Origin of the sequence: Gluconobacter japonicus, assembly GCF_015244665.1 — a bacterium.
In the GTDB taxonomy this organism is placed as follows: Bacteria; Pseudomonadota; Alphaproteobacteria; order Acetobacterales; family Acetobacteraceae; genus Gluconobacter; species Gluconobacter japonicus.
Genome location: NZ_JABCQN010000011.1, coordinates 1 through 56363, shown reverse-complemented (window position 1 = coordinate 56363; position 56363 = coordinate 1). Strand labels below are relative to the sequence as shown.

The window sequence follows — 56363 nt, the reverse complement described above, 5'->3', positions numbered from 1 at the left end:
GGATTTCGAGACAGGTATTACGTTCTAAGTTCCGGCTCGGAGCAGATATGAAAAACGCGCCCCTCATCATGGGGGCGCGTTTTTTTTGTGCCTGATGTCTGATGGGAAATCAGAGATCGGTTGTGAAAGAGAACTTGAACGTCCGAGGGAGGCCCTGAAGCAGATAGCCGTTGAACGCTGAAGACCAGTAACGGGTGTTAGCGATGTTATCGATGCCGAAGCGCAGCGTGACGGGCTTGTGATAGGTTGTGAACGTATAGCGTGCGCCCAGATCAAAGCGTGTCCAGACCGGGATATGAAGGGTGTTGGCCTGGTTGACCCATTGCTTGCCCGTGTTGACGACGCGTCCGACCACCGTTGCACCCTTCAGGAAAGGCAGGTCATATTCCAGATTGCCGTTGATCGTGTAGTTGGGCACGCCGATCGCCGTGTTGCCATTATAAGCTCCGCCGGCTGTGCGGCGTAGAGCGGCCTGAATGAGAGTGCCGCCACCATTGAAGCGTAGTCCGGGCAGGATCTGGCCGTTGACGGTCAGTTCCATACCGCGGTTTCGCTGGAGGCCGTTCACACGGTAGATATAGTTGCCGGTTGTTCCCAGCGCTTCAGAATACGCATTAGGCTGTGCGATTTGATAGAAGGCCAGACCTGCACTGAACCGCCCGATGTCATATTTCGCACCGATTTCGTACTGGGTGGATTTGTAGGGCGGGAAGACTTCCCCAAGATTGATGACATTTCCTGAGGCTACCGGTCCTTTGGCCAGACCTTCGATCCGGTTGAAGTACACGGATGTCTGGCGTGTTGGATGGATGACCAGCCCCACAACCGGTGTGATGGCATCCTGGTCGTAATGATTGGACCGCGCACCGCGCCCGGTTTTGCTGTAGGCGTATCCGTTGATCAGCATGTTCTGGTAGCGGAACCCACCGGTCAGCGCGACGCGACCGTTCAGAAACGTCATCGTGTCTGAAAAGAACAGGCTGTAAAGCCGTGTCCAGCTTGTTGTCTGTGGGTTATCCAGTACGCCGCCAACAAATGTCTCAGCCGGAGCAGCTTTCTGCGTCGTGTTGTAAAGATTGGTGGTGAGAGGGGTCAGGGACATCGCATAAGCTGCACCGGTATCTTCCCAAAGGGCCGATCCACCGGCGTTGACTTCATGTTTGATGAAGCCTGTGCGGAAATGAGCGCGAACGCCTGCGCGCGTGCTTTCGTTTGTCTGAGAATACGGCACATACATGGCTCCGGCTGTTCCGTCGCCTGTCGTGGGATTGGTGATGGTCGGGGTGGAGTAGTTGCCTTTTTCATCGCCGTGAAGGGCACCAAATGCGCCGTATAGCGTGACATTTTTCGAGAGGTCGTGCTCGATATTGAGCATCCCGAAAATGTAGTTCAGATCGTTATAAGCCCATTTTTGCCCGTAATTATGAGATGGCGAGACGGCACGCGGCACGGACGTGACTGCGCTACCTAGGAAGATTGCGGGTCTGCCGCCATCGACGCCCTGGTTCTGATAATTCATATCCATTGAGATACGGGTGCTGTTGTCCCGGCTGTGCCAGTCAAAATCTGCACCCAGAGCCGTCGAATGGCGATATTCGTTATTGATGGAATCCTCGCCCGATTGTCCTGCGACATTCAGGCGGACACCGAACTGTTTTTCCGTTCCGAAGCGCCGCCCGACGTCGATGCTGCCGTCTCCCATGGCGCTGCTGGTATACCCTGCGCTCAGGCGTGTAATCGGTGCATCCGTGGCGTGTTTGAACATGAGGTTGATGTTGCCGCCGATGGCTGACCCGCCCGGTGCAGCTCCATTCAGAAATGCGCTGGCTCCGTTCAGAACCTGCACACTGTCATAAAGCTGTGGGGAGACGAGCTGGCGGGGAGTGATGCCGTACAGGCCGTTGATGGCGACGTCGTCTCCGTTCACGGCGAAACCACGAATGACGAACATTTCCGAGAAATTGCCGTATCCATACGTGGTGCGGACGGAGGGGTCATTTTCCAGAACCTGTCCAAGCGTCTGGGACTGCTGGTTCAGGATCATGCTGGAAGAATAGCTTCGGATGTTGAAAGGCACCTCCAGGCCTTTCTTGTTCCCCAGAACACCAAGCTGCCCCCCGCTTGTGACTTCCATCTGGTTCCGGCGCTTCGCCTTGACGACGATTTCTTCATCATTCGGAGTCGACGTTTTTGAAACGGGGGCTGTGTCCTGGGTAGCCTGCTGCGATGCAACGGAAGAGCTGGTCGCGGCTGTCGCAAGGATAGGGAAGGTGGTGCCGGCTAGGAGGATGCAGGCCAGGCGGCTACGGGATCGGGCAGGTCTGGTGTGGAAGATCGGATGTACGCGCACGATGGAAGCCTCGATTGGAGGAGAAGGTGAGCGCTACATACGGGAATGAGAATTAATCTCAAATAGATTGATGTAACGTAATATGATTTCGGGCTCAGCGTGGCTTTTGGGTCATGACACAAGCGAAGCCCGAAAGAGGCTTCGCTATGTCGTCAGAGGCAAGGTGGGCTGCGTCAGAGCACGACTGTGAACTGGACCCCCAGGACCGCCGCATCATGGAATGTCGTCGTGGCACTTGGGCGCTGGATGTACTGAAAGTCAGGCTGAATCGCCATCGCACGGGCGACATGGGCGCTGTAGAACAGTTCGTACACGTTCTCATGACTCTGCGGACCATAAACCGCGCCCCATTGTGTATCCTGATAGGGAAGATTGAGGTTTTTGGAAGATTCCTGCTGGAGGGCGGCAGTCGTACTCATGTCGAAATGCTGCCACATTGCGCCGACGGTATCGAGAGGCCGCCCCCACGCTTTGCCTGTATCCAGCATTCCAACCCATGTGTGATCGCGCATGGAAACCGTCTGGCCGTCACTATACATGGCGCCTGCCATGAGGATCAGACCATTGGTATCGCCTGGGCCATTGCGCATGAGCATCTGGTCCATGATGAGCCATGCACTGTTTCGGCCCGCTTCGTAGCGGCGAGGCAGGCCGGTCTGCTGCCAGGAGTTGCCGTGAATGTCTTCGTAAAGATTGGGATAGCGTGAGTTGTCGTAGGAATAACCAAGTTCGTAGTGGCCAACGAGGCGGTTTTTCCCGAAATGTGGCACCCATCCAATCTCAATCGGTGTGGAGAACTTGCCCAACCCGGACTGGGCCCATGACCAACCGGAGATGCCGCCGTTATAGGCATGAGGGCTGACCGCAAACAGACCGCCCATGATGTAGGTATCGACGGTTGGCATGACGCGAACGATGGCTGCCAGATTACCGGACGGCCAGTCACGGTTACCTTCTGTATATTTGTTCGGTGCCGGGTTGCCGCATACCGCCACGTTCATGAAGTCGCAGAACAGGGGAGACGCTGCAAAGAAGGAGCCTACAGGAATCCAGCCAGCGCTGATGTCGATGCGGTTATGGTAAAAGGACGTCTCGCCATACATCGAGACCAGATGGGCAACCACGTTCCCGCGGGCGCCATAAATCTCCTGAACAGGCGCGATGGAATCTCCGAACATGCGCGACACGTTCTGACCGTGACCGTTGACGATCAGGGTGTGGGTCCAGAAATTCGGAATACCGGCCAGCTTGTCCCAGTCGACGTCCAGTTCAACGCCGACCTGACCTGTATCTGAATAAGCGCGCTGCTTTCCGCCGGTGATGTTTCCGGCGAATTCTTCGTTGATGGAAGCGAGAAGGTGAATGCCGTGGTCCACCAGCCAAGGCTGGATGCCACCCCAGTCTCCAAAGAAATGCTGTGATCCCATGGGTGCTGCAAAGAAGGACCCAGGGTCTGCGATGTCGTCGGAGGCTCCTGCGCTGCGAACGCCACGCATGTTTTTCTGCAAGAGAGGAACGCGGCGGCCTGTGTCCATGGGGTGAGGTGTGAGTTCGGATTTGCTGTTGCCGGCAGACGGTTCCGCAGAAGGGCCTGCTGTGGGTGTAGATCCGGAAGGAGAGGCCGCCTGTCCGAAGGCGTGTCCGGGCAGGAAGGCCAGTGTCGTGGCGGATAGGACGCCCAGCAGGGCCGAACGAAAAAATCCGGAACGAGGAACGCGAGCGGAAATAGGCAGCACGACCATGAGGCAGCAGGTCTCTCTTCTGTCTGATGATGGTGGGGTGGAAAACATGTTTTCTTCGTTGTTGTTCCCGTGATGGGACGAAGAAAATGAATTCCAATTTAGGGAGGGAGACATGGTGTGTCGCAGAACGGTCCCCCCAGTGTCAATGCGTCGAAGGGATTAAGCCGGGTTGGGATGATGGGATCTGTTGGATTGTGACGTTGTGTGGATGAAGACTTGTCGGGTCTGAATAATTGGCAACCTCGGGGTTTCTATAGCGTAAAGGAGGGTCTCTTATTTTTTTCAAGACACAGGAGGCAGCATGATGTTTTTTCGTTCCATGCTGAAACGGGCAGCTTCAGGGCTTGGCCTGGGAGCGATATTATTGGTGGGATCGGCTGCGGCCGATACGGCTACACCACCGGCTCCGCCTCCTGTTCCCGCAATGGACGCTCCTTTGCAGCTTGGAACGGTTTCTGTGCAGGGCAATAAGAGTGTTCCATCAGAGGATATTCTGAAGACGTTCGGTTACCAGTCTGGTCAGAGTGTGACCCGTGCTCAGCTTTCTGCGGCGCAAAAGCGTGTGGCAGATCTGTATCAGTCCCGGGGCATAGGGACGGATCTTGGCGAACAGATGCACATTTTCGCTGACAAGGTGGACGTAAAGCTTGTTCTTCGAGAGGAAGTTCCACGGAAGGGCGAGGCGCGGAAACTCATTCTCGACAAGGTCGCCTTTGACGGAAACAGCAGCGTTCCAACACCGGCTTTGGCGGCGGCAACGCATCTGCAGGAAGGTGCGACTATCTCAGACGAGACGCTGGCTGCTGACGAAGCGGCGATCCAGAAGGTTTATCATGAGAAGAAGCTGGGTGCTGAAATCCAGCCTCAGGTTGTCTACCCCAATCATGACAACCATTTGGTTCTGGTCTGGCAGATCAAGGAACGTGAGGGAGAGAGAGCTCCGTACTGACCAGGCTTCGTGTCAGGACAGGGTTTCTGGGTCGAGTGGCTGTGGGGTTAGAACAGAAGGCAGGTAGAGCGGATGCTCCGGCCTGCCGCTCTTGCTAAGCCGTAGCGCAGTGACTTTGATGCCATGATGGCCCAGCATTCGGGCCACTTCGGTTCCACGGGGCCTGAGGGCTTTGGCCTGTGGGGCCCCATAGGCTAGAACGACCAGATCTGCTTTTTTCGCCATGGCCAGAAGATGGGTGTCATTGTCTGGTCCGACCGGATCGTCAACTTCCAGAAGACGTTTCTGATCCGTACAGCGATAGGCAAAGCTGTTGCCAACAAAAATGCCGCCATACCCCCATGCACGAGCGTAGCGCTGGCATTTGGCGACTGTTCGGTCGTCCCCGATTTCCGTGGCGACAGATGGGTTCATCATCAGCCACATCATCATCGGTTTGCTGTCGTCCCACACGCGCTCAAGTGTGTAACGGTAGCAGTCGCCGGGACCTGCATAGAGGGCTGTGCTGCGCACGTCTTCTGACAGGCGAAGGGGGCGTGCATGCCCAACATGATGTTGACCAAACAGGTCGGCAGAACCAGCCAGCTCCTTTTCAGGAGCGGGGTGGGAAGAACGGGACATGGCAGGAAAATCCGGAGGATGGTGTGACGGCGTTAGTGGCCGGTTTTAAGGGCTTTCACGGCAGCCAGTGCCCGCTCGACATGTTCATCCGGTGACATGGAGGCATAGGACAGAACGATATGCCCGTCCGGAGCAATCACATAGGACGTGCGGCTGGCCAGATGTTTTGCAGGCATCTTGGCCTTATAAGAGTTCGTTACGGTACCGTTTGGGTCTGCTGCAACAGGGAAGGCGCTGCGACATTCGCTGACAGAGAATTTTGTCAGCTTGTCGATCGGATCCATGGAGATGCCAATAACGGTTGCGCCCAGTTCTTTGAACTGCGGAATGGCCTCCGCGAAATCATGGGCCTCGATCGTGCATCCCTTGGTGAAGGCTGCAGGATAGAAATACAGGACAACCGGGCCTGTCTTCAAGGCATCGGCAAGATGATAGCTGAACTGATGTCCGCCCATGCTGGCCTGAGCCGTGAAATCAGGAGCGTGGGCTCCGGTTTCCAGTGCGGCATGGGCCGGGGAGGCAAGAGTGCCAATCGAAGCGAGGGCGCAGAAAGCGGAGATTGGCAGCAGAAGGCGCATAGGGTCAGTTCTGTTTCCTGAATGAGTGTCAGAATGTGCCGGGGGGGACCACGACACAGGGTGAACCGTGCGGCAGATGCTGGCAGGCTGCAAGAGCACTTTCATGCGTCAGACCGGTCAAACGTGCGCGATACAGATGGCCCTTGCCTGTTTTGACGCTGGCAACCTGTGTTCGTGCAGAAGCAACGGCGGCACCGGCGCGGCTGTGTGCCTGAGAGGCGGCTGTATTGGCCTGACTGGCATTGGCGAATGCGCCGACCTGGATCGCCCATGTGCGCGGCCCCGATGTATCCTGCTGAACGGGTGCCGCACGACGGGCAATGGGCGCGGGACCTGGCGACAGGCGATATTGCTGCTGGTTGGCGGCAGGCATGATGGCCATGATCGGCTGTGGCTTCAGGCGATGCCCGATGGGGATTTCCTGCGCGGTCACCTGACTGTCAGCCAGTTCGGTATCCATGCTGTTTGCAACGGCTGGTCGATAGGCTGCTGCCTGAACCGTTGGTGTGGGGGAGGTGATGCCGCGTGCTGCCCATGCGGCGCTGACGCTGCTCGGTCCTGCGGCAGGTGTCGCTGCGGACGCCACGGCAACAGGCGTCTCTGGAACTTCGGCAACTTCTACTGGAGCGGCAGAAGACGCGCTCGTATCAGCAGTATCTTTGTGCGACCAAGCGGCACTGACAGCCTGACTGGTCGGAGAGGCCGGAGCACTGTTTTCTGCAATCTGGATCTGGGCATTCGGATCATGCTGGGCGACCAGAAGATCTGCTGCCGAACGGTTATGAGGCGTTATGCCCGCAATCCGTGGTCCAATGGAGGCAACATACCGGCGCGTTTCACGCGGCAACGGACGTCCCCGGCGGAGGTAGCTGTCCAGACTTCCCGGGCCATCGTTATAGGCAGCCAGAAATCCGGGAGAGCCATAAATATCGTACATCTGCCGGAGATAGGCTGTCCCGGCGAGGATATTGTCGTGCGGATCGAAAGGGTCGTCCCCGAGGCCGTATTGCTGACGCATGTCGTCATAAGTTGGTGGCATCAACTGGAGAAGACCCATGGCGCCGGGCGTCGAGGTTATGAAGTTGCCGTTGTGATCAAAAAGATGGCCACCGGATTCCTGCTGCATGACGGCTCGAATCCACTGTCCGGGCACGTCAAAACGTGCGGATGCCTCTTCAATATAGGGACCCCACGGATCATCCGGTGGACCTGGAGGGGCGTAATATGACTTGGCATGGGCCCGGTATTTTGCAGCTTCCTGCGTTACGGGCAGGCGCGAGGTCGAACTCATGTCGGCTGTGTCAGCGCACGCCGCGAGCAGGCCAATCAGACCAAGTGCCAGACCGGAACGGAGGACGGTCTTGAAACGTGGAGTAGTCTGGGGCGGCACGGCGGAGCTGGGCATCGGGGCAGGGTACCTGACAAGGGAAGAACTGTCGCAACCAGCAAAGCATACACAGGGATTGCGGCAAAACTAGGAAAAATGACGAAAACCGGACGTTTTCCGGGAACCCTCTCTCCTTAAGAGCATGGCACATCGTTACATGGGGAAACTGCAGGGAGCCATCAAGGGGCTGCCAGCTTGCGGGATAAAGGTCTATGGGTTAGGCGGACCATATGAGCGCATTGTCTCCGGCCCCGACCGAACCTCACGTTGACAGTCTGTCGACGCCTGCTTCCGGCCTGATGAAGTTCGATCAGCGCCGTGGCAGCCCTGCTGCGCGCGCGTGGAATGATTTTTGCGAAACGCGGCAGCTCTGGCGGCTGGGTGTCATGCTGGGCTGGCTGGATATCAAACTGCGCTATCGCGGGTCAGCGCTCGGTCCCTTCTGGCTGACCATTACGTCCGTCCTCATGGTGGCGTCCATGGGTGTTCTGTACGGGCGGCTGTTTCATCAGGATCTCAAGGTTTATCTGCCGTTCCTGGCACTGTCTCTGACGCTCTGGCAAACCGGGCTTGCCAGTCTTGTACAGGAATCCTGTACAAGCTTTCTGGATGCGGACAGTATGATCCGGTCCAGCCGTTTGCCTCTCCTGCTTCAGGCTGTTCGGGTTGTGGTCCGCAATGCCATCGTATTCGGGCATAACATCATCGTGCCGATTGGCGTTTTTGCCCTCTACCATGTCTGGCCGGGTGCTTCGGCATTGCTCGCTATTCCCTCGCTGCTGCTGTGGGGAATCGACGGTTTCGCGGCCTCAATGCTGCTTGGTGCGCTTTGTGCACGTTTCAGGGATATTCCGCCGATCGTCGGTGCCCTGATGCAGATCGTGTTCTACGTCACGCCGGTTATCTGGCAGCCGGAACAACTTGCGGGCAAGGCCAGGTTCCTGCTTTACAATCCGTTCTATGCCTTGCTGGAAATCGTTCGTGCACCCCTGCTGGGGCACGTTCCATCAGCAGGGGTATGGGGTGTGGCCGTTGGAACGAGTGCGGTGTTCTGTGCTCTGGCGGTTTGGGTTTTTGTGCGTGTCCGGGCGCGTCTGGTGTTCTGGATCTGAGTATGACCCATATCCGTCTTGAAAATTTGTCCCTGTCATTTCCCGTTCTGCATGGCGCCTCGCGGTCGCTGAAAAAGACGCTATTGGCGCGTGCAAAAGCGACCGTTACGAAGCCTGCCAGTGTTGGCGGTCGGATGCGCCTTGGTGCTGCTGCTTCTGATGCTGTTCTGGTTCAGGCGCTTTCCGGTCTGACGTTTCAGATTGAGGGCGGTGAGCGTGTTGGTTTGATCGGTCATAACGGGGCCGGGAAGTCCACGCTGCTTCGTGTTCTGGCCGGGATTTATGAAACGACAGACGGTGTGCTGGACATTGAAGGGGACAGTCATGCCCTGATTGATCCGCAGTCCGGCATGAACCCTGAACTGACAGGCCGTGAAAACCTTCATCTGTTTGCATGTCGGATGGGGGTAGCCAAGGAGCATATCGCCGGGCTTGAAGCGGATGTTGAGGCTTTTGCCGAACTGGGACCGTTTTTCGATCTGCCCGTGCGGCTTTACTCGTCTGGCATGGGAATCCGGCTGGGTTTTGCTCTGGCGACGGTGCCCCGTCCAAGCATTCTTCTGATGGACGAATGGTTTATGGCCGGTGATCAGCGCTTTCAGGACAAGGCGAAGAACCGGATGGAAGGCATGGTGGATGCCGCCGAGATCCTTGTCGTCACGTCGCATTCCCTTCCGGTTCTGCGGAAATGGTGCACACGGATTCTGTGGATGGAAGGCGGGCAGATTCGCATGGATGGGCCGACCCAGACGGTTCTGGATGCGTATGAGGCGTCTCTCGCCTGAGCTCTGCGATTTGGTCTGACCCGAAGGGTGCGGTAGTCTCGGACGAGTTTATCACCCTCATGGAGACAGACCATGTCTTATGCCGCAATTGATGCAGCCCGCGTTGCCAAGGCCGCCAAGTCTGCCCTGCAGACACTGTCCACGGTCAAGGAGCAGTCCGAAGCGCATCAGCGCAAAACGATCATGATTGAGCGCATTGAAGCCCTTGCTACGGCCGCTGCCGAGACGAAGGACTGTAATCAGATCACGCTGACGTCTGAAGAGTTCTGGCTGATTTCCAAGAACTGGTAACAGCCTTTAGGGCAGGGGAGACCCTGCCTGTTACCGCTGGTAGGACGCGATTTCCACCAGATTGCCGTCAGGGTCCCGGCAATAAACGGACGTGATGGGGCCGAGAGCTCCCAGACGCGCCACAGGGCCTTCCGTCACCACAACACCGCATTTTTCCAGATGGCGGATAACGTCTTCGCTGGCGATCGCCGAGGTGAAGCAAAGATCGGACGTGCCCGGCTGCGCGCCTTCTGCCGTTTCCCAGCCCTCGGAATTTTCCGGACGAAGATTAATCTTCTGCCCCCCGAAGCACAGGGCAACACGGTTGTTCCGCCCGTACTCCTCGACATCCATACCGAGAACCCGCTGATACCAGGACGCCGAGATGGTCCTGTCACGGACGGTCAGAACGATGTGATCGAGGCGATCGACGGTAAAGCGCATGATGATCCCTTACGAGAACGGCGTCAGAGGCCCCGGAGCAAACCCTCCGGGGCGGAAGGTTTTCAGGTCGGCGGGCGCTTGCGGAAGGCTGCCAGACTGACGACTTCAGCCTCTTTCTTTTCTTCATCGGCAGGAGGCTCTTCGATCCGGACTTCCGGATGATGAGCCGGATCAATGTCGTCAGGCTCGACGGCGTCTTCCGGGATCTCGATGTCCTCATCATCCTGCATGGAACTGACGAAGCGCAGAGCCATCCGGATATGAGGATCGGCAAAGGCCGTGATGGCAGAGACGGGAATGACCAGAATGCTTCCAACGCCTCCGAAGGACAGGCCAACGGAAATGATGTTCTTATCGCGATCCAGCGCCAGATCCCAGAACTGGTGCTGGAGAACGATGGTCATTTCTTCCGGGTACTGTGCCCGCAGGCGAGCCGGAACAATGACGTCCGGGCGGTTGGTGCGGAATGTCAGATAGAAATGGTGGGCGCCGGGTAGGCCTTCTGCGGCAACATGCTCAATGGCACGCAGCATGACTTCACGATAGGCGTCTTCCACCCAGTCGTCATAGGGGAGAAGGCTTTCCGGCAGTTCGTGTTCGAAGCCGTCCTGGCCGGTGTGATCGTCGTCGCTCATGGTCGCAAGCCTGATGTTTCAGTCAATCCTCTCAGGGATGCGACAGACGGGCCTGAATGGCAAGACGTTTTACAGAAAAGGAAATTTGAGGTGGGAGGGCTTCTGTTGCCCGGTGCCCTCCCGAACCGCGCTTATCGCTTATGCAGCGACAGCGAGCACCTCAGAGTTATCGTTGGCACTTGTAAGTTTAGCCCGATGACGGTGGTACAATGCCGGGCAAAAGATAAGTCTTTACCATGCGCGTCGAGCCTGTTTCGTCCCCACAGATCCCTTTTGCGAGGGATTTTTTCTGGTGGAGACGCCGGGCACTGCCCCCGGGTCCACAACACTTATTTCACTTACCGTTTATCGCCATAGCCGGGGACGAACCCCTTGCACCGCTGAACATAGGAGTGCTGTTGCCGTCCTGCAAGGGGAAAAGACGAAGCGTGTGATGGCAGCGTCCGGACTCGTCTCGAACGGTGGCGGGAGATGTTTCGTCATGCTAGAGCCGCGCCCTATGGCACTGACATCCGAACAGCGCGCTGAGATCGAAGCTCAGCGCAACGAGCCCCAGCTGACCTCCCGCCCGACCGTTCCGGCGATGGAGAAACTCCTTTTCACGCCCATCGAAGTGCTGGACCATGGGTTCCTGCGCGTTGTCGATTACATGGGCGATGATGGGGCCGTCGTTCAGGCTGCCCGCGTGTCCTATGGTCGCGGAACGAAGAAGGTTTCCGAGGATGCGGGCCTGATCCGTTATCTGATGCGGCATCGTCATTCCACGCCGTTTGAAATGTGCGAGATCAAGTTTCATGTGAAGCTGCCGGTGTTTGTGGCGCGGCAGTGGATTCGCCATCGCATGGCGAGCGTGAACGAGTATTCTGCGCGCTATTCCATTCTGGATCGTGAGTTCTACCTGCCCGCGCTGGACCAGGTTGCCTCCCAGAGCGCATCCAATCGGCAGGGACGGAGCGAGGCGCTGGATCCGGAGACGGCGGAGCGCGTTCTGGAGATTCTGCGTCGCGATGCGAGTCAGTGCTACGATGATTACGAGAGCCTGCTGAATCCGGATGAGACCGGTCTGGCCCGCGAGTTGGCGCGGATGAACCTGACGCTCAACACTTATACGCAGTGGTACTGGAAGATTGATCTGCACAACCTGATGCACTTCCTGGCCCTGCGCGCCGATCCGCATGCGCAGTACGAAATCCGCGTTTATGCAGAAAAAATGATCGAACTGCTGCATGCCTGGGTTCCAGCCACGGCTGCCGCCTTTGAAGAATACCGTCGTGGCGCATTCACGTTCTCGGCAGGGATGCTGAAGGTGCTGCGTCGTCGTCTGGCAGGCGAGGCTGTCACGCAGGAGACGTCGGGTCTGACGAAACGCGAATGGATCGAGATGAACGCCATCATCGATTCTGAAGCATAAGGACGGTTGCGTCCTGCATGAGCGATCTTGATAAAATTCTGAATGATCCTGCCCCTGTGCAGGAAGACCCTGTTCCCGGATTCGACCCCCGGCCACCGCGGATGTGGCCATGGGCGATTCTGGCAGGATTGCTCATGCTTGCTTCGGTTTTTATCCACGTTTTCTGGCCTGTTCCGCCACATAAGCACATGGCTCTGTGCAAGCATGGTCTGACGGAACACTGCTATAAAGTGGACCCGACAGCAGAAGACTGAAGGACCGGTTTTTGTACGTCTTGCAGCCGGTGGATGATCTGTTTTTCCAGAATCGCTGTTTCTGAACGGATTCCCCTGAGAACGAATGTAGAAACCTGCCGGACTCACATTCCAGGACTCTTAATCAACAAACTTATCCACAGGGTTCTGCCCCGGAAAAGTGGATAACAAATTGCGCGTAGTTCTCTAAAGAGAATCGTGTCAAAGGCTTGATTTTCTGGGAAAAATTGTGGTGCCGGGTGAGGGATTTGAACCCCCGGCCTTCGGTTTACAAAACCGCTGCACTACCACTGTGCTAACCCGGCATCCACAGCCCGGCTTTTTCCATGCCGAGGCCCCTTTGGTCAAGCGTCAGAAAGACAATTTCTGTAATTTTCTCACTTTGATGGTGTCATGAGGCTTGGTGGAGGGGGGAGATGGGACGAGTTGTTCGTGAATCCATAGCCGTCAGATGAGAGCCCGTGATGGACTACAGGGGGGCGGGCACAGGCTGAGAGGAGCAGCGCTGTTCCCAGAAGCAGAATACGGGTCATGAGGAAGCCTTTTCTTCGGATGCGGCAAGTGCGGCGGCGATGGTGGAGGCGAAGGCCGTATAGGCGCGTGCTGCTTCGCTGGCAGGGGCGGAGAGGATAATCGGGGTGCCATCGTCTCCGCTGGCCCGGATATCGGCCAGAAGGGGAATTTCCCCAAGGAAAGGAACACCAAGGCGTTTTGCTTCTTCCTGCGCGCCACCGTGACCGAACAATTCCGTCCGATGATTGCAGTTCGGGCAGCAGAAATAGGACATGTTCTCAACGACACCGAGAATGGGTGTTTCCATCCGTTCGAACATGGAGACGCCGCGTCGGGCATCCAGCAGGGCAATATCCTGCGGTGTGGAGACAATAACGGCTCCACCCTTGGCCATCTTGGCCCCAAGCTTCTGGGCCAGCGTCAGTTGAGCGTCTCCGGTCCCCGGCGGCATGTCGATCACGAGGACATCCAGCTCGCCCCAGTCCACTTCTCCCAGAAACTGTGTCAGGGCCCCCATGACCATTGGTCCACGCCAGATCATGGCCTGATGCTCATCCACCAGATACCCGATGGACATGCTTTTCAGGCCCCAGGCCTCGATAGGGAGGATACGCCCGTCCACAACTTCCGGACGTGCATTCTTGCCCAGCATTCGGGGAAGGGAAGGGCCGTAAATGTCGGCGTCCAGAAGGCCGGTGCGTATGCCCTGCTTTGCCAGGCCGGCTGCGAGATTGACTGCTGTGGTGGATTTTCCGACGCCCCCCTTGCCAGAGGCTACGGCAACAACGGCTTTTACACCTGGCAGAAGCGTTTCCGGGGCATGACGGCTTGATGCGTTGCGGCTTTGTCCGCCCAGATTGAAAGGACGGTGCCCACCACCTGCCGGAGCATTGGCTGGTGGCGGCGTCGTGGCGCGATGGGCCGTCAGGGAGATTGTCGCGCCTGTCAGTCCGGGAATGCGGGCGATTTCCGCTTCCACATGATGGCGGATTGGTTCCATGCGGGAGACATTGTCACGCGACGTGGCAAGAGACACATGCGCGTGCCCGTCCCGCACTGAAACGCCTTCCAGAGAGGCAAAGGCCAGAACATTCAATCCCGGCCCGGCCTGTTCGCTTCCAAGAATTTCGGAGATGCGTTTCTCGGCACTGACAGACGGCGCGTCGGAAGGGGTAGTCGGGGGGGTATGATCGGTCATGCCAAGACTCTTTTCTGGAAAACGGCCTGTCTGGGAAAGCAGATGAGCCTAGCACACGCATCTCCTGACCGCATCCTGAACTGCTACTCTGAACTTCGGCATAGTGACGAGGAAGGGTCTTCTGCGTTAGCGTATCACCATGAGCAGATTGACCGCCCGCCTTGCCCTTTCCTGCGCCATTTCTCTGGTGCTGTCCGCCCCGTTAGCGCAGGCGCAGACGACATCACAGCCCTCTCCGGCTCCCGTTCCGGCACCACGTTCGGTTCCATCGAGCTTTGCGGATCTGGCTAACCGGCTCCTTCCGTCGGTTGTGAATGTTTCCACGTCCGCCGTGCTCAAGCCGGGGAAGGATGAGGACAAGGGACCAGACTCCAGCAGCCCGGATGGGCCGCAGGTGCCACAGTTTCCGCCGGGCTCCCCGCTGGAAAAGTTCTTCCATGATTACATGACGCACAAGCCGGCCCCGAACCGTCCTCCGCGCCGGATGCAGGCGCTGGGATCGGGCTTCATTCTTGACCCGGCTGGTATCATCGTGACGAACAATCACGTCATTGAAGGCGCGGATCAGGTGTCCGTGACGCTTCAGGATGGGACGGAGCTTCCGGCGCGGATTGTCGGGCGTGACAGTCAGGTCGATCTGGCTGTGTTGGAAGTGAAGCCAAAACACCCGTTGCCTGCGGTTCCGCTCGGGCATAGCGATGCGGCACGGATTGGTGACTGGGTCGTGGCCATCGGCAATCCGTTCGGCCTGAACGGCACCGTGACGGCCGGTATCATTTCCTCCCGTGGACGAAATGTCGAACATGGTTTGTATGATGACTACATCCAGACTGATGCCGCCATTAACCGCGGAAATTCAGGGGGGCCGCTCTTTAACCTTTCCGGCGAAGTCATTGGCATCAATACGCTGATTTATGGTGGCGCTGGTGGCGATTCTATCGGCATCGGTTTCGCCATTCCTGCTGACGATGCACGCGGCATCATCGACCAGTTGCGGAAGACCGGGCATGTGTCCCGCGGCTGGATGGGGCTGAAGTTCCAAAACGTATCCTACGAGATTGCCGAGGATCTGGATTTTCATAAGCCGGACGGGACTGTGGGCAAGGGGGCGCTGGTTTCTGAAGTGGGGCCGAAAAGCCCGGCGGCGCAGGCAGGACTTCAGGTTGGTGACATCATCACCCGCGTAGGGGATCAGGATGTAACGGGTCAGACCATGCCCCGCATCATTGCGTCCATTCTGCCGTGCACGAAGACGGAACTGACGGTTTGGCACAAGGGCAGCACCAAGACGCTGCCGATCACGCTGGCTCAGTCTCCCAATGCGCCGGATATGCCACCGTCTGATACGCATCAGCCAACGCATACCAAGGCAGCCTTCGGCGAGCTGGGTCTGACGGTTCGGTCCATTGATGCTGAAATGCGCACGCAATACGCCCTGACCGACGATCAGCGTGGTGTTCTGGTGGATCGGGTAGAACCCTCCAGCCCGGCAACTTCGCGCGGCATTGCGGTTGGGAATGTGATTACGCAGGTTGGTCAGGATCAGATCGACACGCCCGATGCCTTCGCCAAGGCCATTCATCAGGCGCAGGAACAGAAGAAAACAGAAGTGCTGCTTCTGGTTCAGGATGATGATGGTCTGCGCTGGGTGCCTGTGCCTTTTCTCGGGAACTGATCGCGGGAACGGGCGCTGGAACGTCCCATGACAATTTTGAATGGCCTGATGCGGAAGTGGCTGCTTGTTCCGCCGAGGGGAACAAGCTGGCACGAGGTCATGCGACCTGCGACACGGCAGACGATCCGGGTTCTGGTCTCCATCGCTGCGGCATGGCTGGTCGGGTTTGTTCTGCATTTGCAGGAGACAATCTGGGCTTTGGTGACGGCGCTGATCGTCACTCAGTCGAGCATTACCCAAACGATGGCCACCGCGCGTGACCAGATTACCGGGACGTTGCTGGGCGCGGTGGCAGGAACGATCGCTGTTTTGCTGGAACTCTGGACGGGTCAGCAATGGCTGTCCTTCTGGATTGTACTGACGCCTCTCGCTTTTCTGGCTGCGGTGCAGACGAATCTTCGGTTTGCCTGCATCACGCTCATGATCGTGTACCTGTTTCCCAGTCAGGGCAGTCCGTTCCTGCCTATGGTGACGCGCCTGACAGCCATTCTGATTGGTGTCATGGTCTCGCTGGTGGTGTCTTTTGTCGTTCTGCACAGTAGCGCCAGAAAGCAGGCTTTCCACACGTCGGGTCGTCTGCTGAGGCGGCTTGATGGATTGCTGGATGGCGCGCTGGATCAGGAAACAAGCTGGCGGGAAATTGAGAAGCGCAATGAAGCCTGCGTGACCCTGCTGATTGAACTGGAAGGCGCGGTTGAAGAGGCGCGGCGCGAGCGTTTCAGCGATCTGGAAAAGCGTGACCCGGTACTGGCTGCCCTCCCAAGGTTGATGCGAAGGCTCCTGAACGATACAATGCTGGTGGCTCGTGCAATCGCAACGGGCCGCGCAGCAGGCAATACGGGCCTTGTTCCGCTCTATAAAAGTCTCAGCCATGCACTTCGTGCTCTGGCTCACAGCTGTGAACAACGTCTCGTTCGGCAGCAGAACCGTCATCCGCATCAGCCGGAAGACAAAGACATCCTTGATCTTCTTCCCCGTCTGGAAGAGCAGACGCGCCCCGAAATGCGCTTTGTCATGTCCCTGTTCAAGGAAGATCTGCAACGCGCCGTTGGTGTCATCATGCGTGATGATGCTGGCGCAGCCAAAGGTCTCTGAGCGGCTCCTGTCCGCATTGTGACGAAACCCTGGCACGATTACCCGCGTTTTTCGTGGGTCTCGTGGCACTATGCCCGGAAAGCCGATTCCCGTCAGTGGTCGGCCATCAGGAACGGAGAAATCCATGATTACGCACGAAATCCTCAAGTCTCTTCCCGTCGGTGTGCAGGCTCCGCCCTATGACATCAACGGGATCAAACCGGGGATCGTGCATTTTGGCGTTGGGAACTTTTTTCGAGCCCATGAAGCGTTTTATGTTGAGCAGATCCTCAAGGATGATCCGAACTGGGGTATCATCGGTGTTGGTCTGACCGGTAGCGATCGCTCCAAGAAAAAGGCCGAGGAATTCAAGAAGCAGGATTGTCTCTTTTCCCTGACCGAAACCGCTCCATCTGGCAAAAGTACAGTCCGCGTCATGGGGGCATTGCGGGACTATCTTCTGGCACCAGCCGACCCGGAAGCTGTACTGAAGCATCTTGCCGACCCGGCGATCCGTATTGTGTCCATGACCATCACGGAAGGCGGCTACAATATCAATGAGACGACTGGTGAGTTCGATCTTCAAAACAAAGCCGTTCAGCAGGATCTGAAGACGCCGGAAACGCCGTCCACGATTTTCGGATATGTTGTGGAAGGACTGCGCCGTCGGCGTGATGCAGGTGGCAAAGCCTTCACGATCATGTCCTGCGATAACCTGCGCCATAATGGCAATGTCGCTCGCAAGGCATTCCTGGGATATGCGAAGGCCCGCGATCCGGAGCTGGCCAAGTGGATTGAAGAGAACGCGACATTCCCGAATGGCATGGTTGATCGCATCACGCCGACCGTTTCTGCTGACATTGCAAAGAAGCTGAACGACGCCAGCGGCCTGACCGATGAGCTGCCGCTTGTGGCAGAAGACTTTCATCAGTGGGTGCTGGAAGACAACTTCGCTGATGGCCGCCCTGCGCTGGAAAAGGCTGGTGTGCAGTTCGTTGAGGATGTGACGGATTATGAGCATGTAAAAATCCGGATGCTCAACGCCGGGCATATCATGCTCTGCTTTCCGGGTGTTCTTGCAGGCTACGAGAATGTCGATCAGGCTTTGGCAGATGCGGATCTACGCTGTAACCTTGAGAACTTCCTGAACAAGGACGTCATCCCGACCCTAGAGGCTCCACCGGGCATGACACTGGAAGGCTACCGTGACAGTGTCATCAGCCGTTTCTCCAACCCGGCTATGGCAGATCAGACGTTGCGTATTTCCGGGGATGGCAGTTCGAAGATTCAGGTCTTCTGGACGGAAACGGTGCGTCAGGCTCTTGAAGGCAAACGCGATCTCTCTCGGATTGCTTTTGGCATGGCGTCCTATCTGGAAATGCTGCGCGGCAAGGACGAAAAGGGTGACACCTACGAGCCGTTCGAGCCGACTTTTGATGAGAGCCAGAAGATTCTGGCCAAGGCCGACGATTTTGAGAGCGCGCTTAAACTCCCCGCTTTCGATGCTTGGAGCGATCTGGACACATCCGAGCTGAATAGTAAGGTCGTGGCGCTGCGGAAAATTATTCGTGAGAAGGGCGTCAAGGCTGCTCTTCCAGCCTGAATAAATCTGCTCTGCCATGGAAAAGGCCGCCGTCTCATCAGAGAGGCGGCTTTTTTTGTCGGCGATGATGCACAGTTACGTCTTCGGGGCTGGGTTTTTCTTGTGCGTCTCAAGGATGTGCAGGAAGGCGTCTGCGGCCTTGCTGCGGTATCGTTCCTTATGCCGTAATCCGAAGAATATGCGCGGGCCTAAATCGACTGGTGCTGCATATAGCGTTTGAGAGACCAGAGAAGGTGCGACCACCAGGGAAGACAGGGCTGCCACACCAGCACCAGCTTCCACTGCCGTTCGGACGCTTTCATTCGATGGAAGCGCAAGAACCTCTTTTAGCATGTCTGGGTTAATGCTTCGCGCCTGAAGAGCCTGATTCAGTGAGGATCGCGTGCCTGACCCTTTTTCGCGCATGATCCACGGCGCATTCTGAAGCCATACAGCATCGACCGTTGTGTTCTGGAAGGGCGTGGAGCGCACAATTTGCAGGCGGTCTTCCCCGACTGGCCAGTGAGCAAGCGCGGGATCATCCACGATACCCTCGACAATGCCCAGATCTGAATGCCCCTTCCGGACATGTTCTGCTGCCTGCCGGGTGTTCCCGACTTCCAGAACAATACTGATATCGGGAAAAGTCTGCCGAAAAGCGACAAGTGCGGAAGGCAACCAGTAAGCCGCAATCGTCTGGCTCGCAACAACGCGCAGACTGCCGCGGCTGAGCCCGCTCAGATCATCCAGCGTGGCTTCTGCCACGGCTGCGCTGGCCAAAACATTACGAGCCTCAACGAGGAAAACTCTCCCTGCTTCGGTTAGAGAAATTCCACGTCCGACACGATGGAACAGCTTGATGCCGTGACGGTCTTCGAGGGCCGCAATGGCGGCGGAGGCTGTGGATTGTGTGATGTTCAGGGCTTTGGCAGCGGCGGTGACATGCTCCCGTATCGCTACTTCGATGAAGATCCGCAGTTGTTCGAGGGTCACAACGTCTTCCAGTTTCAATTAATCGAAATTTACGAACGGAATAACATAATCAATTTGTTTTATTGATTATTTTTGAGTGGGTATTTCAAAGGGCATGAGACATTCGAATATGCCCCGAGGTGCCGGTCACATCCTCATTGTGCGTGCACGACGCATTTGGAAAGGTCTGTCGTTGTGTCTGTTCGTAACGACGTTGGCTTACTTGCTGGAAGTTGCGGAATGGCTGATTTTCGGGAAAATTTGGCTTGAAGCGCTCGTGCTCGCTATCCTTAGTGGGATGGTGATCCGGACTTTTCGTGTTCCGAGCAACGCGTTTCAACCCGGTATTGTTTTCAGCGCCCGATATCTTCTGGAAATGTCTGTTGTTTTGCTAGGCGCTACGGTGAGTGCTGCAAGTCTGCTGTCGGTCGGGCCAGCACTGGTGGCGGGAATTGTGGTTCTGGTTGGGGTGAGCCTCATCTCAAGTTTCGGGATCGGGAGGTTGCTTGGGCTTCCCTGTCGCATGGCGCTTCTGGTGGCTTGCGGAAACTCAATCTGTGGCAACTCCGCTATCGCGGCCGTCGCGCCCATTATACGGGCGGATGGGGAAGAGGTGGCGTCCTCCATTGCCTTTACCGCTGTTCTCGGCGTGTTCGTTGTGCTGGGGTTACCATTCTTTGGTGTCGCCACAGGCATGAGTGGCGGCACGTTCGGTGCTTTTGCAGGGCTTACGGTCTATGCCGTGCCGCAGGTCGTGGCGGCAACGGCCCCTCTGGGTTTGCTGGCTGTGCAGACTGGAACTGTTGTGAAGCTGGTGCGCGTTCTGATGTTGGGACCCGTCTGTTTCGGATTGTCTCTGCTTGCGCCTCTACTTCCTCAGCAGGAGACGACTGTTCCAGAAACTGGAAATGGACCCTCAGGTGTTTTCCGGTTCGTGCCGTGGTTTATTGTTGGATTTCTGGGGATGGTCTGTTGCCGCTCTATCGGCTTGTTTCCGGCTAGCCTTATTGTCCCAGTCAGTCAGGTCGCGACATTTCTGACAGTGGTTTCGATGGGTGCATTGGGGCTGGGAGTAGATATGCGGAGTGTGGTCAACGCTGGCCCGCGCGTAACGTGTACGGTCGTGCTTTCCCTGCTGATGCTGGGAAGTGCGAGCTATGGTTTACTGGTATTTCTAAGTTTTGGTTGATGAACCGGATCAGAGCTGTCTATCGCGTTTGATCCGATCCCAGGCCGCATTAATCCGGGCCACGCGTTCCTGAGCGCGTTTGCGTTCCAAATCCGTCATGGGCTTCTGAGCGATGACATCTGGATGATATTCACGGATCAGCATGCGCCAGCGGACACGGACTTCCTTGTCCGATGCTGTGCGGGCGATGCCGAGAACGCGATAGGCATCCGGCTCGCCGGTGCTTGCTGCACGTGAGTCGCCACTTTCTGCACGGTCCCACGCACCGGGAGGGAGGCCGAAAGCGCGATGGACGCGTTGAAGAAAATCCACTTCCTTTGGATGCAACTCACGTGATGCACCTGCATCCGCACGGGCAATGCGGAACAGGGCCGTCATCAGGTTTTCGAGCGGCGCCTTGTCGTCTCCGTAGGCGTTGCCCATTTCGCGGGCATACATCTCGAAATCGTCCGTCCGCTCGCGGGCGCGATCGAACAGCATCCCGACTTCCTTGACGTTATCCGGCGGAAACTGAAAGCAGGTCTTGAAAGCGTTGATCTCGGAGCGATTGACCGGCCCGTCGATCTTGGCAAGCTTTGCACAGAGCGCCACAAGGCCGATCGCGTAAAGCTGATCTTTCTTGCCAAGAGCCGCTGCGACTTTGGCGGCTCCAAAGAAGGCCGCATTATTGGGATCAGGTCGCCCCCGCGCTGGAAAGCGTTCGCTCCAGCCGCCGGTGGACGGGTTGAGCAGGGAGCCGCTGTCAGCGGCGTGCCCGAGAGCTGCCCCCATCAGTGCCCCAAACGGGCCGCCGACCGCGAAGCCAGCAACACCACCGAACATTTTGCCCCAGATAGCCATATCAGTAATCTAGCATGGTCCCGGAAAGCGGCAAATGACAGATCGGACAGATATGGATCAGAGAAAAAACTGGATCTCCGCTGCCTGCCGGGTGTTGTAGAGGCATGACAAAAGAAGCCGATTCTCTCATGACCAGCAACACGAGTCCGCATTTGCCTGTGACCCGGTCACAGGGCTTTAATGATTACGAAGAGCAGATGCAGGCGCTGATTAGAAAACTGCCGGAATGGATGCAGAAGACTCTGACATGGCTTCGAAAGCCAGAACGGAAATGGGTGCGTATCCCGGCGGGTATTCTGTTCATGCTGGGTGGATGCATGGCGTTTTTGCCGGTTCTGGGTGTCTGGATGATTCCGGTCGGTATTCTGTTGCTGTCTGAGGACATCCCTTTCTTTCGGCGGCTTATGGAAAAGGCGCTGAACTGGATTCAACGCAAGCATCCTGAATGGATGGAGGCGTCTTCCGACGCAAAATAGTTCCTTAAGGCGTGTCCGGGCGTCTGCGTTCCATCAGAGCGGCAACACGCAATGCAGACGCTAATGGGCGTTCTGGCGTTCGCTTTGCATCGATGGACGCCACAAGGGCAGCAAAACTAAGAGACCGCTGTTCAGCCATCTGATCCAGTACGGCCCAGAACTCCGGTTCAAGGGCCACGGATGTCCGGTGTCCTGAAAGTGACAGGCTACGTTTGACAAGGTCACTCATGTCAGGCGCTCCAGAGCCCAGCGGGCCGTTTCGGCAATGTCGGGGTCAGGGTCGGATTGCAGGGCTTGGGCGGAAGGTACGAGTTCCGGGTCGTTTGAATTGCCTATTGCGATCAGAACATTGCGGACAAAGCGATTGCGGCCGATGCGCTTGACGGGAGAGCCCGAAAAAAACATGCGGAAAGCTGCATCATCCAGCGCTGCCAACTCTGCCAGTTTCGGCTCGATCAGTTCGGGTCGGGCCTGAAGCTTGATGTGGCGGGAGGCTTCGGCAAAGCGGTTCCAGGGGCAGGCGGCGATGCAGTCGTCACAGCCATAGATGTGGTTGCCCATCTTTTCCCGCAGGTCATGCGGGATCGGTCCCTTGTGCTCGATGGTCAGATAGGAGATGCACCGCCGCGCATCCATGCGATAGGGGCCAAGGAAGGCATCTGTGGGGCAGGCTGTCAGGCAACTCGTGCAGGTGCCGCAGCTTCCGCCTTTGGGCTCGGACGGGCGCAAATCCAGCGTCGTGTAGATTTCCCCCAGAAGAAGCCACGAACCATGGGTGCGGGACACCAGACAGGTATGTTTGCCCTGCCAGCCCAGATGCGCTTTTTCAGCCAGAGCGCGTTCTGAAACGGGAGCTGTATCGACGAAAACCTTCACCTGTGTCGTCTCGTCGCCCAACTTCACGACGAACTGCGCGAGATGTTTCAGCATCCCCTTGATGACGTCATGATAGTCGCGATTGCGGGCATAGACGGAGATATTGCCCCGATCCGGCTGACGCAGCGTTGCAGCCGGGTCTTCGGCGGGGGCGTAACAGACAGCGAGGGAAATGACGCTGCGGGTTTCGGGCCAGAGGGCCTGCGGGTGGCTGCGCTGTTCGATGCGCGTCTCCATCCATTCCATCGTTCCGTGATGGCCCTGTGCAACAAAAGCGCGCAGGCCAGCCTCCACATCCGGGCCAAGCTCCGCCGCGCAGAAGCCCACGGCATCGAATCCCAGATGCCGGGCATGGTCCTCGATCCGTTCCTCAAGGGAGCGTCCGGGGCGGGAGGGGGACGGGCGTGATGTCATGCGCTCAGCAGATGGAGGAAAAGCAGAATCAGCAGTTTACGCCATCTTTCCCCCAACGGGCCAATCAGACATGATGGGATGTCTTCATTCTCCGATGAGAGAACCGGTTATGCGTCGTTCCTATGTCACCCTGGATGTTTTCACGGACCAGCTTTTCGGGGGCAATCCTCTGGCTGTCGTGCTGAATGCGGCGGGGCTTTCCACTGAACAGATGCAGAAGATTGCCATTGAATTCGGCTATTCCGAGACAACCTTCGTGCTCCCTGCGGTAGAGGCGGATCATACGGCGCATGTCCGTATCTTCACGCCAGCAGGGGAGCTGCCCTTCGCTGGTCATCCGAATATCGGCACGGCTTTCGCCTTGGCTCGACAGGCCGAAGCGCAGGGGCGCGATCTGCCGGGAACGCTTTTGTTTGAAGAAAAAGCCGGTCTGGTTCCTGTGCGGCTGGAGCGTGAGAATGGACGTGTCGTTCGGGCGGAGCTCATGGCACCGGAAGCCATGACACGCCGGAGCCGGATGATCCCTGAAAATGCGGCGGCGTGTCTGGGGCTTGAGCCGGAAGATATTCGCACAGAACACCATGCCCCCCAGGTTGTGTCGGTCGGGCTGCCGTTCCTGATTGTCGAGCTTGCGTCCCGTGATGCTTTGCGTCGTGCTCATGGAGAGCTTGCTGCGCATCGGAGGCTCCTTGCCTCCAACGGAATTAGCTCCGTGTATGCCTACACGCGCAATGCGGGGGAAAGCGCGTTTGAAAAAAGCAGCGACATTCAGGGGCGCATGTTCTCGCCACTGGATGGGATTGCCGAAGATCCTGCGACGGGGAGTGCCACAGTCGCGGCTGTCGCGTTCTTGTCTGCACTGGAGAATGGCGCCGATCTGTCCCTGACCTTCACGCAGGGGGTGGATATGGGGCGGCCGAGCCTTCTGGAAGCCAGAACAGAAGCGGGTCGGGCTTATGTGGCCGGGTCCTGCGTCCCGGTCATGGAAGGGACTTTCTCTTTGGAAAGCGCAGTTTAAGAACGGGTTGTTGCAGAGTTTATAACGCTCTGAAAATGTCTTGTCAGAGGCGTGGGCAGGCGGCATCGTGCAGTTATGCGATGCACTCTTCCGTCCGTTCTTGTAGCGGCTGCCCTGTCCCTGACGGCTCTGTCTCCTTTGGCTAGGGCTGAAACTCCGTCTTCCATTGAACAGACTTATAACGCCGTCCGGGCTGATCCCGTCCGGCTTGGCCTGTTCCTGCGGGCTTTTCCGAAAGGAGCGGATCTGCACATCCACCTTTCGGGTGCGATTTATGCGGAAAATATGCTGGACTGGGCGGCGAAGGATGGTCTGTGCGTTTCTTTGAAGACGCTCGATATTCTGGATCACGCCTGCCCGCACGGGAAGGGCGATGAAATGCCCGCTTCGGCGTTGGTGGGGAATGAAAAAGCCACGAATCAGCTGATCGATGCGATGTCGATGCGGGATTTCGTCCCGGCTGCTTCCGATCGTTCAGGACATGACCACTTCTTTACGTCCTTTCGCCATTTCGATGCGATCGAAAAAGACCATCAGGGCGACATGCTGGCTGAAGCGATGGACCGTGCGGCTGCCGATCACATCACCTATATCGAGCCCATGATTTCCCCCGCCCTTGGCAGCATGATCGGCGCAGGTTTCCGTCATCCTCTCAAGGACGAGGATTTCGCGGCTGCCCATCAGGCTCTCAAGGCAGAAATTCCAGCGCTTGTTGCGCAGGCCCGTCGCGAAACCGACGCAATGGAACATAAGGCGCAGGCCATTCTTCAATGCGGCACGGCCAAGGCGCATCCCGGCTGTGGCGTAAGCGTCCATTATCTGTTCCAGACGCTTCGTATCCTGCCGCCTCAGGCCGTTTATGCACAGCTTGATGCGGGGTACGCCGTTGTGAAGGCCGATCCGCGCTTCGTTGGCGTCAATATTGTCGCGCCTGAGGATGATACAGTTGCGATGCGGGATTACAGCCTGCACATGCGGATGTTTCAGTTCCTCTCGCAGGTCTATCCGGGTGTGAACCTTAGCCTTCATGCGGGTGAACTGACAGGCAAGCTGGTTCCGCCCGAAGGTCTGAAGCATCACATTCGGGAAGCCATCGAAATCGCTGGTGCCAAGCGCATTGGCCATGGTGTCGATATTGCTTCGGAAGACGATGTCGCCGGGCTGCTGGCCGAGATGGCCAAAAAGCACGTCATGGTGGAAATCAACCTGACGAGCAATGACGAGATCCTGAACGTGAAGGGCGCTGAGCATCCGCTACCGCTCTATCGTCGGGCCGGGGTTCCCGTTGCGCTCTCCACGGATGACGAAGGCGTCTCCCGCGGTGATCTGACGCAGGAATATCTTCGCGCTGCTCAAACTTACAACCTGAGCTATGCTGACCTGAAACAGATGTCCCGGACCGGTCTGGAATATGCGTTTATTCCGGGGGAGAGCCTTTGGGACGCTCATCAGGTCGGGAAGCCTGTTGCCTCCTGTCAGACCGTGTCTTCCTCTCAGCCTGAAAGTGGCCCCTGTGCCGATCTGCTGAAAGCCAGCGAGAAAGCCCGCCTTCAGTGGCAGCTTGAAGCGCGGTTTGCTGCTTTTGAAAATTCCGCTCCTCACGAAAGCCTTTATCAATGACCCGCCTGAAAACCCTTCTTGGGGCAACTGCCCTGTCCGTCCTCGCTATTTCAGGCAGCGTCTCCAACGCTTCTGCCAAGACCCATCCCATTCCGGTTCGTGTGGTGGTGGTCACGACATTTGAGCTTGGCAAGGACACGGGCGACACGCCGGGCGAGTATCAGAACTGGGTTGAGAAGCTCCCGCTCGCACAGGAAATTCCGGCTCCGGGCACAGACCATGACGTCATGCACTACAACCCGGAACTGCATGTGCTGGGTATCGCGTCCGGGGAAGGCCCGGAGCATATGGCATCGGCCATCACGGCGCTTGTTCTTGATCCGCGCTTTGATCTGAAGCACGCCTATTTCGTGTTGGCCGGAATTGGTGGCGTTGATCCGAAGTTCGGCACGGTCGGGTCTGCCATCTGGGCACCGCATGTGATCAATGGTGGCCTGGCGCATCTGATTGATCCGCGGGAAATTCCGAAATCCTGGCCTGATGGATTTACGCCGGTTCAGGGCAGTGTGCCGGACGAAAAACCCCGCCCTCCTTTGCACTCTGTCAGTGGGGACATGGTTTACACCTTCAATCCGCAGCTTGTGCAGTGGGCTTATGGCCTGACGAAAAACATGACCCTGCCGGACACGCCCGGTCTTCAGGCGTCCCGCGCTCGTTACAAGGGATATCCTGAAGCCCTGAAGGCTCCATCTGTCATGGTCGGTGATACCATTTCCGGCGAGACCTTCTGGGTTGGTGAGAAGATGAATGCCTGGGCCGAGCGCTGGGTGCGCTACTGGACGGATAATCAGGGCACGCTGGCCACGACGGCGGAAGAGGATGTTGCGTTCTGTCAGGCGTTGGCGGCTCAGGCGAAGGCAGGACGTGTTGATCCGCAGCGCGCGCTGATCCTGCGGACGACCAGCAATTTTGACATGCAGTATCCCGGCCAGACAGCGGCGGAACTTCTGGCGGAAGAGGCGCATGAGGGCAGTTACTCTGCGTTTATTCCGTCCGTTGAAGCGGCTTATACAGTTGGCAGTGTCGTTGTTCGGGAACTCGCCACGCATTGGGACAAGTACGAGAAAAGCATTCCTGGCGCGGAATAACAGCTCTGCTGTGACGTTGTAATGAAAATGCCCGCCGGGTTGAACCGGCGGGCATTTTTTGCGTGTATCGTCACAAGACATAGTTCGTCTCGAACAGAACACCCTCGTGTCATTTGATTGGATTTCCATGACCCTCGATGTTTCTTCCGCCATTCTTCAGCGCCGTGCGACCAAGCATTTCGATGCCGCGCACGTCATGCCAGAGAAGGATCTCGAAACCATCCTCGGTCTGGCGCGCCGGATGCCAACGGCGTTCAACATCCAGAACTGGCGCTTCGTGGCCCTCAAAGACCCGGAACTGCGCAAGCAGGTGCGTGCCGTTTCATGGGATCAGGCTCAGGTGACGGATGCGTCTGCGCTGATCGTTCTGTGTGCCGACATCAAGGCATGGGAAAAGTCGCCCGAGCGGTACTGGGAAAATGCTCCGGCTGCGGTGCGGGAGTATATGGTTGGTGCCATCGACCAGTATTACCGGGGTCGCGAGCAGGTGCAGCGGGATGAGGGGATGCGGTCCTGTGGCATGGCTGCTGCTGCCATCATGCTGGTGGCTGAGAGTCTGGGTTACGGCACCTGCCCGATGGATGGCTTTGACTTCGACGCCGTTGGCAAGCTTATCAACCTGCCGGAAGACCATGAGATCGTCATGTTCGTAGCGATCGGAAAGGCGGCCTCCGCTCCGAAGCCATCGGGCGGTGCGCTGCCGGTTTCCGAAATCATGATCGAAAATCGGTTCTGATAAACTGGCTCTGGAGGCTGCTTTCGCACCGTCCAGAGCCAGACGGTCTTAGTTCTGGCCGGGAATATGCGTCCGGTACGTTGTCCAGTGTGCGATCAACTCATGGACAACCGGCTCACCGGCGCGCTCGTTGTTATCAAACGCGAGTTTCTGGCCGGGTGCTTCGTCGCCGATACTCTCGGTGATCGGGACGCCCGGGGGCGGCATGTCGAAATTGCTTCCTGAGCGCAGAACCATGACGCGGTTCAGATCGACATACCCCAGACGGGCCAGTGTCCGCATATCGAGCTGATAGGTCTGGCTTTCCTCATTGGTCATGACGAATTGGCCCTGATCCTTCGTCCAGAGCTTGACCCATTTTTCCGCCCACTCGTTGCGGGAAGGGCCATGCCAGTAACGAAGCGCCCCAAGCGTCTCACCCATGATGAGCATGGGCGGCTTCTGGGCGTTGGGGAAGCCTTTCCAGGCCTTTCGGCGCTCGGCGATGGCGGGATCGTCTGCCATCGGGGTGTTCTTGCTCAGGTTGAAGGCCCAGTTCGCCAGACCCTGATTGAGCGGATAGGCCTTGCTGAGTTCCGCAACATCCGTGACAGAACCATAATGGTTTGCGTTGGCTGGCAGCGTATCGGGTTTGTCCGCCCCGATGGCGTACAGACCATACGGCCAGCCTTTCGGAACCGTGCGGTCATCGATTTCACGCAACGTATCGCCGTCCACAACCCAGCGCGCCCAGGCTACACTGCCAACGGACGCGACATTCGGGTTTACGCCGGAAATGCCGGTGAAAATCCAGTAAGTGTGTGTCAGATCATAATGCGGATCGAGCGCAAGCGCGTGCAGGTCAATGCTGCCGCTTTTCAGGGCGATGCCGTATACGCCATCCGCATTGCGGCGGAGCTTTTCCTGTACGCCGCGAATGGGGCGTTCTTCATCAAGATGAAGACGCTCCACCCAGTCCTGATATTCGCCAGGCTCATCGCCCTTGTCCGCGCCGACTTCCCAGTTGGCGACAACAAGGACCTTGATTTCTTCCTTGTGTGGGGCAGCCAGAGCGCTGCCCGCACAGAGAAGCCCGACAAGAGCCAGGCCTGCATTGAAGCGTTTCAAATCCGTATTCCCCAAAGCTAAACGTCGTTTGGGAAACACATTATTGGAACAGGATCAGAATGAAAACTTACAAAGCAAGAGAGGGCATGGGCCATTCATCTTCGGTCCAGTCCCCCTTGGACCAGTCCTCGCGCAGTTTGATCGCCAGTTCGTTCAGCGTGCCATCCACGATAGCGGCGCGGATCTGCCGCATCAGGCGCTGGTAATAGGCCAGATTGTGCCATGTCAGCAGCATCGGACCGAGCATCTCTCCAGCCCGAAACAGGTGATGCAGATAGGCGCGGGTGTAACGGCCAGCCATTGGGCTGTCGTCATGTGGCGTGATGGGGCGCGTATCTTCAGCAAAACGGGCGTTGCGCAGGTTGATGTAGCCGCGCTCCGTATAGGCGCGCGCCGTGCGACCGGCACGAGACGGCATCACGCAGTCGAACATGTCCACGCCACGCATGACTGACCCCAGAAGATCGTCCGGTGTGCCAACGCCCATGAGGTAGCGAGCCTTGTCCTGCGGAAGCAGGGGCGTTGTGAAATCAAGGGTCGAGAACATGAGTTCCTGACCTTCCCCCACCGCCAGACCGCCGATCGCATAGCCTTCGAAGCCGATCTCCGTCAGCGCCTTGACCGAATATTCGCGCAGGTCGCGTTCCGTGCCGCCCTGTACGATACCGAACTGCCCGTAGCCTTCACGCGCGGTGAAAGCCTCACGGGAGCGGGCCGCCCAGCGCATGGAGAGTTCCATGGACTTGCGAAGGGTTTCCGGCGTAGCGGGGAGGGCCGGGCACTCATCGAACGCCATGGTGATCGTGGCATCCAGCTTGTACTGGATGTCCGTCGAGATCTCCGGAGACAGGCGATGCTTGCTGCCATCAATATGGGACTGGAACGTCACGCCGTCCTGATCGAGCTTGCGGAGCGCACCGAGGGACATGACCTGAAACCCGCCGGAATCCGTCAGGATCGGGCCAGACCAGTCCATCATTTTGTGCAGGCCGCCCAGTTTCTGCACGCGGTCCGCCGTAGGGCGCAGCATCAGATGATAGGTGTTGCCCAGAACAATGCCTGCGCCCGTCGAGCGAACGGCATCCATGGTCATGCCCTTTACGGTACCAACCGTACCAACCGGCATGAAGGTCGGGGTCGGGACGGTGCCGTGACGGGTGTGCAGATGGCCGGCGCGGGCCTGCCCGCAGGTTGCTTCCGGAACCCACGTCATTTTTGTGGCCTGTTCGGTCATGGTGCTCGCTCCAGAAGGCAGGCATCGCCGTAGGAATAGAATCTCAGTCCGTTGGCAATGGCGTAGGCATAGGCCTCACGCATGGTGTCGGTGCCGCTGAACGCGCAGACCAGCATGAAGAGCGTCGAGCGCGGCAGATGGAAATTGGTCATGAGCAGGTCCACGGCCTTGAAGCGATAGCCCGGCTTGATGAAAATGGACGTCTCGCCCCGCCAGGGCTGAACCGTACCGTCATCCTGCGCTGCACTTTCCAGCAGGCGGAGAGACGTGGTTCCGACAGCAACAACACGGCCACCACGGGCGCGTGTTTCATTGATGGCCTGCGCCGTCTCTGCGTCGATCTCGCCCCATTCCGCATGCATACGATGTTCGGCAATGGAGGATCGGACGGGCAGGAACGTGCCAGCGCCGACATGCAGGGTCAGTGTCCGGCGCTGGATACCTTTTGTGTCGAGCGCGGCCAGAAGGTCTGGCGTGAAATGCAGACCCGCAGTGGGAGCCGCCACAGCCCCGCGATGTTCGGAAAAAATCGTCCGATAATCGCTGTCATCCTGCACGGTCGGCCCGAAAGGACGGTCGATATAGGGCGGCAGGGCCAATGCTCCTACGCGCTCGAGGAATGCGTCGAACGCCTCCCCTTCGACGGAAAAACGGATGCTGACGGCGCCATCGCCTTCATTTTCCACAACGGAGGCCGTGACCGGATCATCGCCGAAGTTCAGCGTGTCATTCGGCTTCAGCTTGCGGGAGTTGCGGGCGAGGGCATGCCAGCTTCCATCCGCCAGAATCCGGTCCAGCGTGATGCCGATTTTTGCTTCGCCGCGTGTGGCGGAAAGCTGGGCGCGGATGACGGCCGTATTATTGGCAATCAGCAGATCGCCTTCCTGCAGCAGGTCGGGAAGATCGCGAATGATCCGCTGGTCGGGGGCATGGCCGGGGCGGACATGCAGCAGCGTTGCGCTGTCACGCGGTCTGGCGGGTTCGGTCGCAATATGGTCGCGGGGGAGTTCGAAATCGAACGGGGCGAGTTCATCCGTCATGGGATGCTCTGTAGCAGGTTCAGCCCACATGAAAACGCCGGACCAGTCGGTCCGGCGTATCTTTTTGGTCAAAACGTCTGTTTTTTGGCGTGAAATCTGTGGCGGAAGATATTTTTCAGCGCATGCCCGGCTGTTTCTTGACGGCCTGCCAGAGTGCTTCCAGCGTTTCCAGATCCTGCTCACCCATCGTCTTGCCTTCTGTCGCAAGGCTGGCTTCCATGGCTTCGAAGCGACGCGTGAACTTCCGGTTACTGCGACGCAAAGCGGCTTCCGGGTCTATCCCGAGCTTACGGGCAAGACTGGCCATCGTGAACAGGACATCCCCAAGTTCATCCTCGATCCGGTCCCGGTCTCCGTCCAGTTCGGCTTTCAACTCACCGATCTCTTCCTGTACTTTCTCCAGCACACCTGACGGGTCATCCCAGTCAAACCCCACCCGTGCTGCACGACGACAGAGCTTTGCAGCCCGGACCAGTGCGGGAAGATTTGGGGCAATCCCCGCCAAAGCGCCATATTCGGCTTTGTCATGCCGTTCGGATTCCTTGGTTCGCTCCCAGAGGTCTTCGTCATGCTCGACATCGCTGAAAATATTGGGATGACGACGCACCATCTTGTCTGCGATTTTCCCGGCTACGGCGTCAAAGTCGAACAGTCCTTTTTCCTGCGCCATCTGCGCCTGAAACACGACCTGAAGCAGCAGATCTCCCAGTTCATCCGGCAGAGAGTCACTGTCATCGCGGGCGATGGCGTCCATCACCTCATAGGCTTCTTCGATAGCGAAAGGCGCGATCGTCTCTGGCGTCTGTGCCACATCCCACGGGCAGCCGTTTTCCGGATCCCGCAGGCGCTTCATAATGTCCAGAAGGCGGTCAATCTGACGGACGGGCTGGGTCATAACGGCTCCTGACGCTTGATCCGGGGGAATATCCAGCCAAGCAGTATATCCTATGTGGCGGGGTCACAGAAAGGATGGAGCGTTCGTTGCTCCAGTGCCGGGATGACATGCCATGGAATAAAAGAGTAAGAAGGGCGGCCCGGCTGGCGGAATTTCTCTGTGCCGGACATTTTTGCAGACCGGATACGATGGACATGGCCAGGATTTTTATTGACGGCGAAGCTGGAACCACGGGGCTGGGAATTCGTCAGCGCATTGAGGCGCTTCCCGAGACGTATGGGATCGAACTGCTGTCAATTGAGCCAGGCCTCCGAAAAGATGCGGATGCGCGCCGCGAGATGCTGTCTCAGGCGGATGTTGCCATTCTCTGCCTCCCCGATGATGCCGCGCGCGAAACGGTCGCGCTGGCAGAGGGGCTGAATGTCCGTATCCTGGATGCGAGTACGGCTCATCGGATTGCGGATGGCTGGGTCTATGGACTGCCAGAACTGGATGAGGAACAGGGCGCGCTCATCCGTGGGGCGACACATGTTGCGAATCCGGGATGTTATCCAACCGGGGCGATCGCGCTTCTGCGGCCACTCGTTCGGGCAGGGCTGATCCCGGCGGATCATTCCATCTCCATTAACGCGGTTTCGGGTTACAGTGGGGCAGGACGCTCTGCGATTGAAGCTCATGAGCGCGATGGTGGCCCAGCGTTTTTCCTGTATGGCCTCACGCTGGAACACAAGCATCTGCCGGAAATCCAGCATTACTCAGGTCTGACCCGTCAGCCGGTCTTTGTCCCGTCCGTCGGGCATTTTCCGCAGGGTATGATCGTGTCCATCCCGCTGCATCTTGCCGATCTGCCGGGGCATCCGACGCCGCGTGATCTGGAAGCCACGCTGGAAAAAGCTTACCGCGGCTGTGAGCATGTGCGTGTCCTGCCATCCGAGCCTAAACTGCTTGCCGACACGCTCGCAAACACGGACAATATGGAGCTTCGGGTCCACAGCAGCCCCTCTGGTGAGAAGGTTTTGTTGACGGCGCGGCTTGATAATCTGGGCAAGGGTGCCTCAGGTGCCGCCATCCAGAACCTTCTTTTGATGCTGGGTCTCTGATTTTTTCTTTACGGTCTGGCCCTTTTGTCAGGAATGCACTAGGGTCCGGATCGTTCGCGCGAGAGTGGCGGAACGGTAGACGCAGTCGGCTCAAAATCGACCGCCGAAAGGCATGGGGGTTCGAATCCCCCCTCTCGCACCAAAACCGGGCGCACCAGTCTGGCTGCACCCGAGGACCGTTTAGCCCGGAACGAGCATGTCCAAGCCGAGTGTCAAACCCTCCCGCCCGTTCTTTTCCTCCGGTCCCTGCGCAAAACGCCCCGGATGGTCCCTTCCAGCACTCGATCAGGCGCTTCTAGGCCGTTCGCATCGCGCCCCTGAAGGCCGTGCCCGTCTTAAAGAGGTCATTACACGCTCCAAGAATGTGCTCGGCATCCCGGCTGACTGGCGAGTCGCAGTTGTCCCGGCATCTGATACCGGCGCTGTGGAAATGGTTCTGTGGGCGCTGGCCGGTGGCGAACGTGGCATGGACGTTCTGTCTTTCGAGAGTTTTTCCGGAACATGGGCGCAGGATCTGCGAGACGTTCTGAAAATCGAAGACCTCCGTGTTCACGAAGCGCCTTATGGACAGCTTCCTGATCTTTCGGCTGTGGACTGGTCCCGCGATGTCGTCCTGACATGGAATGGCACGACATCCGGTGTCCGTATCCCGAATGCAGATGCTATTCCGGCAGAGCATGAAGGTCTTGTGATCTGCGATGCCACGTCTGCGGCTTTCGCGATGGATCTGCCGTGGGATCGTCTCGATGTCGTGACGTGGTCCTGGCAGAAGGCGCTGGGCGGAGAGGCTGCTCATGGCATGCTTGCCATCAGCCCGCGCGCTGCTGCCCGTTTGGCTGAGGCGTCTCCGCGTCCGCTGCCGAAAATTTTCCGTCTAGCGAACAAGAAGGGCCTGATGGAAGCCGTTTTTGAAGGCGATACCATCAACACGCCCTCCATGCTCTGTGTCGAGGATGCTCTGGACGGACTGCGCTGGGCAGAGAGCGTCGGTGGTCTTGAGGCCCTGAAGGCTCGTTCGCAGGCCAGTCTGGCGGTTGTGGCTGAGTGGGTCGAAAAGACCGACTGGGTGTCCTTCCTTGCTGAGCTGCCTGAGACACGATCCTGCACATCCATCTGTCTGAAAATTTCTGCGCCATGGTTCGAAGAGCTTTCCTCTGAAGCACAGGGCAAAGCCGTGAAGCGCCTGACTGGGCTGGTCGCGCAGGAAGGGGCAGGCTATGACCTCGCGTCCTATCGAGATGCCCCGGCCGGGCTGCGGATCTGGGGAGGGGCGACAGTGAATGCGGAAGACATTCAGGCTCTCCTGCCATGGCTGGACTGGGCTTATGAGTGTACGCGCGAGGAGTTTTCTGCATGAGTCTGTATTCCGAGACCCCGAGCGCTGCCCTTTTACCGTCCGGCTTTTCTGATCTTCTGCCGGGTGAAGCCGAAGCGGAAGCCCGCGGCATTGCCTGCGTCATGGAAGCGTTCTCCCGCCATGGGTACGAGCGCGTGCGTCCGCCCATGCTGGAATTCGAAACGTCTCTTCTGAACGGTTCCGGCTCAGCACTGTCCACGCAGACCTTCCGCCTGATGGACCCGAGTTCCCATCGCATGATGGCGCTGCGCCCGGATATGACGACGCAGATTGCGCGGATTGCCAGTGTGCGCCTTCAGGATGCGCCACGCCCGCTGCGCCTGTCCTATTCCGGAAGCTGCATCGTTATCGGGACGCCGGGCCGCGAGGCTGATCGTCAGGTGTCTCAGGCGGGGATCGAACTGATTGGCCCGGATTCCGCTCAGGCAGATGCCGAGGTAGTAGCGCTTGGTGCGACGGCTCTCGAAGAACTTGGCATCAAGGGTGTGTCCTTTGATCTGTCTATGCCGGCTCTGGCCCTTGGCCTTATCGAGAGTGCCATTCCAGCAGCCGATCAGGATGAGCTGATTCAGGCTTTGAATCGCAAAGATGCCGCGTCTGTTGCTGAACTGGGCGGCCCCATTGCAGAGATGCTGGCCGTGATGCTTCAGGCCGCGGGTCCTGCGGATCGTGCGCTGGACATGTTGGCGTCACTGGATTTCCCCGAGGCTGTACGTCCGCATTTCGAGCGTCTGGTTGCGTCCGTTGCCGCGATCCGTGAGCGGGCTCCGTCTCTGCGTCTGACGGTCGATCCTGTCGATTTCCGGGGCTGGCAGTATCACACTGGCCTTTGCATCACGGTGTTTTCCACGACGTCCCGTGAGGAGCTTGGCCGGGGCGGCCGCTACATTGCCGGTCAGGAACCAGCTTGTGGCCTGACGCTCCGTCCGCAGGCGCTTTTGCGTGCTGCGCCGGTGCCTCCGGCCCGCCCGCGTTGCTATGTCCCCGTTCGTCTGGGCGGCGAAGACATGGCGGCTTTGCATGCGCAGGGTTTCGCAACCGTGTCCGCTCTTGAAGCCGAGGCAGACCCTGCCGCCGAAGCGCGCCATCTGCGCTGCACCCATTTCTGGCGGGATGGCGCGGCTCACGCGCTCTGACCTCCAGTTCTCCTGAATTTTCACTCCTGTATCCCAAGTCGAGGAAGCCAGCTCATGTCCAACGTCACCGTGATCGGAACCCAGTGGGGGGATGAGGGTAAAGGCAAGATTGTAGACTGGCTTGCCAGTCGCGCTGATATCGTTGTCCGTTTCCAGGGTGGTCACAACGCTGGTCATACGCTGGTCGTTGGCGACCAAGTCTATAAGCTGTCGCTGCTGCCATCGGGTCTCGTGCGTGGCCAGATCGGCGTCATTGGCAATGGCGTCGTCATCGACCCAAAGGCCCTGATGTCCGAGATTGACCGCGTGACGGCGCAGGGCCTGAAGGTCACGCCGGAAACGCTGTGGATTGCCGAGAATGCTCCGCTGATCCTGCCAGTCCATGGTGCGCTGGATCGTGCGCGTGAAGCTGCGCGTGGTGATCGCAAGATCGGCACAACGGGTCGCGGCATTGGCCCGGCTTATGAAGACAAGGTGGCCCGTCGCGCCATTCGTGTCTGTGATCTGGCTGAACCCGAGACGCTGGACTGGAAGCTGGACGAAGTCCTACTGCATCACAACACGCTGCTGGCGGGGCTGGGTGCTGAGACCTTCACGAAGGAAGAACTCAAGGACTTCCTGACGGAAATCACGCCGCGTCTGATGTCCTTTGCCTGCCCGGTCTGGGATCGTCTGGACGAAGCCCGTCGTGCTGGTCGTCGTATCCTGTTTGAAGGCGCACAGGCCGTCATGCTGGACGTCGATCACGGCACCTATCCGTTCGTGACCAGCTCCAACACGGTTGCGGCTGTTGCAGCCTCGGGCAGTGGTGTCAGCCCGTCTTCCATCGGGTTCGTTCTGGGTATTGCCAAGGCATACACAACCCGCGTGGGCGAAGGTCCGTTCCCGAGCGAACTGTTCGATGATGTTGGCCGCACGATTGGTGAGCGTGGTCATGAATTCGGCACGGTCACTGGTCGTCCGCGTCGGTGTGGCTGGTTCGATGCCGTCATGCTACGTCGTGCAGTGCGCGTTGGCGGCGTGACGGGCATTGCGCTCACGAAGCTGGACGTGCTCGACGGTCTGGAAGAAATTTCGATCTGCGTTGGCTATGAACTGGACGGGAAGAAGATCGACACCTTCCCATCTGCACCCGGTGCACAGGCCCGCGTGAAGCCGATCTATGAGACGATGCCCGGCTGGCAGGAAACCACTGCTGGTGCGCGTTCTTGGGCAGAGCTTCCGGCCCAGGCTATCAAATATGTGCGCCGGATCGAAGAACTGATCGAAGCACCGGTGACGCTGCTATCCACAAGCCCGGAACGTGACGATACGATCCTGATGCGCGATCCGTTCGAAGACTGATCTCTTTCGAGAATCTCCAATCCGTTAACGAAGCCTCAATTCCTGTCCGGCATAGAGTGTCAGACAGGATTTTGACGGAACGGACATGGATTACATTCAGGGAGACGACAGCCCGGAACTGCTGATCGCAGACCGCTATCTGGTCAATACGACGCAGAAGCAATCAATGATCGGGGGCTGTCCCACCTGGGTTGCACAGGACATTACGGCCACAGGTTCAACCTGGCTGGCGCTGGCACCGTCCATGCCGTCCCCCAGATTTTCAGAGCTGATGTTCTTCCGGCATGAGAGCGTTATTGGCCTCCATGCTCATGAATATCATAACGGTGCCCTTTGGGTGTTGTGTGCTCACCCGCCAGGACCCTCTCTTGCCGAGGGATTGGGTCTGTGGTCGGAGAGTCAGATCATCGACGGCGTTATCCGCCCTATGGCGGATGCCCTCGAAAAGCTGGATACGGCGGGATTGACCTGTCGTGGTATTCGTCCGGAAAATCTGTTTGTCGGGCAGGGACTGCACAAGGTTGTTCTTGGTCCTCTTGGTGTGGCGGCTGGTGCCACGCTTCAACCTGTCCTGTTTGAGCCTTTATGCTCCGCGGCCTGCCACCCGACGGCGCGCGGTGTGGGAACCATCGCCTGTGATGTGTTTTCCCTGGGTGTTCTGGTTCTGTCGCTCTGTATCGGTGAACTGCCGCTCAAAGGGTTATCGGATGTAGAAATCCTCAGGCGTCGCTTTGAGCTTGGGTCTGCAACGGCTTATATGCAGGGTCATAACGTGCCTGCAGGTCTGGTGTCTCTGCTGGAAGCAATGCTGTCCGACGCACCGGAAAACAGGCCTGGCCCCAGTGATCTGATCACGATTGCGCCCAGTAAACTCTTCTCTCTTCGAGCCGAGATTCCTGCGCGTACACCTTTGATGATTGGCGGGGTGGAAGTCAGAACGCCGCGTGCTCTGGCGTGGTATGGTGGGAAATACCAAAACGAGTTTCTGTCTCTGCTTCAGCGGAAAATCATCAGCCAGTGGCTCCACCGCGAGCTTGAACTGTCTGTCATGTCCAGCCTGATTGAGCAGGCGGGGGTGGCCTTTCTTCCGTCGGGAGCAAACAAGGCTGTTGATCCGACAACGATGGTCGTCACGCGTGCTATCGCCATTCTGGATCCTGCTGCACCGATATTCTGGGCGGGGCGCTGGTTTTGGCCTGAGGCTATTCCCCAGATGCTGGCCCATGCGGAGGCAGGAGCGTTTCCGCCTGATGAGCAGCGGAATATCCGTGGAATTGCCAGCTTTCTGATGACCAGTCCGGAGGTTTTTGACGCGCCGACGCTTCCGGCATTACAGGCTACACAGATTGGAGGTCTTGCCGTTGCAGCCCGCCGAACGGGTGCGAAAGGCATGGAGCAACTCCGGCGTCTGCCCTACGATATGAACGTTTATCAGCCGTGTCTTTCTTCGCGATGTCTGAAAGAACGTATTTCTCTTTCAGCGGGCTTGCTCCAATGGCTTAACGGTCATCTCTCAGAAGAGGAAGTCTCTGCCGAAGATATCGGTCGCTCCGGTTTCATGGACGATCAGATGCGGACATTTCTGGAGAGCCATTGTGCCAGACAGGGGATTGTCCCTCTGGCTCAGTCCCAGAAAGCTGGATTGCCATCATGGCTGGCAGATCTGACTCTTCTGGCCGCAGCGCAGCGCCGTTTTGACAAGGATGCGCTGAGTTCTATTGCCAAACGTGCGCTTCCGTTGCTCGAAACAGAGTTGAAACAATGGCGGAGTAGAACGGCTCGTGCAAAGCGGAGGGCCAAACTGTCTCAATTGGCTGAGGCGGGAAACCTTACGAGATTTCTTGATAACGTCAACGATCCAGCCGGGCTGCAAAAAGATCGCAAAATGGCACGGCAGGCCGAGGTCGAAATCGCTCATCTTGAGCAGATTCTTGAAGATGAGCCTAACCGTAAGTCCGTTCACGAAAAGCAGGCGAGAAACGCAGGGGAATTCTTTTCTCTGCTGGTCGGGATTGTGGTGTCCATGGCCAGTATCTGGCTGGAGTTCTGTCAATGAAAGAGGCGGCAGTGCGCGGGCGGGAAGGAAGGATGGCCTTCAAGTGGTGGCACGGTCTGATTCTTGGCCTGTTGCTGGCCTACGTGCCCGGTAGTCTTCTGGTCGGTGGTGTTTTGCTGCTTCCGCTGGTGGTTCTGCATTTCGTTGATCCTGACGCTGACCGTCAGCGCATGATGATCGTTCTGTTTTATCTGGGGGCTGTAATGGTTCATCCGCTGAGGACTGCGTGGCTGGCCCATGGCGACTGGCAAACCTGTGTTCAACAGATTACCCAGCCGATCACTTTGATTCTGGACTGGATGGCCGTCGGGGTTGCATGGCTGGTTGCTGAAGCTTCGGCGATCGGGGCAAGGCTTTGGTATGCTGATTTCGCACGCAGAGAGCGCAGGGCGATCGAAAAAAGGATCGCCGCCCTGCGTGACGAATGGCTTGATACAGGGGCTAAGGACAAAACCTGAAACGCCTTTCGGGGCCTCAGGTGTGTTCGCCACCCTCTGGCTGACTCTCAACAAGTCGCGACGCCAGATCGCCTGCGGCCCCGCCAACCAGGCCACGGGCATAATCCTGCGCCGAGAAGGGGCGTAGATCTTCAACCTGCTCACCGACCCCGACCATGTGGACGGGCAGTTTGAACTGTTCTGCAAGAGCCACAACAATGCCGCCGCGCGCTGATCCGTCCAGCTTCGTTACGATCAGTCCAGTGACATTCACCAGTTCCCGGAATACCCGAACCTGTTCGATGGCATTCTGGCCTGTCGTGGCATCCAGAACCAGCAGAACGGAGTGGGGCGCCGTTTCGTCGAACTTCCGCATGACACGGATAATCTTGGCCAGTTCCTCCATCAGGGCACCCTTGTTATGGAGGCGGCCAGCCGTGTCGATCAGGAGAAGGTCTTTGCCTTCTTCAGTCGCACGTTTGATGCCGTCATAGGCCAGACCAGCGGCGTCGGCGCCATGCTTGCCCGCGATGACGGGCACGTTGGAACGCTGCCCCCAGACCTGAAGCTGCTCAACGGCTGCCGCACGGAAGGTGTCTCCCGCCACCAGCATAACGGATTTGCCTTCGTCGCTGTAATGGCGCGCCATTTTCCCGATGGTTGTGGTTTTCCCCACACCGTTGACGCCAACGACGAGGACGACGTGTGGCTTTTTCTTCGGATCGGGCTCAAACGGAACGGCTACATGCTCCAGAACGCGGGCAATCTCTTCCGCCAGCGCGTCGCGGATTTCATCGCTCGTGACGTCTTTGCCAAAGCGTGAGCTGCGGAAGCTTTCGATGACGCGTTCTGCTACAACCGGGCCGAGATCCGCGGCGATCAGTTCGTCTTCGAGTTCTTCAAGAGCAGCATCATCCAGCTTGCGATGCGTGAACACGGCGCCGAGACGTGAACTCGAGCGCGAAAGACCCTGTTTGAGTCGTGAGAAAAATCCAGCCATGAACGGGAGTTCGGACAGCTCAAGCCGAACGTCAAGTGTTGAACAGCGTTTTCGTGTGGTTATTGAGTGGTGTTCGGCTTTTTAGCGATGTGCTGCCAAGGTTGTTTGCAGGATTTGCGTGTTGCCCATCCCGGCAAGGCCGTTGCTCATCACCGATCTTCAGAAATCTTCCAATGTCCAAGAAGTTGCCCGTCTGACAGGGTATGGATTTCGATTGGAAGGATGCTTCCACGAAGGAAAGTCGGGAGATCATCTGCCAGACGGACAGGCGCAAATTCAGCCGAATGTCCACGGTTCGGGGTTTCGATCAGAACATCCAGGGTCCGACCGATAAACCGGGCGAGGAAGGCATCCCGGTTGGTGTCTCCGGCTTCCCGAAGACGGGCCGCACGGGCCTGACGTTCTCCATTCGGGACGGCGGGCATGCGTGCGGCAGGGGTGCCGGGACGCTCGCTGTAGGGGAAGACATGCAGGAAAGGGATGGCCTGCTCTTCGATGAAGGAAAGCGTTTCCTCAAAGAGAATATCTGTCTCTGTCGGGAACCCGGCGATCAGATCTGCTCCGATGCCAATATCCGGACGGAGGGCGCGTGCATGGCGAAGCATGGCGGCGACGCGCGTCGTATCATGGCGGCGCTTCATTCGCTTGAGAATCAGGTCGGAACCAGCCTGCAAGGACAGATGCAGGTGTGGCATAAGACGCGGTTCGTTTTCCAGCAGCCACCAGAGATCTTGGTCACCCGTTTCAGGGTCAAGAATCACTGGATCGATCGAGGACAAGCGCAGGCGCTCGATTTCGGGTACGGCTTTCAGGAGTGTCCGGCACATTTGTCCCAGACCTTCGCCGCTATCGCCTTGCCATGAAGCGATGTCCACGCCTGTCAGGACAATTTCACGGTGTCCATTCTCTGTCAGGGCGCGTGCACGGGGGATGGCTTCCGAGATTGGCGTGGAGCGGGAATCCCCGCGCCCATAGGGGATGATGCAGAACGTACAGCGATGATCGCAGCCCTGCTGGACCTGAAGAAGCGCGCGGGCATGACGGGACGGAGGCAGATCAGACCGCTCATCCCCCCATGTCGCGGGTTTGAGTTTGTCGGAATTGGGCACAACGCGGATGACGCCGGGTAAGTCCATCCATCGTTTTGCATCAATTTCAGAGGCACACCCCGTGACCACGATTTTTGCCTCGGGGCGTTCGCGGTGTGCCCGGCGGATGGCCTGTCTGGCCTGACGCTCGGCCGTTGTCGTCACGGCGCAGGTATTCACGATGATCGTGTCTTCCTGCCCACGGGCATGGTGGGCCATGCCGTCGCTTTCATGCGCGTTGAGACGGCAGCCGAACGTCAGGACAGACGGAGTGCTCACGGGAGTTCGCCGTGGAAAACTGTTGTGGCGGGGCCGGTCATGAGAACGTCGCCGTTGTCCTGCCATGTGATACGTAGGTCACCGCCATCCATGGTGACGACGCAGGTGCGGTCCGCCAGACCACGACGCACGGCATTGACGACCGCCGCGCAGGCTCCCGAGCCGCAGGCCAGCGTCAGGCCCGCGCCGCGCTCCCAGACGCGCAGACGCATATGGGCTGGTGTGATGATGTCTGCGAAGCCGATATTGGCGCGCTGCGGGAAAAGGGGGGAGTTTTCAAGCGAAGGGCCGAGGTCTTCCGCACGGGAGACGTCTCCAAAGACGGTCGCATGCGGGTTCCCCATGGAGCAGGCAGCAGCATCGTGAAGCGGGAGATGTAGGGTATCGCACTCGCGGGCGAGAGGAATATCCTGCCAGTCAAAGCGCGGCTGGCCCATGTTCACCGTAATCAGGTCGCCGTTCTGGGATGTTGGCAGAAGACCGGCGCTCGTCTGAAGCGTTGGATTTCCGCCTACGAAGACAGACACACACCGTGATGCATTGCCGCACGCACCGGATTCCGAGCCGTCAGCGTTGAAGAAGCGCACCAGAACGTCTGCGCCCTCTGCCGTCGGAGGGGAGAGGACAACAAGCTGGTCGCAGCCAACGCCGAACCGCCGATCGCAGAGCTTCTGGATGGTCTCAGTATTGAGGGCCGGGGCAGTTTCGCGGCCGTCAATGATGATGAAATCATTGCCCAGGCCGTGCATCTTGGTGAAGGAAAGGGTCATGGTGGGGCCTCTCATAGAGCATCCTGCGGGTTGACGCACGAGGAACATACCCTCATCTCCACAGGCCAGTCAGGAGGAGATGGATCATGAGCAGCACAGAAAAAGTTGATGGGTTTCATGAAGCGGCGTTCACGCGCGTCAATAATGAGCCTGATACGATCTTCTATGCGCAGCGTCTCCCGGATTCGCTGATGGATATGGGGGCACGCACGGCCGTGACGGCCCTTTATCAGACGTCTCTTCCTGTTGGTGGTACAGTTCTGGATCTGATGGCGGGCTCTCTCAGCCATTACCCTGAGGAAGCCCATTTTCAGGATGTGATCGGGCTTGGCGCTTCAAAAGCGGCTCTGGATACGAATCCTGTTCTGAAAACGCGTATCGTGCAGGATCTGAATGCGGATCCCATTCTGCCTTTTGAGGATGACAGTCTGGATGTCATTACGCTGTGTGATGGTATCGCCTACCTGACCCAGCCTTTAACTGTTCTGACGGAAGCGCTGCGTGTTCTGAAGGAGGGGGCCCCCCTGATCGTCACATTCTCGGACCAGTTCCATCAGCAGAAAGCTGTGGCGATGTGGCAGGCGCTGGAGCCGGAAGATCGCGCACGTCTTGTCAGCATCCTGCTTTCCCGCGCCGGTTTTGTCGAGCTGGACACGGGCGAAGTGGTTCCGCCGGAGGATCTGACTGCGTGGCGGGATACGGTCCGGGCCGTTGTTGGACGCAAGCCGAGAGCCTGAATCTGACTGATTCGCAGGTTGACATGCGTTACTTCTGGCATTTGTGGACAGAAGTCTTTATGCAGCGGCATCCCAGCCGCCGCTTTTTGCCGTCGGCGTGACGTTTGCCGAGTGTTCATCAAATATGCCTTTCCCCGATACTCATCCTGCCCTTGGGCGCGCCCTGGCGGCGCGCGGCTACGAACAGCCAACTCCCGTTCAGGAAGCCGTTCTGCAGCCAGGGCTGGAGGATCGTGATCTTCTGGTTTCCGCCCAAACGGGCTCAGGCAAGACCGTAGCCTTTGGTCTGGCCATCGCGCCGACGCTGCTGGGTGAGGCTGATCGCCTCCCGCCGTCGCCGCAGCCAATGGCTCTGGTTATTGCCCCGACGCGTGAACTGGCCCTTCAGGTCCAGTCCGAACTTGAATGGCTCTATGCCGAGACCGGTGCCCGCATTGCGAGTTGCATTGGTGGCACGGATGCCCGCCGTGAAGCCCGCGATCTCAACCGTGGCGCCCATATCGTCGTTGGGACGCCGGGCCGCCTGTGTGATCATCAGTCCCGTGGTTCTCTTGACCTGTCCGGTCTGCGTTGCGTCGTGCTCGATGAAGCTGACGAAATGCTGGATATGGGCTTCCGTGACGAACTGGAACAGCTTCTGGATGCGTCCCCGGCCGAGCGCCGCACGCTGCTGTTCTCTGCGACGATTGCCCGTGAAATTGCCTCTCTGGCCAAGCGTTTCCAGAAAGATGCCAAGCGCATCGATACGGTTTCCGGCGCCAAGCAGCATTCTGACATTACCTATCGTTGCGTCGTAACGGCCCCGCAGGAAATCGAGCGTTCCCTCGTAAACGTTCTGCGTTTCTACGAGAGCCCGACGGCCATGGTGTTCTGCAACACCCGTATGATGGTTGGTCAGGTGCAGGCCGCCCTTCTGGAACGTGGGTTCGCCTCTGTCGCCATTTCCGGTGAGATGGGTCAGAACGAGCGTAGCCGCGCGATCGAGAGCCTGCGGTCCGGTCAGGCCCGTGTCTGTGTTGCGACTGACGTTGCAGCCCGTGGTATTGACGTTCCGGCACTGAACCTCGTCATTCATGCCAGCATCCCGACGGCTTCTGAAACGCTGCTGCATCGTTCCGGCCGTACGGGGCGTGCAGGTCGTAAGGGCACCAGCGTTCTTATGGTGCCGATGAACCAGCGCCGTCGCGCTGAGCGTCTGCTGGCCATGGCTCGCGTGAATGCTGAGTGGGAAGCCGTTCCGACGGCTGCGGCGATTGCCGCCCAGGACACACAGCGTCTGCTCGAAGATCCAATTCTTGCCAACGCCTCGGAAGAGACGACGGATGAGCTGGTTCTGAAGCTGGCCGAAACCTATGACGCCAAGAAACTCGCAGCGGCTCTGGTGGAAATGTATCGTGCCCGCCTTCCGCAGGTCGAGCAGATCCGTCCGATGTCTGTTGAAGCTCCGAGCAGCCGTGGTGAACGCGGCGAGCGTGGTGAACGTGCTCCGCGTGAAGAGCGCGTTGTGTCCGGTCAGTGGTTCAAGATGGGTGTTGGCCGTACCGAGCGTGCCGATCCGAAGTGGCTGATCCCGCTGATCTGCCGTCTTGGCAATGTTCAGAAGCGCGATATTGGCAGCATCCGCATCGAGCAGGATCAGACCTACTTCCAGATTACGGATGAGAGCGTCGAGCGCTTCAAGTCCTGTGTTGCTGGTGCTGAGCCTGATGAAGTGACGATCGAGCCATCTGCCGAGCCTGCTGGCGGCGGTTATGGTGCGCGTGGCCGTAATCCAGGTGAAGGCAAGCGCTTTGGTCGTCCCGGTGGCGGCGGTGGCTTCAAGGGTGGTCCGCGTTCCGGCGGCGGCGGTGGATACAAGGGCCGTGGCGGCTCTGGTTTCAGCCGCTCGAAGGCTGGCGGTCCAACCGGTGAAGGCACGAGCCGCAAGCGCCGTTCCTGATCTGACGACCAGATTGAACTAAAAAAGCCCCGCCGGATAATTTCGGTGGGGCTTTTTCTTTTCAGGGTTTTTGGGAGCCTTCTGCAAGGAGCGTGTCGCGTGCAGTTCGTAACGCATCGGAGAGCTTTTCTTCCGGGACTTTGAGATGCAGTCCTTCAAGAACTTCTAGCAAAGCCTCGGCGACCATAAGTCTTGCAGCCCATTTATGATCGGCAGGAATGATATGCCATGGGGCTTCGGGCGTTGCCGTAGCTTGAATGGCGGCTTCGTAGGCCTGTGTGTAGTCCGGCCATTTCTCGCGTTCAGCAAGATCGGAAGGCGAGAATTTCCAACGCTTTTCGGGGTGTGTCAGGCGTTTGAGAATACGTTTCTTCTGTTCGTTTGCCGAGATGTGGAGAAACAGCTTCAGAACAACGATATTCTGGTGCGTCAGGTAACTCTCGAAATGTCGGATATCGGACAGCCTTTTATCCCAGAAGCCGGGAGTATCCGGGTCAAGCCCACGGGCTCTGACGAAATCGGGATGAACGCGGGCAATCAGAACGTCTTCGTAGTGGCTGCGATTGAAGACGGCAATTTCACCGCGCGCGGGGGCCATCAGGTGGACCCGCCACAGATCATCCCGTTTTTCCGCAGGACCGGCTGGCGTCTTGAAGGACGTGACATGAAAGCCCTGAGGGTTCAGGCCCGAAAAGGCATGGCGAATTGCGCCGTCCTTACCAGCCGTATCCATGCCCTGCAGCACAACCAGAATGCCGTGAGAGCCATGGGCGGCAAGCCGCCCCTGCAGAATGGCCATCCGATCCACACAGTCCCGGATGCGGGTATGCGCGCTTTTCTTGTCATGCCCGACCCGGTCGTCGGTTTTGAAGTCGGAGAGGTGAAATTTGCTGCCGTCCGTGATTTTCAGACGGGATGGAACACCAGTTTCAGCCGACATGTCGGTTCACCGCCAGTCCACCCGAAGCCTGACAGACAGGCATAATTTCCATTGTGTTGACGTTCATGTGCCAGGGTAGACCGATGAGCCAAGAGACGGTTTCGGCAATATCTTCCGGCGTCAGGGGGGTCGTGTCTTTATAGACGTCTGCGGCTTTTCCGTCGTCCTTCAAGCGGACATTACTGAATTCGCTGCCACCGCACAGACCGGGTTCAATATCCGTGACACGAATACGCTTGCCGAGAAGATCCGTGCGGAGATTCTGGCTGAACTGGCGGACGAAGGCTTTCGTAGCTCCATAGACGTTGCCGCCTGTGTAAGGATAGGTTCCTGCCGTGCTGCCCAGTGTCAGGACATAGCCTGAATTACGTTCCACCATGCCGGGAAGAAACGCGTGGGTAATTTCGATAAGCCCGGAAATATTGGTGGCGATCATGGTTTCCCAGTTTTCCACCTTGGCTTCCTGAGCGGGTTCCATGCCGAGGGCGAGGCCAGCATTGTTCACGAGAACATCGACGGTTTTCCAGCCTTCAGGCAGACTTTCAGGCAACGCGCGCAGTGCTTCCTTGTCGGTCATGTCGAGCGGAAAAGGCAGCAGGGCGTCTCCCAGTTCCTTGTGAAGCGTTTCAAGCCGCTCGGCGCGTCTTCCTGTGGCAATGACACGGTGGCCGTCCCGTACCAGACGGGTGGCGATGGCGTGTCCGAAGCCTGCGGTGGCGCCGGTGACGAGAACAGTCAGGGACATGGGGACCTCCATAAAACTCTCAAGAGGGGAACGCTTGCAAAGAGACAAGAGATGCACCCATCTTTAAGGAATGAAGAAAACACTCGCCGGACAGAATGACAACCTGACAGGCATGCTTCTGGTCGCTGCTCCGCAACTGGCGGAAACGGTTTTTGCCCAGAGCGTGATCTATCTGTGTGCACACTCCCCTGAAGACGGGGCAATGGGCCTCATTATCAACCGTCGTTTGGCTCAACCGGGGCTTGATGATCTTTTCGCGCAGTTGGGAATTGAACCCAGTCCGCCGGAACGTCGTATTGCCGTGTGTATGGGAGGGCCGGTCGATCACTCCCATGGTTTCGTTTTGCACTCGACGGACTGGACCGGGGAGGGCAGTCTGGGCGTCAACGATCATGCAACGCTGACAGCCAGTCTGGATGTGTTGCGGGATCTGGCGGCAGGGCGTGGTCCGAAGCAGGCTCTCATGGCTTTGGGACATGCCGCTTGGGGACCGGGGCAGTTGGAGGAAGAGATTCTGCGCGACAGTTCCTGGTTTGTCGCTCCTGCCAGTGACGAGATTGTTTTCGGACTGGATCACGCGAAGAAATGGCGCAAGGCTCTGGCCGCCATCGATATTGATCCTCTGCTGCTCTCTGGAGCGGTCGGAGAAGCCTGATTTTTGAGAAGGACACTGAAAACCGTGAACCAGACAACACGCATCCTGCATATCTACGAGCACTGCCCGTTCTGCGTGAAGGCTCTCATGATTTTCGGATTAAAAAATGTTCCTTTCGAGCGGCGCGTCTTCCTGAATGATGATGAAGCCGGTCCGATCAGCATGGTTGGCCGGAAAGTCGTACCAATTCTGGAAGAAAACGGGCGTTACATGCCCGAGAGCATGGATATTGTGTCCCATATCGACGGAATTGGTGAACCGCTTCTGACAGGGTCGATCAGACCGGAAATCGCGAGCTGGCTGAAGGAGGGAAGTCGTGCAACGTACCGCCTTTTCCTGCCTCGTGCTGTCTGCACGCCGCTGCCTGAATTTGCGACCACGTCCGCGCGCGCCGGTTTTATTCGACGCAAAGAAGAGTCAACTGGTCCGTTCTGGGAAATTCTTGCAGACGGGTCCAAGGAAATTGCTGAACTGAATGCCTTGCTGGAAAAACTGGCACCGTTGATCCAGTCGCCGGAGGCCGTGAACGGCACTCTTTCCACAGATGATATTCATCTGTTTGCGCAGTTGCACAGCATGTCCTTGATCAAAGGGCTGCGTTACCCGCTGGAAGTGGAAGCCTACCGTCAGGTCATGTCTGAAAAGTCGGGTGTTGATCTTCTGGATTTGTTTTCTGTTTAGGCTCGTTAAGTGTGCGTCTGCTTGACGCATGGGCATTGAACTGTTCTCCGTAAAGAGTGGAAACTGCGGCCTGGCTAGGCATAAAGGGCAAGCACGGTTACGCTTCCGTATCTGATTCAGGAGATACGGCGGATGCGGAAAAATATCGGAGTGGTGCTGTCACTGGCCCTGATGTCGGGGAGCGCGATGGCGGCAGAACCAGACCATCAGGATGCAGCGCATCAGGCTCTTGATCTTGCGGAAAAGTCCATCGCTCTTCGTTCTGTCGCGGGAGATGCTAACCAGACGTCCAAGGTGGCCTCTCTTTTCCGAAACGCCTTGGTTAAGGGAGGTTTTGCTCCCGCAGATGTCGTGATCACCCCTTATAAAGACACGGCGTATCTCATTGCGCGTTGGCCAGGCAGTGATCCCGCTCTGAAGCCTCTGGTCATTTCCGGTCATATGGATGTGGTGGAAGCCAAGGCATCTGACTGGACGCATGACCCGTTCAAGCCTCAGATCGAAAACGGATATCTGCTCGGGCGCGGTTCAACCGACATGAAGCTCGATGATACACTGGCGATTGCCGCGCTTCTGGAGCTGAAAAAGGAAGGCTACAAACCGCGTCGTGACATCATTCTCGCGTTCTCGGGCGATGAGGAAACGACGATGGCGACCGGCGCCATCATTGCAAGCAAGCTGGCCAATGCGGAACTTGTCCTGAATATGGACGGCGCGAATGGCACGCTGGATGAAAAGACCGGCAAGCCCGATTACTTTACATGGGAAGGTGCGGAGAAGACCTACGCTGATTTCCGCCTGACTGTGACCAATCCGGGCGGTCATTCTTCCGAACCGCGCGCTGTTAACGCGATTGATGAGCTTGCGGCTGATCTGCTTCACATTCAGCAGCATCGCTTCAAGCCGGAACTGAATGACCTGAGCCGGAGCTATTTCCTGAACGCAGCCCGGTGGCAGAAGCCGGAGATTGCGTCGGCCATGAAAGCATTTGCGGCCAATCCGTCTGATGAAAAAGCCATCCACACGCTTTCTGCCGACCCGGCTTTCATCGGACGGATTGGAACGACCTGCGTCGTGACCATGATTGAAGGTGGGCATGCCTTGAATGCGCTTCCTCAGCGGGCAACGGCGAATATCAACTGCCGTATTTTTCCTGGTCACTCTCGGGCAGCCATCATGGAGGAACTGCGTCAGGCCGCTCATGATCCGGGTATGACGATTGAAGATGCAACGGAAGGGTCTGTGGAGACGGCAGCATCCCCGATGCGACCGGATGTTGTGCAGGCCATTGAGCACGGCATGCGTGTTGCTTATCCGGGGGTTCCGGTTTTTGCGGCCATGTCTTCAGGGGCGAGTGACAGTATGTGGTTCCGCTCCCATGGTATCCCGAGCTACGGGATTAGCCCGATTTTCATCAAAAACTCTGATTCGTTCATGCATGGTCTGAATGAACGCACGCCTGTGTCGGCCATTGCTCCAGCGATGGAAGATCTGCTGGTGTTGATCCCGGACCTGTCTCACTGACACGAGAACAGCGTCTTCGGAAATGTTGAAGACGCTGTTTTTCAAAAGTCTCAGGGTTTCAGAACGTCACCCAGAAACTCTGCCCGTCTCTGCGTGACGCGGGCCCGGAGGATCGGGTCTGGCAGCATATGAGTGCCGGGCAGAAGCAGGAGATCGTAGGGCTTTCCAGCTTTCAGGAAGGCCTGCGTCAGCTTCATCGTATTTTCGAAATAGACATTATCGTCCGTCAGGCCGTGCATGAGCAGGAGCGGACGTTTCAGTTCGTCGGCATAAGTCAGAACATTGCTTTTGCGATATCCGTCAGCGTCGTTCTGCGGTGTGTCGAGATAGCGCTCGGTATAGGCAGTGTCATAATCCGCGAAGTCGACCGGTGGCGCGCCAGCAACGCCGACTTTGAAGACATCTGGGCGGCGGATTGTTGCCATAGCGGTGAAATAGCCACCGAAAGACCATCCGTAGACACCAACACGGGTCAGATCGAGTTCAGGGTAAGTTTTGCCGAGCGCCTGAAGGCCGTCGATCTGATCCCGAAGAGGCGCATCAATCAGGTTGCCTTTGATGGCGCGCTCGAAATCATGATCCCGGCCGGGTGTGCCGCGCCCGTCCAGCGTGACGACAACATAGCCCTGATTGGCGAGGCACTGTTCTTCCATGAAGCTTGATGGGGTGTTGTGCACAAGTTTGACGCCCGGGCCGCCATAGACGGACAGCACGACGGGATAGCGATGTCCTTTCTGGAAATGCTCTGGCCGGATGACGGCCGCGTCCAGCTGACGTTCACCTGCCGTTGTGAACTGAACATGGACGGGAAGGTGAGGAGGCTGTGCGACGCCGGGCAGCGCGGCGAGGATCTTGCCTTTTACATCGCGGAGCAGGGTGCGTCGGGTGCCATCTGCGGAGGCGAAGCTGTCGATCATCAGGCGGTGAGCGCCTGATGTGAAATGGATGGTGTGGGTGCCGGGTTCTGTTGCGAGCGGCGTGATCTTGCCATCGGCCAGTGAAATACGGACGACCTGATTGTCGATCCGGTTTGGGCGTACCGTAACGACGACACTGTTGCTGTCGGGGTCATAATCATTGAACGCGACGTAAGGTGTCGTGTCCGGAGTAAGAACCCGCTTCAGGGAGCCATCGGCAGCATGATGTTCAAGCTGCCATGTTTTTCCGCGTTCCGAGGCCCACAGAAAGCCCTGTCCGCCATTGAGAACAACGGGGAGAGCCTGCGCACCAGCCGCTTCCCGCGGGTTCAGGTTCAGCCATGTCTTGTCTGCCTCTGCAAGCAGGACTGAGGTTTTTCCGGTTGCAAGATCGACGGAAAGAACCTGTTCCTGCGTTTGCTGTCGGTTCAAGACAACAAGAAACAGGCCACCGTTCTTCCGCCAGACAGTACGGGCCATGTAAGGCCATGCATCATGGTCCCAACTGATCCAGCGTGTCTTGCCGCCCTTGGCACTGATGAGGCCGAACCGTGTCCGGGCATTGGGGGTCCCGGCACGGGGATAGCGAAACTCGACAGGAGCAGCCTGCGGCGTTTCCGGGTTGGTGATGTAGTGTTTTTCAACCGGGCTGGAATCCGCTTCTTCGAACAGGATCGTCTGGCTGTCCGGGGACCACCAGGCGCCGTCTGGCCGTTCCAGTTCCTCTGCGGCTGCAAATTCGGCAAGGCCATTTGTCAGGGTTGGCGTGCCTGTTGTGGTCAGGCGCGTTTGGGCACCGCTGACGAGATCGACGGCGTAGAGATCATTATCGCGAACGACAGCGATGGTCTGCCCGTTTGGGGACAGGTGCGGGGCAATCCAGTTTCCATCAATGGAAGAGACGCGCCCGTCATCGGTGGCGATCCGGATGAGGCGACCTCCCTGAGAGGCCAGAATTGTGCCGCCGTCTTCGCTCATCTGATAGTCCGTAATGCCGGACATGGACTGTCGGGCACGCTCGCGCCGGGCTTTTTCTTCTACCGACAGGTGTTCCGGGCCGGCTTCGGGAGCGGCCAATTCGTGGAGAGTGTGATCCGGGAGATCATAGCGGAACAGGTGCAGACGTGTGTCGAACGGGCCGGAGCGCAGGAACAGGATGGAATGTCCATCCGGGGTGACTTCGGCGTGGTTCGGCAGTCCAAGCGTGCCGTTTCGTGTTTTGGCAAGATCGACCATGCAGGCGGCCGGTTCGGCGGCTTTGACAGGCATGGCAGCCAGCAGGGACGGGAGAAACACGCAGGACAGCAGGGCTCTGCGGAGACGGAATGACGGCATGGCGGCTCCGGATGGAAGGATTTTGACATCAATCATGGACCGGCCTGCCGATCCTGAACAGAGTGTCTTCCAGCGAGATGCCGGGTTGCTCACGATTACGGGAGCAGGACGGAATTTACCGGGACCGATGCGCCGTTAAGGTGTTGTCTGTCATGGTGTGTCTCAGAAGAGGAACCTGATGGATATGCAGTATCGTCAGTTAGGCCGTTCTGGCCTCAAGATTTCCGCACTCAATTTTGGCTCTGTCACATTTGGGGGGCAGGGAGATTTCGCCTCGACAGGGAATGTAGATGTTTCAGAAGCCACCCGTATGGTGGATCTCTGCGTCGAGCATGGGGTGAACATGTTCGATACCGCTGATGCTTATTCGGGCGGTGAAGCTGAAGAAATTCTAGGGCGTGTTCTGAAAGGGCGCAGCAGGGAGCTGCTTGTGACCAGCAAGGTTCGGTTCCCGACGGGGAAGGGGCCTAATGAACAAGGGTTATCCCGACATCACATTCTCAATGCCTGCGAAGACAGCCTGCGTCGGCTGGGTCGCGATCATATCGACCTCTATTATCTGCATGAATGGGACGGGCTGACGCCGGTTGAGGAAACGCTGGAAGCGCTTCAGACCCTCCGGGATCAGGGCAAGATCCGTTATGCGGGCATTTCCAATTTTGCCGGCTGGCAGGCCATGAAGCTTCTGTCTGCGGCGGAACGGGATCGGTTGATTACACCTGTGTCCGAGCAGATCTATTATTCTCTGGAAGCGCGAGACGCCGAATATGAGCTGCTGCCGCTAGCCGTGGATCAGGGCTTGGGTGTTCAGATCTGGAGCCCGCTGGCCTGTGGATTGCTAACGGGCAAGTATCGTCGCGGAAAGACCGCTCCAGCCGATAGTCGCCGCATCTCGGGATGGCCGGAGCCGGAAGTCCGGAATATCGAAAAGCTCTACGATACCGTCGAGGTTCTGGTTGAGATTGCCGAGGAGCAAGATGTTTCTGCTGCTCGGGTGGCGCTGGCCTGGCTGCTGCACAAACCGGGCGTGACGTCTCTGGTCATCGGCGCGCGCAAGGAAAGCCAGCTTCTGGATAATCTGGCCGCCGCTTCGCTGCGTCTGACCAAGTCGCAGGTTGCGCGTCTGGATGAAGTCAGTGCGCCGGATCTGGTTTACCCTTACTGGCATCAGCAACGGAATGCCTTTGACCGGCTTTCTGAGGCTGACATGGTCCTGCACGGGCCCGCGAAACGTCATCGGGAGGCTCTTGAAACAAAAAAATGAGTGCCTAAATATTCATCATCGGTCGTCGCCTTCGGGGGCGACCGAGACATCATATGCCGCCGATACGGGGCATGAGAGGACATATCAGAATGGACATTCAGAAGTTTACGGAACGCAGCCAGGGTTTCCTTCAGGCTGCACAAACCATTGCCCTTCGGGATTATCATCAGCAGTTGACGCCGGAGCATTTGCTCAAGGCCCTGCTGGATGACGAACAGGGCGCCGCTTCTGGCCTGATCCGGGCAGCAGGTGGCGATCCGAAAGTTGTTCAGGCCGCCAATGATGCGGCGCTTGCCAAACTGCCGAAAGTTCAGGGCGGTGGCGCTGGCCAGCCACAGGCCACACCTGATTTCGTGCGTCTGCTGGACTCCGCCGAAGCCGCAGCAAAGAATGCAGGCGACAGCCATGTTGCGCAGGATCGACTGCTAGTGGCGATTGCCGCCAGCAATTCTCCGGCAGGTAAGGCGCTCGTTGACGGTAAGGCTGATGCCAGTGCGCTGGAGCGTGCTGTTGCTCAGATCCGCAAAGGTCGCACTGTGACCAGCGCTTCTGCTGAAAACACGTTTGACGCCTTGAAAAAATATGCTCGCGATGTGACGGCAGTGGCGCAGGCTGGCAAGCTTGATCCGGTTATTGGTCGTGATGAAGAAATCCGCCGCGCCATTCAGGTTCTGGCCCGCCGTAGCAAGAACAATCCGGTTCTGATTGGTGAGCCGGGTGTGGGTAAAACCGCGATCGTTGAAGGTCTGGCCCTGCGGATCGTCAACGGCGACGTGCCTGAGGCTCTCCGGAACAAGAAGCTGATGTCGCTCGACATGGGCGCTTTGATCGCCGGTGCGAAATTTCGTGGTGAGTTCGAGGAACGTCTGAAAGCTGTTCTCAAGGAAGTTGAGACTGCAGAAGGCGAGATCATTCTCTTCATTGATGAGATGCACACGCTGGTCGGCGCTGGCCGCTCCGATGGTGCGATGGATGCATCCAACCTCATCAAGCCGGAACTGGCCCGCGGTACGCTTCACTGTATTGGTGCGACCACACTTGATGAATATCGGAAGTACATTGAAAAGGACGCAGCTCTTGCCCGTCGCTTCCAGCCGGTTTTCGTAGGCGAACCATCCGTCGCGGATACGATTTCGATCCTGCGTGGCATCAAGGAAAAGTACGAGCTTCATCATGGTGTTCGCATCACGGATAACGCCATCGTTTCCGCCGCAACGCTTTCCAACCGTTACATCACGGATCGTTTCCTGCCGGACAAGGCCATTGATCTGATCGACGAGGCTGCCAGCCGTCTGCGGATGCAGATCGATAGCAAGCCGGAAGCTTTGGATGAGCTTGATCGGCGCATCATTCAACTGAAAATCGAGCGTGAGGCCATCCGCAAGGAAGACGATACGGCGTCGAAGGATCGGCTGCAGGCTTTGGAAGCCGAACTGGCTGATCTGGAAGAGCAGTCCGATGCGATGGGCGCCGAGTGGCACGCTGAAAAGGATCGCGTCAACGCCATCCAGAAGCTGAAGGAACAGCTGGATACAGCGCGTTCCGATGTCGATGTGGCGCAGCGGCAGGGCAATCTCGCCAAGGCATCCGAGCTGATGTACGGCCTGATCCCGAACCTTGAAGCCCAGATTGCCAAGGCTCAGGAAGAAGAAGATGCAGCCTCCAAGTCAGGTCTGTTCGCTGACAGTGTGACAGAGCAGGGCATTGCTTCGGTTGTATCCCGCTGGACGGGTATTCCGGTAGACCGCATGCTGGAAGGCGAGCGCGCCAAGCTTATGCGGATGGAAGACACCCTGCGTGATCGTGTCGTAGGGCAGGAGCAGGCGCTTGTTGCTGTTTCGAATGCTGTTCGTCGTGCCCGTGCAGGTCTTCAGGACCCGAACCGCCCGATTGGTTCGTTCCTGTTCCTTGGCCCAACGGGTGTTGGCAAGACCGAACTGACGAAGGCGCTGGCCCAGTTCCTGTTTGATGACGAGAAGGCCCTGCTGCGGATCGACATGAGTGAATTCATGGAGAAGCATGCGGTGTCCCGTCTGATCGGTGCGCCTCCGGGTTACGTTGGTTACGACGAAGGTGGCGTGCTGACGGAAGCGGTTCGTCGTCGTCCGTATCAGGTCATTCTGTTTGATGAGGTGGAGAAGGCCCATGAGGACATCTTCAACATCCTGCTTCAGGTTCTTGACGATGGTCGCCTAACAGATGGTCAGGGTCGTGTGGTGGATTTTCGCAATACGATCATTGTTCTGACGAGCAACCTTGGCTCGGATGTTCTGGCCAATCAGGAAGATGGTGAATCGCCGGATCTGGTTCAGGCTCAGGTCATGCAGGTCGTGCGTAATCACTTCCGGCCGGAATTCCTGAACCGTCTGGATGAGATCATCCTGTTCTCCCGTCTGCAGCGGGCAGACATGGGGCGTATTGTCGATATTCAGCTCAGCCGTCTGCGGCAGCTTCTGGAAGATCGTAAGATCACCCTGGAACTGGATGAGAAGGGGCGGGAGTGGCTTGCTGAAGCCGGATACGATCCCGTCTACGGTGCACGGCCTCTGAAGCGCGTGATCCAGCGCAGTCTTCAGAACCCGCTGGCAGGCCTGCTTCTGGATGGAACCATCCGTGATGGGGACACCATCCACGTTTCTGCCGGTGAGAAGGGACTGACGATTAACGGTCATTCCGTCTCGCAGGACTGAGTTCCGCGGAAAACCGGGACTTTCGGAAGAAACGCCAGATTTTTCTGGCGTTTTTTTTTTAGTTTTTTAGTTTTGTTTTGTGAATGGAAAGTGTGTGTAAGGTTTGAATGTGTAGGGAAACTGTGGGTTTGTGGTGTGGATAACCTTGATATGACAAGTGTTTGACAGTGTGGGTTGGTCCCCGTATAAGCCCGTTCACCGACGCGGCGGGGCTCACCTGAGGGGCTCTGAAGCGGGGTGGAACTGGTCTTTGAAAATTGAATATGGAATTGGAAGGGATATGT

Annotated in this window: 52 protein-coding genes, 2 tRNA genes and 1 other RNA gene (1 of these 55 running past the window's edge); 30 read left to right on the top strand and 25 right to left on the bottom strand. The window is 57.8% G+C overall.

The window, feature by feature from the left end; genetic code table 11:
• Positions 1-28 carry the final stretch of a carbohydrate porin gene (locus HKD32_RS14465; protein WP_061929534.1) on the top strand. 1520 nt of this gene lie to the left of the window's left edge, so the window shows 28 of its 1548 coding nt (coding positions 1521-1548); its start codon lies off the left edge, out of view; the stop codon is at positions 26-28.
• An 81-nt stretch (positions 29-109) separates the two neighbouring features.
• Here HKD32_RS14465 and HKD32_RS14460 read toward each other — a convergent pair whose 3' ends face one another.
• Together HKD32_RS14460 and HKD32_RS14455 are read right to left on the bottom strand one after the other, a co-directional pair.
• Complete coding sequence (locus HKD32_RS14460) at positions 110-2350, bottom strand: TonB-dependent siderophore receptor (RefSeq protein WP_194258365.1); 2241 nt, start codon at positions 2348-2350, stop codon at positions 110-112.
• Positions 2351-2523: 173 nt separating this feature from the next.
• Entirely contained in the window at positions 2524-4092 is a 1569-nt protein-coding gene (locus HKD32_RS14455) for a carbohydrate porin (RefSeq protein WP_194258364.1), read from the bottom strand.
• Positions 4093-4393: 301 nt separating this feature from the next.
• On the opposite strand from HKD32_RS14455, the gene HKD32_RS14450 reads away from it, so the two are divergent.
• Complete coding sequence (locus HKD32_RS14450) at positions 4394-5041, top strand: POTRA domain-containing protein (protein ID WP_194258363.1); 648 nt, start codon at positions 4394-4396, stop codon at positions 5039-5041.
• 12 nt (positions 5042-5053) lie between these two features.
• On the opposite strand, the gene HKD32_RS14445 is transcribed toward HKD32_RS14450, so the two are convergent.
• Genes HKD32_RS14445 through HKD32_RS14435 form a run of 3 tightly spaced genes read right to left on the bottom strand, consistent with a single transcriptional unit; the run spans position 5054 to position 7645 of the window.
• Positions 5054-5662 carry a DUF1643 domain-containing protein gene (locus tag HKD32_RS14445; RefSeq protein WP_062020945.1) on the bottom strand — a complete coding sequence of 203 codons (609 nt, stop codon included), beginning with the start codon at positions 5660-5662 and terminating at the stop codon, positions 5054-5056.
• A 32-nt stretch (positions 5663-5694) separates the two neighbouring features.
• On the bottom strand, positions 5695-6240 hold the full coding sequence (locus HKD32_RS14440) for a peroxiredoxin (protein WP_194258362.1): 546 nt from the start codon (positions 6238-6240) through the stop codon (positions 5695-5697).
• A 28-nt stretch (positions 6241-6268) separates the two neighbouring features.
• Positions 6269-7645, bottom strand: a complete 1377-nt coding sequence (locus HKD32_RS14435; RefSeq protein ID WP_051400783.1) for a transglycosylase SLT domain-containing protein — start codon at positions 7643-7645, stop codon at positions 6269-6271.
• A gap of 212 nt (positions 7646-7857) precedes the next feature.
• Here HKD32_RS14435 and HKD32_RS14430 point away from each other — a divergent pair, with 212 nt between their 5' ends.
• The 3 genes from HKD32_RS14430 to HKD32_RS14420 all read left to right on the top strand — a co-directional run bounded on the left by HKD32_RS14430 (position 7858) and on the right by HKD32_RS14420 (position 9815).
• Positions 7858-8739, top strand: coding sequence for an ABC transporter permease (locus HKD32_RS14430; protein ID WP_010504605.1), 882 nt, complete (start codon positions 7858-7860; stop codon positions 8737-8739).
• A 2-nt stretch (positions 8740-8741) separates the two neighbouring features.
• Positions 8742-9524 carry an ABC transporter ATP-binding protein gene (locus HKD32_RS14425; protein ID WP_061929556.1) on the top strand — a complete coding sequence of 261 codons (783 nt, stop codon included), beginning with the start codon at positions 8742-8744 and terminating at the stop codon, positions 9522-9524.
• Positions 9525-9596: 72 nt separating this feature from the next.
• Positions 9597-9815 (top strand): hypothetical protein, encoded by a 219-nt coding sequence (locus HKD32_RS14420; protein ID WP_007283870.1) that lies wholly within the window; start codon positions 9597-9599, stop codon positions 9813-9815.
• A gap of 30 nt (positions 9816-9845) precedes the next feature.
• Here HKD32_RS14420 and HKD32_RS14415 read toward each other — a convergent pair whose 3' ends face one another.
• The 3 genes from HKD32_RS14415 to ssrA form a co-directional block, all read right to left on the bottom strand.
• Positions 9846-10238, bottom strand: a complete 393-nt coding sequence (locus tag HKD32_RS14415) for a VOC family protein (RefSeq protein WP_194258361.1) — start codon at positions 10236-10238, stop codon at positions 9846-9848.
• Positions 10239-10300: 62 nt separating this feature from the next.
• Positions 10301-10873, bottom strand: coding sequence for an SspB family protein (locus HKD32_RS14410; protein ID WP_194258360.1), 573 nt, complete (start codon positions 10871-10873; stop codon positions 10301-10303).
• A 91-nt stretch (positions 10874-10964) separates the two neighbouring features.
• Positions 10965-11289, bottom strand: a transfer-messenger RNA (tmRNA) gene (gene ssrA / locus HKD32_RS14405).
• A gap of 83 nt (positions 11290-11372) precedes the next feature.
• On the opposite strand from ssrA, the gene thyX reads away from it, so the two are divergent.
• Together thyX and HKD32_RS14395 are read left to right on the top strand one after the other, a co-directional pair.
• Positions 11373-12284 carry an FAD-dependent thymidylate synthase gene (gene thyX / locus HKD32_RS14400; protein ID WP_023943548.1) on the top strand — a complete coding sequence of 304 codons (912 nt, stop codon included), beginning with the start codon at positions 11373-11375 and terminating at the stop codon, positions 12282-12284.
• A gap of 17 nt (positions 12285-12301) precedes the next feature.
• Positions 12302-12538 (top strand): hypothetical protein, encoded by a 237-nt coding sequence (locus HKD32_RS14395; protein ID WP_061929559.1) that lies wholly within the window; start codon positions 12302-12304, stop codon positions 12536-12538.
• 230 nt (positions 12539-12768) lie between these two features.
• Here HKD32_RS14395 and HKD32_RS14390 read toward each other — a convergent pair.
• From HKD32_RS14390 to HKD32_RS14380, 3 genes are all read right to left on the bottom strand, one after another.
• A tRNA-Thr gene (locus HKD32_RS14390) sits at positions 12769-12843 on the bottom strand.
• A 72-nt stretch (positions 12844-12915) separates the two neighbouring features.
• Complete coding sequence (locus tag HKD32_RS14385; RefSeq protein WP_007283876.1) at positions 12916-13071, bottom strand: hypothetical protein; 156 nt, start codon at positions 13069-13071, stop codon at positions 12916-12918.
• Entirely contained in the window at positions 13068-14249 is a 1182-nt protein-coding gene (locus HKD32_RS14380) for an Mrp/NBP35 family ATP-binding protein (RefSeq protein ID WP_194258359.1), read from the bottom strand. The genes HKD32_RS14385 and HKD32_RS14380 overlap by 4 nt, the downstream gene beginning before the upstream one ends.
• 139 nt (positions 14250-14388) lie before the next feature.
• On the opposite strand from HKD32_RS14380, the gene HKD32_RS14375 reads away from it, so the two are divergent.
• From HKD32_RS14375 to HKD32_RS14365, 3 genes are all read left to right on the top strand, one after another.
• On the top strand, positions 14389-15924 hold the full coding sequence (locus HKD32_RS14375) for a Do family serine endopeptidase (protein ID WP_194258358.1): 1536 nt from the start codon (positions 14389-14391) through the stop codon (positions 15922-15924).
• A 27-nt stretch (positions 15925-15951) separates the two neighbouring features.
• Positions 15952-17019 (top strand): FUSC family protein, encoded by a 1068-nt coding sequence (locus HKD32_RS14370; RefSeq protein WP_194258357.1) that lies wholly within the window; start codon positions 15952-15954, stop codon positions 17017-17019.
• Between the two features lie 124 nt (positions 17020-17143).
• Complete coding sequence (locus tag HKD32_RS14365; protein ID WP_194258356.1) at positions 17144-18601, top strand: mannitol dehydrogenase family protein; 1458 nt, start codon at positions 17144-17146, stop codon at positions 18599-18601.
• A 75-nt stretch (positions 18602-18676) separates the two neighbouring features.
• Here HKD32_RS14365 and HKD32_RS14360 read toward each other — a convergent pair whose 3' ends face one another.
• Positions 18677-19573, bottom strand: coding sequence for a LysR family transcriptional regulator (locus tag HKD32_RS14360; protein ID WP_408870758.1), 897 nt, complete (start codon positions 19571-19573; stop codon positions 18677-18679).
• Positions 19574-19682: 109 nt separating this feature from the next.
• Here HKD32_RS14360 and HKD32_RS14355 point away from each other — a divergent pair, with 109 nt between their 5' ends.
• The gene (locus HKD32_RS14355) at positions 19683-20741 is read left to right on the top strand and encodes a YeiH family protein (RefSeq protein ID WP_194258355.1); all 1059 of its coding nucleotides are present in this window, start codon (positions 19683-19685) and stop codon (positions 20739-20741) included.
• A gap of 9 nt (positions 20742-20750) precedes the next feature.
• Here HKD32_RS14355 and HKD32_RS14350 read toward each other — a convergent pair whose 3' ends face one another.
• Positions 20751-21581 (bottom strand): TerB family tellurite resistance protein, encoded by an 831-nt coding sequence (locus HKD32_RS14350; protein WP_194258354.1) that lies wholly within the window; start codon positions 21579-21581, stop codon positions 20751-20753.
• 128 nt (positions 21582-21709) lie between these two features.
• Between HKD32_RS14350 and HKD32_RS14345 the strand changes: the two genes are divergently transcribed.
• Positions 21710-22057 carry a hypothetical protein gene (locus HKD32_RS14345; protein ID WP_382385011.1) on the top strand — a complete coding sequence of 116 codons (348 nt, stop codon included), beginning with the start codon at positions 21710-21712 and terminating at the stop codon, positions 22055-22057.
• A gap of 4 nt (positions 22058-22061) precedes the next feature.
• On the opposite strand, the gene HKD32_RS14340 is transcribed toward HKD32_RS14345, so the two are convergent.
• Together HKD32_RS14340 and queG are read right to left on the bottom strand one after the other, a co-directional pair.
• A complete protein-coding gene (locus HKD32_RS14340) occupies positions 22062-22286 on the bottom strand; it encodes a ribbon-helix-helix domain-containing protein (protein ID WP_010504636.1) in 225 nt (74 codons plus the stop codon).
• Positions 22283-23347: a tRNA epoxyqueuosine(34) reductase QueG gene (queG, locus tag HKD32_RS14335; RefSeq protein WP_194258353.1), complete on the bottom strand. Its 1065-nt coding sequence runs from the start codon at positions 23345-23347 to the stop codon at positions 22283-22285. The genes HKD32_RS14340 and queG overlap by 4 nt, the downstream gene beginning before the upstream one ends.
• A gap of 109 nt (positions 23348-23456) precedes the next feature.
• Here queG and HKD32_RS14330 point away from each other — a divergent pair, with 109 nt between their 5' ends.
• The 4 genes from HKD32_RS14330 to HKD32_RS14315 all read left to right on the top strand — a co-directional run bounded on the left by HKD32_RS14330 (position 23457) and on the right by HKD32_RS14315 (position 27809).
• A complete protein-coding gene (locus HKD32_RS14330; RefSeq protein ID WP_061929652.1) occupies positions 23457-24365 on the top strand; it encodes a PhzF family phenazine biosynthesis protein in 909 nt (302 codons plus the stop codon).
• A gap of 75 nt (positions 24366-24440) precedes the next feature.
• Entirely contained in the window at positions 24441-25985 is a 1545-nt protein-coding gene (locus HKD32_RS14325; protein ID WP_061929577.1) for an adenosine deaminase family protein, read from the top strand.
• Entirely contained in the window at positions 25982-27073 is a 1092-nt protein-coding gene (locus HKD32_RS14320; RefSeq protein WP_061929581.1) for a purine nucleoside permease, read from the top strand. The genes HKD32_RS14325 and HKD32_RS14320 overlap by 4 nt, the downstream gene beginning before the upstream one ends.
• 127 nt (positions 27074-27200) lie before the next feature.
• Positions 27201-27809 carry a nitroreductase family protein gene (locus HKD32_RS14315; protein ID WP_010504641.1) on the top strand — a complete coding sequence of 203 codons (609 nt, stop codon included), beginning with the start codon at positions 27201-27203 and terminating at the stop codon, positions 27807-27809.
• A gap of 48 nt (positions 27810-27857) precedes the next feature.
• On the opposite strand, the gene HKD32_RS14310 is transcribed toward HKD32_RS14315, so the two are convergent.
• From HKD32_RS14310 to mazG, 4 genes are all read right to left on the bottom strand, one after another.
• Positions 27858-28916, bottom strand: a complete 1059-nt coding sequence (locus tag HKD32_RS14310; protein WP_194258352.1) for a purine-nucleoside phosphorylase — start codon at positions 28914-28916, stop codon at positions 27858-27860.
• 67 nt (positions 28917-28983) lie between these two features.
• Positions 28984-30150, bottom strand: a complete 1167-nt coding sequence (gene tgt / locus HKD32_RS14305) for a tRNA guanosine(34) transglycosylase Tgt (RefSeq protein WP_010504643.1) — start codon at positions 30148-30150, stop codon at positions 28984-28986.
• Positions 30147-31190 carry a tRNA preQ1(34) S-adenosylmethionine ribosyltransferase-isomerase QueA gene (gene queA, locus HKD32_RS14300; RefSeq protein WP_061929655.1) on the bottom strand — a complete coding sequence of 348 codons (1044 nt, stop codon included), beginning with the start codon at positions 31188-31190 and terminating at the stop codon, positions 30147-30149. The genes tgt and queA overlap by 4 nt, the downstream gene beginning before the upstream one ends.
• Before the next feature lie 115 nt (positions 31191-31305).
• The gene (mazG, locus tag HKD32_RS14295; protein WP_061929589.1) at positions 31306-32085 is read right to left on the bottom strand and encodes a nucleoside triphosphate pyrophosphohydrolase; all 780 of its coding nucleotides are present in this window, start codon (positions 32083-32085) and stop codon (positions 31306-31308) included.
• 194 nt (positions 32086-32279) lie between these two features.
• Here mazG and argC point away from each other — a divergent pair, with 194 nt between their 5' ends.
• From argC to HKD32_RS14260, 7 genes are all read left to right on the top strand, one after another.
• Positions 32280-33185, top strand: a complete 906-nt coding sequence (argC, locus tag HKD32_RS14290) for an N-acetyl-gamma-glutamyl-phosphate reductase (protein ID WP_061929592.1) — start codon at positions 32280-32282, stop codon at positions 33183-33185.
• Positions 33186-33243: 58 nt separating this feature from the next.
• Positions 33244-33327 (top strand) — tRNA-Leu (locus tag HKD32_RS14285).
• A 54-nt stretch (positions 33328-33381) separates the two neighbouring features.
• Entirely contained in the window at positions 33382-34542 is a 1161-nt protein-coding gene (locus HKD32_RS14280; RefSeq protein ID WP_194258351.1) for a phosphoserine transaminase, read from the top strand.
• Complete coding sequence (locus HKD32_RS14275) at positions 34539-35678, top strand: ATP phosphoribosyltransferase regulatory subunit (protein WP_194258350.1); 1140 nt, start codon at positions 34539-34541, stop codon at positions 35676-35678. Before HKD32_RS14280 ends, HKD32_RS14275 begins: the two co-directional genes overlap by 4 nt.
• Before the next feature lie 54 nt (positions 35679-35732).
• Positions 35733-37022 carry an adenylosuccinate synthase gene (locus HKD32_RS14270; RefSeq protein WP_194258349.1) on the top strand — a complete coding sequence of 430 codons (1290 nt, stop codon included), beginning with the start codon at positions 35733-35735 and terminating at the stop codon, positions 37020-37022.
• Positions 37023-37107: 85 nt separating this feature from the next.
• Positions 37108-39078: a serine/threonine-protein kinase gene (locus HKD32_RS14265; RefSeq protein ID WP_194258348.1), complete on the top strand. Its 1971-nt coding sequence runs from the start codon at positions 37108-37110 to the stop codon at positions 39076-39078.
• Complete coding sequence (locus HKD32_RS14260) at positions 39075-39536, top strand: hypothetical protein (protein WP_194258347.1); 462 nt, start codon at positions 39075-39077, stop codon at positions 39534-39536. The genes HKD32_RS14265 and HKD32_RS14260 overlap by 4 nt, the downstream gene beginning before the upstream one ends.
• A gap of 16 nt (positions 39537-39552) precedes the next feature.
• Here HKD32_RS14260 and ftsY read toward each other — a convergent pair whose 3' ends face one another.
• From ftsY to dapF, 3 genes are all read right to left on the bottom strand, one after another.
• Positions 39553-40515: a signal recognition particle-docking protein FtsY gene (gene ftsY, locus HKD32_RS14255; RefSeq protein WP_194258346.1), complete on the bottom strand. Its 963-nt coding sequence runs from the start codon at positions 40513-40515 to the stop codon at positions 39553-39555.
• 149 nt (positions 40516-40664) lie between these two features.
• Positions 40665-41882 (bottom strand): MiaB/RimO family radical SAM methylthiotransferase, encoded by a 1218-nt coding sequence (locus tag HKD32_RS14250; RefSeq protein ID WP_061929614.1) that lies wholly within the window; start codon positions 41880-41882, stop codon positions 40665-40667.
• Positions 41879-42652, bottom strand: coding sequence for a diaminopimelate epimerase (gene dapF / locus HKD32_RS14245; RefSeq protein ID WP_061929617.1), 774 nt, complete (start codon positions 42650-42652; stop codon positions 41879-41881). The genes HKD32_RS14250 and dapF overlap by 4 nt, the downstream gene beginning before the upstream one ends.
• 86 nt (positions 42653-42738) lie before the next feature.
• Here dapF and HKD32_RS14240 point away from each other — a divergent pair, with 86 nt between their 5' ends.
• Together HKD32_RS14240 and HKD32_RS14235 are read left to right on the top strand one after the other, a co-directional pair.
• Positions 42739-43389 carry a class I SAM-dependent methyltransferase gene (locus tag HKD32_RS14240; RefSeq protein ID WP_194258345.1) on the top strand — a complete coding sequence of 217 codons (651 nt, stop codon included), beginning with the start codon at positions 42739-42741 and terminating at the stop codon, positions 43387-43389.
• A 124-nt stretch (positions 43390-43513) separates the two neighbouring features.
• Entirely contained in the window at positions 43514-45328 is a 1815-nt protein-coding gene (locus HKD32_RS14235) for a DEAD/DEAH box helicase (protein WP_023943503.1), read from the top strand.
• 61 nt (positions 45329-45389) lie between these two features.
• Here the strand turns inward: HKD32_RS14235 and HKD32_RS14230 are convergent, their stop codons facing one another.
• The gene (locus tag HKD32_RS14230; RefSeq protein WP_194258344.1) at positions 45390-46268 is read right to left on the bottom strand and encodes a PPK2 family polyphosphate kinase; all 879 of its coding nucleotides are present in this window, start codon (positions 46266-46268) and stop codon (positions 45390-45392) included.
• Positions 46258-47013, bottom strand: a complete 756-nt coding sequence (locus HKD32_RS14225) for an SDR family NAD(P)-dependent oxidoreductase (protein WP_194258343.1) — start codon at positions 47011-47013, stop codon at positions 46258-46260. The genes HKD32_RS14230 and HKD32_RS14225 overlap by 11 nt, the downstream gene beginning before the upstream one ends.
• 70 nt (positions 47014-47083) lie before the next feature.
• Here HKD32_RS14225 and HKD32_RS14220 point away from each other — a divergent pair, with 70 nt between their 5' ends.
• From HKD32_RS14220 to HKD32_RS14210, 3 genes are all read left to right on the top strand, one after another.
• On the top strand, positions 47084-47668 hold the full coding sequence (locus HKD32_RS14220) for a YqgE/AlgH family protein (RefSeq protein WP_010504671.1): 585 nt from the start codon (positions 47084-47086) through the stop codon (positions 47666-47668).
• 24 nt (positions 47669-47692) lie between these two features.
• Positions 47693-48349, top strand: a complete 657-nt coding sequence (grxB, locus tag HKD32_RS14215; RefSeq protein ID WP_062015988.1) for a glutaredoxin 2 — start codon at positions 47693-47695, stop codon at positions 48347-48349.
• 132 nt (positions 48350-48481) lie between these two features.
• Entirely contained in the window at positions 48482-49873 is a 1392-nt protein-coding gene (locus HKD32_RS14210) for a M20/M25/M40 family metallo-hydrolase (protein WP_194258342.1), read from the top strand.
• A gap of 50 nt (positions 49874-49923) precedes the next feature.
• Here the strand turns inward: HKD32_RS14210 and HKD32_RS14205 are convergent, their stop codons facing one another.
• Positions 49924-52161, bottom strand: a complete 2238-nt coding sequence (locus tag HKD32_RS14205; RefSeq protein ID WP_194258341.1) for a S9 family peptidase — start codon at positions 52159-52161, stop codon at positions 49924-49926.
• Positions 52162-52309: 148 nt separating this feature from the next.
• On the opposite strand from HKD32_RS14205, the gene HKD32_RS14200 reads away from it, so the two are divergent.
• Both HKD32_RS14200 and clpB read left to right on the top strand, forming a co-directional pair.
• A complete protein-coding gene (locus HKD32_RS14200) occupies positions 52310-53389 on the top strand; it encodes an aldo/keto reductase (RefSeq protein ID WP_061929660.1) in 1080 nt (359 codons plus the stop codon).
• Positions 53390-53478: 89 nt separating this feature from the next.
• Positions 53479-56079: an ATP-dependent chaperone ClpB gene (clpB, locus tag HKD32_RS14195; RefSeq protein WP_023943489.1), complete on the top strand. Its 2601-nt coding sequence runs from the start codon at positions 53479-53481 to the stop codon at positions 56077-56079.
• The last annotated feature ends 284 nt before the right edge of the window (positions 56080-56363 follow it).

What these genes read in the sequence shown, in the direction of transcription:
- mazG (WP_061929589.1), bottom strand. Translation starts at nt 32,085, where the DNA reads ATGACCCAGCCCGTCCGTCAGATTGACCGCCTTCTGGACATTATGAAG.
- HKD32_RS14415 (WP_194258361.1), bottom strand. Translation starts at nt 10,238, where the DNA reads ATGCGCTTTACCGTCGATCGCCTCGATCACATCGTTCTGACCGTCCGT.
- HKD32_RS14235 (WP_023943503.1), top strand. Translation starts at nt 43,514, where the DNA reads ATGCCTTTCCCCGATACTCATCCTGCCCTTGGGCGCGCCCTGGCGGCG.
- dapF (WP_061929617.1), bottom strand. Translation starts at nt 42,652, where the DNA reads ATGACCCTTTCCTTCACCAAGATGCACGGCCTGGGCAATGATTTCATC.
- HKD32_RS14260 (WP_194258347.1), top strand. Translation starts at nt 39,075, where the DNA reads ATGAAAGAGGCGGCAGTGCGCGGGCGGGAAGGAAGGATGGCCTTCAAG.
- HKD32_RS14375 (WP_194258358.1), top strand. Translation starts at nt 14,389, where the DNA reads ATGAGCAGATTGACCGCCCGCCTTGCCCTTTCCTGCGCCATTTCTCTG.
- HKD32_RS14265 (WP_194258348.1), top strand. Translation starts at nt 37,108, where the DNA reads ATGGATTACATTCAGGGAGACGACAGCCCGGAACTGCTGATCGCAGAC.
- HKD32_RS14455 (WP_194258364.1), bottom strand. Translation starts at nt 4,092, where the DNA reads ATGGTCGTGCTGCCTATTTCCGCTCGCGTTCCTCGTTCCGGATTTTTT.
- HKD32_RS14330 (WP_061929652.1), top strand. Translation starts at nt 23,457, where the DNA reads ATGCGTCGTTCCTATGTCACCCTGGATGTTTTCACGGACCAGCTTTTC.
- HKD32_RS14325 (WP_061929577.1), top strand. Translation starts at nt 24,441, where the DNA reads ATGCGATGCACTCTTCCGTCCGTTCTTGTAGCGGCTGCCCTGTCCCTG.
- HKD32_RS14280 (WP_194258351.1), top strand. Translation starts at nt 33,382, where the DNA reads ATGTCCAAGCCGAGTGTCAAACCCTCCCGCCCGTTCTTTTCCTCCGGT.
- HKD32_RS14440 (WP_194258362.1), bottom strand. Translation starts at nt 6,240, where the DNA reads ATGCGCCTTCTGCTGCCAATCTCCGCTTTCTGCGCCCTCGCTTCGATT.
- clpB (WP_023943489.1), top strand. Translation starts at nt 53,479, where the DNA reads ATGGACATTCAGAAGTTTACGGAACGCAGCCAGGGTTTCCTTCAGGCT.
- HKD32_RS14420 (WP_007283870.1), top strand. Translation starts at nt 9,597, where the DNA reads ATGTCTTATGCCGCAATTGATGCAGCCCGCGTTGCCAAGGCCGCCAAG.
- tgt (WP_010504643.1), bottom strand. Translation starts at nt 30,150, where the DNA reads ATGACCGAACAGGCCACAAAAATGACGTGGGTTCCGGAAGCAACCTGC.
- HKD32_RS14210 (WP_194258342.1), top strand. Translation starts at nt 48,482, where the DNA reads ATGCGGAAAAATATCGGAGTGGTGCTGTCACTGGCCCTGATGTCGGGG.
- HKD32_RS14270 (WP_194258349.1), top strand. Translation starts at nt 35,733, where the DNA reads ATGTCCAACGTCACCGTGATCGGAACCCAGTGGGGGGATGAGGGTAAA.
- HKD32_RS14355 (WP_194258355.1), top strand. Translation starts at nt 19,683, where the DNA reads ATGCCCCGAGGTGCCGGTCACATCCTCATTGTGCGTGCACGACGCATT.
- HKD32_RS14370 (WP_194258357.1), top strand. Translation starts at nt 15,952, where the DNA reads ATGACAATTTTGAATGGCCTGATGCGGAAGTGGCTGCTTGTTCCGCCG.
- HKD32_RS14205 (WP_194258341.1), bottom strand. Translation starts at nt 52,161, where the DNA reads ATGATTGATGTCAAAATCCTTCCATCCGGAGCCGCCATGCCGTCATTC.
- HKD32_RS14365 (WP_194258356.1), top strand. Translation starts at nt 17,144, where the DNA reads ATGATTACGCACGAAATCCTCAAGTCTCTTCCCGTCGGTGTGCAGGCT.
- argC (WP_061929592.1), top strand. Translation starts at nt 32,280, where the DNA reads ATGGCCAGGATTTTTATTGACGGCGAAGCTGGAACCACGGGGCTGGGA.
- HKD32_RS14225 (WP_194258343.1), bottom strand. Translation starts at nt 47,013, where the DNA reads ATGTCCCTGACTGTTCTCGTCACCGGCGCCACCGCAGGCTTCGGACAC.
- HKD32_RS14315 (WP_010504641.1), top strand. Translation starts at nt 27,201, where the DNA reads ATGACCCTCGATGTTTCTTCCGCCATTCTTCAGCGCCGTGCGACCAAG.
- HKD32_RS14450 (WP_194258363.1), top strand. Translation starts at nt 4,394, where the DNA reads ATGATGTTTTTTCGTTCCATGCTGAAACGGGCAGCTTCAGGGCTTGGC.
- HKD32_RS14395 (WP_061929559.1), top strand. Translation starts at nt 12,302, where the DNA reads ATGAGCGATCTTGATAAAATTCTGAATGATCCTGCCCCTGTGCAGGAA.
- HKD32_RS14435 (WP_051400783.1), bottom strand. Translation starts at nt 7,645, where the DNA reads ATGCCCAGCTCCGCCGTGCCGCCCCAGACTACTCCACGTTTCAAGACC.
- HKD32_RS14380 (WP_194258359.1), bottom strand. Translation starts at nt 14,249, where the DNA reads ATGACCGATCATACCCCCCCGACTACCCCTTCCGACGCGCCGTCTGTC.
- HKD32_RS14240 (WP_194258345.1), top strand. Translation starts at nt 42,739, where the DNA reads ATGAGCAGCACAGAAAAAGTTGATGGGTTTCATGAAGCGGCGTTCACG.
- HKD32_RS14345 (WP_382385011.1), top strand. Translation starts at nt 21,710, where the DNA reads ATGACCAGCAACACGAGTCCGCATTTGCCTGTGACCCGGTCACAGGGC.
- HKD32_RS14385 (WP_007283876.1), bottom strand. Translation starts at nt 13,071, where the DNA reads ATGACCCGTATTCTGCTTCTGGGAACAGCGCTGCTCCTCTCAGCCTGT.
- HKD32_RS14350 (WP_194258354.1), bottom strand. Translation starts at nt 21,581, where the DNA reads ATGGCTATCTGGGGCAAAATGTTCGGTGGTGTTGCTGGCTTCGCGGTC.
- queA (WP_061929655.1), bottom strand. Translation starts at nt 31,190, where the DNA reads ATGACGGATGAACTCGCCCCGTTCGATTTCGAACTCCCCCGCGACCAT.
- HKD32_RS14430 (WP_010504605.1), top strand. Translation starts at nt 7,858, where the DNA reads ATGAGCGCATTGTCTCCGGCCCCGACCGAACCTCACGTTGACAGTCTG.
- HKD32_RS14410 (WP_194258360.1), bottom strand. Translation starts at nt 10,873, where the DNA reads ATGAGCGACGACGATCACACCGGCCAGGACGGCTTCGAACACGAACTG.
- thyX (WP_023943548.1), top strand. Translation starts at nt 11,373, where the DNA reads ATGGCACTGACATCCGAACAGCGCGCTGAGATCGAAGCTCAGCGCAAC.
- HKD32_RS14275 (WP_194258350.1), top strand. Translation starts at nt 34,539, where the DNA reads ATGAGTCTGTATTCCGAGACCCCGAGCGCTGCCCTTTTACCGTCCGGC.
- HKD32_RS14425 (WP_061929556.1), top strand. Translation starts at nt 8,742, where the DNA reads ATGACCCATATCCGTCTTGAAAATTTGTCCCTGTCATTTCCCGTTCTG.
- HKD32_RS14320 (WP_061929581.1), top strand. Translation starts at nt 25,982, where the DNA reads ATGACCCGCCTGAAAACCCTTCTTGGGGCAACTGCCCTGTCCGTCCTC.
- HKD32_RS14230 (WP_194258344.1), bottom strand. Translation starts at nt 46,268, where the DNA reads ATGTCGGCTGAAACTGGTGTTCCATCCCGTCTGAAAATCACGGACGGC.
- HKD32_RS14445 (WP_062020945.1), bottom strand. Translation starts at nt 5,662, where the DNA reads ATGTCCCGTTCTTCCCACCCCGCTCCTGAAAAGGAGCTGGCTGGTTCT.
- HKD32_RS14220 (WP_010504671.1), top strand. Translation starts at nt 47,084, where the DNA reads ATGAAGAAAACACTCGCCGGACAGAATGACAACCTGACAGGCATGCTT.
- ftsY (WP_194258346.1), bottom strand. Translation starts at nt 40,515, where the DNA reads ATGGCTGGATTTTTCTCACGACTCAAACAGGGTCTTTCGCGCTCGAGT.
- queG (WP_194258353.1), bottom strand. Translation starts at nt 23,347, where the DNA reads ATGACATCACGCCCGTCCCCCTCCCGCCCCGGACGCTCCCTTGAGGAA.
- HKD32_RS14200 (WP_061929660.1), top strand. Translation starts at nt 52,310, where the DNA reads ATGCAGTATCGTCAGTTAGGCCGTTCTGGCCTCAAGATTTCCGCACTC.
- HKD32_RS14340 (WP_010504636.1), bottom strand. Translation starts at nt 22,286, where the DNA reads ATGAGTGACCTTGTCAAACGTAGCCTGTCACTTTCAGGACACCGGACA.